Origin of the sequence: Pseudomonas jessenii (assembly GCF_002236115.1) — a bacterium.
Lineage (GTDB): Bacteria > Pseudomonadota > Gammaproteobacteria > Pseudomonadales > Pseudomonadaceae > Aquipseudomonas > Aquipseudomonas jessenii.
In genome coordinates, this window is record NZ_NIWT01000006.1 from 228588 (window position 1) to 286258 (window position 57671).

General features: G+C 60.2%; 47 protein-coding genes and 2 pseudogenes (1 of these 49 only partly in view). 32 read left to right on the top strand and 17 right to left on the bottom strand.

Annotated elements, in window-relative coordinates; all coding sequences use genetic code 11:
• Positions 1-34: 34 nt before the first annotated feature.
• Positions 35-1564: a 2,3-bisphosphoglycerate-independent phosphoglycerate mutase gene (gene gpmI / locus PSJE_RS21190; protein WP_090452598.1), complete on the bottom strand. Its 1530-nt coding sequence runs from the start codon at positions 1562-1564 to the stop codon at positions 35-37.
• A 153-nt stretch (positions 1565-1717) separates the two neighbouring features.
• Between gpmI and PSJE_RS21195 the strand changes: the two genes are divergently transcribed.
• From PSJE_RS21195 to secB, 3 genes are read left to right on the top strand one after another with little or no spacing between them, the layout of a single operon-like run.
• Positions 1718-2131 carry a rhodanese-like domain-containing protein gene (locus tag PSJE_RS21195; protein WP_008047735.1) on the top strand — a complete coding sequence of 138 codons (414 nt, stop codon included), beginning with the start codon at positions 1718-1720 and terminating at the stop codon, positions 2129-2131.
• A 1-nt stretch (position 2132) separates the two neighbouring features.
• Entirely contained in the window at positions 2133-2387 is a 255-nt protein-coding gene (gene grxC, locus PSJE_RS21200; RefSeq protein WP_008047737.1) for a glutaredoxin 3, read from the top strand.
• A 56-nt stretch (positions 2388-2443) separates the two neighbouring features.
• Positions 2444-2929, top strand: coding sequence for a protein-export chaperone SecB (secB, locus tag PSJE_RS21205; protein ID WP_057397192.1), 486 nt, complete (start codon positions 2444-2446; stop codon positions 2927-2929).
• 116 nt (positions 2930-3045) lie between these two features.
• On the opposite strand, the gene trmL is transcribed toward secB, so the two are convergent.
• Positions 3046-3501, bottom strand: a complete 456-nt coding sequence (gene trmL / locus PSJE_RS21210) for a tRNA (uridine(34)/cytosine(34)/5-carboxymethylaminomethyluridine(34)-2'-O)-methyltransferase TrmL (protein ID WP_090452600.1) — start codon at positions 3499-3501, stop codon at positions 3046-3048.
• Here trmL and PSJE_RS21215 point away from each other — a divergent pair.
• Positions 3500-3940, top strand: coding sequence for a hypothetical protein (locus PSJE_RS21215; protein WP_090452601.1), 441 nt, complete (start codon positions 3500-3502; stop codon positions 3938-3940). The genes trmL and PSJE_RS21215 overlap by 2 nt on opposite strands.
• Positions 3941-4496: 556 nt before the next feature.
• Here the strand turns inward: PSJE_RS21215 and ntrC are convergent.
• From ntrC to glnA, 6 genes are all read right to left on the bottom strand, one after another.
• On the bottom strand, positions 4497-5933 hold the full coding sequence (ntrC, locus tag PSJE_RS21220; protein WP_046040882.1) for a nitrogen regulation protein NR(I): 1437 nt from the start codon (positions 5931-5933) through the stop codon (positions 4497-4499).
• Positions 5930-7015, bottom strand: coding sequence for a nitrogen regulation protein NR(II) (gene glnL / locus PSJE_RS21225; protein WP_057712404.1), 1086 nt, complete (start codon positions 7013-7015; stop codon positions 5930-5932). Before glnL ends, ntrC begins: the two co-directional genes overlap by 4 nt.
• A 227-nt stretch (positions 7016-7242) precedes the next feature.
• Positions 7243-7863, bottom strand: a complete 621-nt coding sequence (locus PSJE_RS21230) for a DUF4124 domain-containing protein (protein WP_090452603.1) — start codon at positions 7861-7863, stop codon at positions 7243-7245.
• Positions 7860-8375, bottom strand: a complete 516-nt coding sequence (locus tag PSJE_RS21235) for a DUF4124 domain-containing protein (protein ID WP_090452605.1) — start codon at positions 8373-8375, stop codon at positions 7860-7862. Before PSJE_RS21235 ends, PSJE_RS21230 begins: the two co-directional genes overlap by 4 nt.
• 25 nt (positions 8376-8400) lie before the next feature.
• Complete coding sequence (locus PSJE_RS21240; protein WP_090452607.1) at positions 8401-8823, bottom strand: cupin domain-containing protein; 423 nt, start codon at positions 8821-8823, stop codon at positions 8401-8403.
• Between the two features lie 178 nt (positions 8824-9001).
• The gene (glnA, locus tag PSJE_RS21245) at positions 9002-10408 is read right to left on the bottom strand and encodes a type I glutamate--ammonia ligase (protein ID WP_008002929.1); all 1407 of its coding nucleotides are present in this window, start codon (positions 10406-10408) and stop codon (positions 9002-9004) included.
• A 328-nt stretch (positions 10409-10736) separates the two neighbouring features.
• Between glnA and thiI the strand changes: the two genes are divergently transcribed.
• Together thiI and typA are read left to right on the top strand one after the other, a co-directional pair.
• Positions 10737-12191: a tRNA uracil 4-sulfurtransferase ThiI gene (thiI, locus tag PSJE_RS21255; RefSeq protein ID WP_090452611.1), complete on the top strand. Its 1455-nt coding sequence runs from the start codon at positions 10737-10739 to the stop codon at positions 12189-12191.
• A 139-nt stretch (positions 12192-12330) separates the two neighbouring features.
• A complete protein-coding gene (gene typA, locus PSJE_RS21260; RefSeq protein ID WP_057712399.1) occupies positions 12331-14151 on the top strand; it encodes a translational GTPase TypA in 1821 nt (606 codons plus the stop codon).
• 219 nt (positions 14152-14370) lie between these two features.
• On the opposite strand, the gene PSJE_RS21265 is transcribed toward typA, so the two are convergent.
• Positions 14371-14808, bottom strand: coding sequence for a YkgJ family cysteine cluster protein (locus tag PSJE_RS21265; protein WP_090452613.1), 438 nt, complete (start codon positions 14806-14808; stop codon positions 14371-14373).
• 255 nt (positions 14809-15063) lie between these two features.
• Here PSJE_RS21265 and PSJE_RS21270 point away from each other — a divergent pair, with 255 nt between their 5' ends.
• The 5 genes from PSJE_RS21270 (at position 15064) to PSJE_RS21290 (ending at position 24273) form a co-directional block, all read left to right on the top strand.
• A complete protein-coding gene (locus PSJE_RS21270; protein WP_090452615.1) occupies positions 15064-17514 on the top strand; it encodes a glycogen/starch/alpha-glucan phosphorylase in 2451 nt (816 codons plus the stop codon).
• A gap of 290 nt (positions 17515-17804) precedes the next feature.
• A complete protein-coding gene (locus tag PSJE_RS21275) occupies positions 17805-21011 on the top strand; it encodes a DUF2339 domain-containing protein (RefSeq protein ID WP_090452618.1) in 3207 nt (1068 codons plus the stop codon).
• The gene (locus PSJE_RS21280) at positions 21008-22381 is read left to right on the top strand and encodes a DUF3999 domain-containing protein (protein ID WP_090452620.1); all 1374 of its coding nucleotides are present in this window, start codon (positions 21008-21010) and stop codon (positions 22379-22381) included. Before PSJE_RS21275 ends, PSJE_RS21280 begins: the two co-directional genes overlap by 4 nt.
• 275 nt (positions 22382-22656) lie before the next feature.
• Positions 22657-23667 (top strand): class 1 fructose-bisphosphatase, encoded by a 1011-nt coding sequence (locus PSJE_RS21285; RefSeq protein ID WP_007975526.1) that lies wholly within the window; start codon positions 22657-22659, stop codon positions 23665-23667.
• 3 nt (positions 23668-23670) lie between these two features.
• Positions 23671-24273, top strand: a complete 603-nt coding sequence (locus PSJE_RS21290; RefSeq protein ID WP_057712395.1) for a DUF924 family protein — start codon at positions 23671-23673, stop codon at positions 24271-24273.
• A 114-nt stretch (positions 24274-24387) separates the two neighbouring features.
• Here PSJE_RS21290 and PSJE_RS32245 read toward each other — a convergent pair whose 3' ends face one another.
• Both PSJE_RS32245 and PSJE_RS32250 read right to left on the bottom strand, forming a co-directional pair.
• Positions 24388-25152, bottom strand: a complete 765-nt coding sequence (locus PSJE_RS32245) for a methyl-accepting chemotaxis protein (RefSeq protein WP_371318464.1) — start codon at positions 25150-25152, stop codon at positions 24388-24390.
• Between the two features lie 93 nt (positions 25153-25245).
• A pseudogene (locus PSJE_RS32250) lies at positions 25246-26280 on the bottom strand (HAMP domain-containing protein); the annotation flags it as partial.
• A gap of 281 nt (positions 26281-26561) precedes the next feature.
• Here PSJE_RS32250 and PSJE_RS21300 point away from each other — a divergent pair.
• Together PSJE_RS21300 and PSJE_RS21305 are read left to right on the top strand one after the other, a co-directional pair.
• Positions 26562-26816 (top strand): hypothetical protein, encoded by a 255-nt coding sequence (locus tag PSJE_RS21300; RefSeq protein ID WP_007975531.1) that lies wholly within the window; start codon positions 26562-26564, stop codon positions 26814-26816.
• 30 nt (positions 26817-26846) lie between these two features.
• On the top strand, positions 26847-27416 hold the full coding sequence (locus PSJE_RS21305) for a lipocalin family protein (protein WP_057712393.1): 570 nt from the start codon (positions 26847-26849) through the stop codon (positions 27414-27416).
• 114 nt (positions 27417-27530) lie between these two features.
• Here PSJE_RS21305 and PSJE_RS21310 read toward each other — a convergent pair whose 3' ends face one another.
• Positions 27531-28895 carry a formimidoylglutamate deiminase gene (locus PSJE_RS21310; RefSeq protein ID WP_090452622.1) on the bottom strand — a complete coding sequence of 455 codons (1365 nt, stop codon included), beginning with the start codon at positions 28893-28895 and terminating at the stop codon, positions 27531-27533.
• Positions 28896-29041: 146 nt separating this feature from the next.
• Between PSJE_RS21310 and hutC the strand changes: the two genes are divergently transcribed.
• The 19 genes from hutC to mdoH all read left to right on the top strand — a co-directional run bounded on the left by hutC (position 29042) and on the right by mdoH (position 53801).
• Entirely contained in the window at positions 29042-29752 is a 711-nt protein-coding gene (hutC, locus tag PSJE_RS21315) for a histidine utilization transcriptional repressor HutC (RefSeq protein WP_173677901.1), read from the top strand.
• The gene (locus PSJE_RS21320) at positions 29749-30318 is read left to right on the top strand and encodes a HutD/Ves family protein (protein WP_090452625.1); all 570 of its coding nucleotides are present in this window, start codon (positions 29749-29751) and stop codon (positions 30316-30318) included. The genes hutC and PSJE_RS21320 overlap by 4 nt, the downstream gene beginning before the upstream one ends.
• A gap of 496 nt (positions 30319-30814) precedes the next feature.
• A complete protein-coding gene (gene hutU, locus PSJE_RS21325; protein ID WP_090452626.1) occupies positions 30815-32497 on the top strand; it encodes a urocanate hydratase in 1683 nt (560 codons plus the stop codon).
• A gap of 157 nt (positions 32498-32654) precedes the next feature.
• Positions 32655-34124, top strand: coding sequence for a purine-cytosine permease family protein (locus tag PSJE_RS21330; protein WP_057712389.1), 1470 nt, complete (start codon positions 32655-32657; stop codon positions 34122-34124).
• 69 nt (positions 34125-34193) lie between these two features.
• Positions 34194-35162, top strand: a complete 969-nt coding sequence (locus tag PSJE_RS21335) for an ABC transporter substrate-binding protein (protein ID WP_090452627.1) — start codon at positions 34194-34196, stop codon at positions 35160-35162.
• A 70-nt stretch (positions 35163-35232) separates the two neighbouring features.
• Positions 35233-36084, top strand: coding sequence for an ABC transporter permease (locus PSJE_RS21340; protein ID WP_057712387.1), 852 nt, complete (start codon positions 35233-35235; stop codon positions 36082-36084).
• The gene (locus tag PSJE_RS21345) at positions 36081-36911 is read left to right on the top strand and encodes a quaternary amine ABC transporter ATP-binding protein (RefSeq protein WP_052961897.1); all 831 of its coding nucleotides are present in this window, start codon (positions 36081-36083) and stop codon (positions 36909-36911) included. The genes PSJE_RS21340 and PSJE_RS21345 overlap by 4 nt, the downstream gene beginning before the upstream one ends.
• A 149-nt stretch (positions 36912-37060) precedes the next feature.
• On the top strand, positions 37061-38584 hold the full coding sequence (gene hutH / locus PSJE_RS21350) for a histidine ammonia-lyase (RefSeq protein ID WP_090452628.1): 1524 nt from the start codon (positions 37061-37063) through the stop codon (positions 38582-38584).
• 119 nt (positions 38585-38703) lie between these two features.
• On the top strand, positions 38704-40236 hold the full coding sequence (gene hutH / locus PSJE_RS21355) for a histidine ammonia-lyase (protein ID WP_090452629.1): 1533 nt from the start codon (positions 38704-38706) through the stop codon (positions 40234-40236).
• A gap of 109 nt (positions 40237-40345) precedes the next feature.
• On the top strand, positions 40346-41752 hold the full coding sequence (locus PSJE_RS21360; protein ID WP_057712384.1) for an amino acid permease: 1407 nt from the start codon (positions 40346-40348) through the stop codon (positions 41750-41752).
• Between the two features lie 17 nt (positions 41753-41769).
• Positions 41770-42975, top strand: a complete 1206-nt coding sequence (gene hutI / locus PSJE_RS21365) for an imidazolonepropionase (RefSeq protein ID WP_090452631.1) — start codon at positions 41770-41772, stop codon at positions 42973-42975.
• A gap of 10 nt (positions 42976-42985) precedes the next feature.
• Positions 42986-43789, top strand: a complete 804-nt coding sequence (gene hutG / locus PSJE_RS21370; RefSeq protein WP_057712382.1) for an N-formylglutamate deformylase — start codon at positions 42986-42988, stop codon at positions 43787-43789.
• Positions 43790-44053: 264 nt separating this feature from the next.
• A complete protein-coding gene (locus PSJE_RS21375) occupies positions 44054-45010 on the top strand; it encodes a choline ABC transporter substrate-binding protein (RefSeq protein WP_090452633.1) in 957 nt (318 codons plus the stop codon).
• Positions 45011-45171: 161 nt separating this feature from the next.
• Complete coding sequence (locus tag PSJE_RS21380; RefSeq protein WP_090452635.1) at positions 45172-46089, top strand: alpha/beta hydrolase; 918 nt, start codon at positions 45172-45174, stop codon at positions 46087-46089.
• Positions 46090-46205: 116 nt separating this feature from the next.
• The gene (locus PSJE_RS21385) at positions 46206-47408 is read left to right on the top strand and encodes an SRPBCC family protein (RefSeq protein WP_090452637.1); all 1203 of its coding nucleotides are present in this window, start codon (positions 46206-46208) and stop codon (positions 47406-47408) included.
• A gap of 288 nt (positions 47409-47696) precedes the next feature.
• Positions 47697-48668, top strand: a complete 972-nt coding sequence (gene pip, locus PSJE_RS21390) for a prolyl aminopeptidase (RefSeq protein WP_057712379.1) — start codon at positions 47697-47699, stop codon at positions 48666-48668.
• The gene (gene dtd / locus PSJE_RS21395; RefSeq protein ID WP_090452639.1) at positions 48665-49102 is read left to right on the top strand and encodes a D-aminoacyl-tRNA deacylase; all 438 of its coding nucleotides are present in this window, start codon (positions 48665-48667) and stop codon (positions 49100-49102) included. Before pip ends, dtd begins: the two co-directional genes overlap by 4 nt.
• A gap of 321 nt (positions 49103-49423) precedes the next feature.
• A complete protein-coding gene (locus PSJE_RS21400; protein WP_090452641.1) occupies positions 49424-51238 on the top strand; it encodes a glucan biosynthesis protein G in 1815 nt (604 codons plus the stop codon).
• Positions 51231-53801 carry a glucans biosynthesis glucosyltransferase MdoH gene (mdoH, locus tag PSJE_RS21405; RefSeq protein ID WP_090452643.1) on the top strand — a complete coding sequence of 857 codons (2571 nt, stop codon included), beginning with the start codon at positions 51231-51233 and terminating at the stop codon, positions 53799-53801. The genes PSJE_RS21400 and mdoH overlap by 8 nt, the downstream gene beginning before the upstream one ends.
• Before the next feature lie 197 nt (positions 53802-53998).
• Here the strand turns inward: mdoH and PSJE_RS32255 are convergent, their stop codons facing one another.
• The 5 genes and pseudogenes from PSJE_RS32255 to tatB all read right to left on the bottom strand — a co-directional run.
• Entirely contained in the window at positions 53999-54871 is an 873-nt protein-coding gene (locus PSJE_RS32255; protein ID WP_408003796.1) for a methyl-accepting chemotaxis protein, read from the bottom strand.
• Positions 54854-55915, bottom strand: a pseudogene (locus PSJE_RS32260) (methyl-accepting chemotaxis protein); the annotation flags it as partial. The pseudogene PSJE_RS32260 and the gene PSJE_RS32255, both read right to left, overlap by 18 nt.
• A 222-nt stretch (positions 55916-56137) precedes the next feature.
• The gene (locus tag PSJE_RS21415) at positions 56138-56845 is read right to left on the bottom strand and encodes a 16S rRNA (uracil(1498)-N(3))-methyltransferase (RefSeq protein WP_090452647.1); all 708 of its coding nucleotides are present in this window, start codon (positions 56843-56845) and stop codon (positions 56138-56140) included.
• Positions 56842-57636, bottom strand: coding sequence for a twin-arginine translocase subunit TatC (gene tatC, locus PSJE_RS21420; RefSeq protein ID WP_057712372.1), 795 nt, complete (start codon positions 57634-57636; stop codon positions 56842-56844). Before tatC ends, PSJE_RS21415 begins: the two co-directional genes overlap by 4 nt.
• Positions 57633-57671: the final stretch of a Sec-independent protein translocase protein TatB gene (gene tatB, locus PSJE_RS21425; protein WP_090452649.1), read on the bottom strand. The gene runs 405 nt beyond the window's last position; 39 of the gene's 444 nt are visible here — the last part of the coding sequence; its start codon lies off the right edge, out of view; the stop codon is at positions 57633-57635. The genes tatC and tatB overlap by 4 nt, the downstream gene beginning before the upstream one ends.

Here is a 57671-nt window from a genome sequence, read left to right on the forward strand (position 1 = left end):
CCCACAGGGTTTTTCAGTGTTCGGGATATCCCGGTTACACCAGAATCGAAGTCCCGGTCATTTCCTTGGGTTGCTCAAGGCCCAGCAACTTCAGCATGGTCGGCGCCACGTCCGCCAGCACGCCGCCTTCGCGCACCTTCAGGTCGCGCTTGCCGACATAGATGAACGGTACCGGCTCGGTGGTGTGCGCAGTGTGCGCCTGGCCGGTGGTTTCATCGGACATTTGCTCGACGTTGCCATGGTCAGCGGTGATCAAGGCTTCGCCGCCGACTTTTTCCAAGGCATCGACGATGCGACCCACGCACAGGTCCAGGCATTCAACGGCCTTGACCGCCGCTTCGAACACGCCGCTGTGGCCAACCATGTCGCCGTTGGCGTAGTTGACCACGATCACGTCGTAACGCTGGTTTTCGATGGCGTCGACGATGCGGTCGGTGACTTCCGGTGCGCTCATTTCCGGCTGCAAGTCATAGGTGGCGACTTTTGGCGACGGAATCAGGATGCGTTCTTCGCCCGGGAACGGTTCTTCGCGGCCGCCGGAGAAGAAGAAGGTCACGTGGGCATATTTTTCGGTTTCGGCGATGCGCAGTTGGGTCTTGCCATTTTTCGCCAGGTAGTCGCCCAGCACGTTTTCCAGGCTGCCGGCGGCGAAGGCCGACGGGGCAGGAATGCTGGCGGCGTATTGGGTCAGCATGACGAAACCGGCCAGTTTCGGCTGGCGGGCACGCTCGAACTCACTGAAGTCGTCTTCGACGAACACGCGGGTCAGCTCGCGGGCACGGTCGGCGCGGAAGTTCATGAACACCACGGCATCACCGTCTTCGACTTTTACCGGCTCACCGATGGAGGTGGCCTTGACGAATTCGTCGCTCTCGCCACGCTCGTATGCCGCCTGCAGGCCTTCCTGAGCGGTGGCGGCGTTGAATTCGCCCTGGCCATCGACAATCAGGTTGTAGGCCTGGGACACGCGGTCCCAACGGTTGTCGCGGTCCATGGCGTAGTAGCGGCCGATGATGCTGGCGATCCGGCCTTTGCCCAGGGCCTGGAAGGTCGCGTCGAGCAGTTCGATCGACGACTGCGCGCTTTTCGGCGGAGTATCGCGGCCATCGAGGAAAGCGTGCAGGTAGATGTTTTGAGCGCCGCGCTTGAAGGCCAGTTCGGCCATGGCAACCAGGTGATCCTGGTGGCTGTGTACGCCGCCATCGGACAGCAGGCCCATGAAGTGCACGGCTTTGCCGGCGGCGACCGCTTTGTCCACGGCAGCGCAGATGGTCGGATTCTCGAAGAACTCGCCGTCGCGGATCGATTTGGTGACGCGAGTGAAGTCCTGATACACCACGCGGCCGGCGCCCAGGTTCATGTGACCGACTTCGGAGTTGCCCATCTGGCCGTCCGGCAGGCCGACGTCCATGCCGCTGCCCGAGATCAGGCCGTTCGGCACGGTGGCCCACAGGCGGTCCAGTACGGGCTTCTTCGCGGCGAAGATAGCGTTGGATTCAGGGCTGTCACTGTGACCGAAGCCGTCGAGAATCATCAGGACCAAAGGTTTAGGCGTGGTAGTCATGGAATCCACTCGTGGCTGAGATAAAAAGGAGCAATGGAAAAGGGAGTGGCAGTTTAAAGCGAAGTTCCGGCCGCGTCACCGCCGGACGGGGTTTGGCCCACCATAGTGGCTGTGTATACTGGCCGACATTTTAACGCCCTGGAACCTCCTTCGATGGTTGCTAACCTGATTCAATTCGCCACTAACCACTACATTCTCGTCGGTATCTTCGTCGTACTGCTGGCGTTGCTGATTGCCTATCAAATGCAGGGCGGCGGCCGTAGCCTGAGCACCGGCGAACTGACCGGGCTGGTCAACAAGGACGCAGGCGTAGTGATCGACATTCGTCCGACCAAGGATTTCGCCGCCGGTCACATTGTCGGCGCGCTGAACATCCCTCAGGACAAACTGACCGCACGTGTAGGTGAGCTGGAAAAGCACAAGGCCAAGACCATCATCCTGGTCGACGCCATGGGCCAGACCGCCGGCACCCACGCCCGCGAATTGATGAAATCCGGCTTCACCGCCGCCAAGCTGTCCGGCGGTATCTCCAGCTGGAAAGCCGACAATCTGCCGCTGGTGAAGTGATATGAGTAGCGTCGTCGTCTATTCCAGCGATTACTGCCCTTACTGCTCGCGAGCCAAGTACCTGCTCGAGAACAAAGGTGTGGCCTTCGAAGAGATCAAGGTCGATGGCAAGCCGCAGGTGCGCGCTGCGATGGCCCAGAAGGCCGGGCGTACGTCCGTGCCGCAAATCTGGATCGGCAGCACCCACGTGGGCGGTTGTGATGATCTGTTCGCCCTGGAGCGTGCCGGCAAGCTCGACGCGCTGCTCAGGGCCTGACGGCAATACCCCAAACAAGCAAACCTAAAAGAACCCTGGATCAAGAAGGATCTGCGATGACTGACCAACAGAACACTGCTGCGAACGAAGAAGAAACTGCACCGCAATTCTCCTTGCAGCGCATTTATGTGCGTGACCTGTCCTTCGAAGCTCCGAAAAGCCCGGCGATCTTCCGCCAGCAGTGGGAGCCGAGCGTCGCTCTGGATCTGAACACCCGTCAGAAGACGCTGGAAGCCGACTTCCACGAAGTCGTGCTGACCTTGTCGGTTACCGTGAAAAACGGTGACGAAGTGGCGTTCATCGCTGAAGTGCAACAGGCCGGGATCTTCCTGATCAAGAACCTGGATGACGCTTCGATGAGCCACACCCTGGGTGCGTTCTGCCCGAACATCCTGTTCCCGTACGCTCGCGAAACCCTGGATAGCCTGGTGACCCGCGGTTCGTTCCCGGCACTGATGCTGGCTCCGGTGAACTTCGATGCGCTGTATGCGCAAGAGCTGCAACGCATGCAGGCTGCTGGCGAGACTCCGACCGTTCAGTAAAAGCGTATCAATACTGTGGGAGCGAGCTTGCTCGCGATGAGGTCACCAGCTTCAACATCAATGTTGACTGATGCACCGCCATCGCGAGCAAGCTCGCTCCCACATTTTTTTGGGGGTTACTTGAAGTCGTTCTGACGCCAGGCTTCGTAAACGGCCACCGCCACGGTATTGGACAGATTCAGGCTGCGGCAGCCCTCGCGCATCGGCAGGCGCAGGCGTTGCTCGCCGGGCAGGGCATCCAGCACTTCGGCGGGCAAGCCACGGCTTTCCGGGCCGAACAGGAATGCGTCGCCCGGGGCGAAGCTGGCATCGTGGAACGGCCGCGAACCCTTGGTGGTGAAGGCGAACAGTCGTGGATGGCCGAGGCTCTCCAGGCAGCTGGCAAGGTCCGCGTGGCGTTGCAGGGTGGCATACTCGTGGTAATCGAGGCCGGCCCGGCGCAGGCGCTTGTCGTCCATCTCGAAGCCCAGCGGTTCGATCAAATGCAGGTGGCAGCCACTGTTGGCGCACAGCCTGATAACGTTGCCGGTATTCGGCGGAATTTCTGGTTGGAAAAGGATGACGTGAAACATGCACGGCTCCGAAGGCAAAGATGACGCGCATTCTACGCCGCCAGAAGGCGTGCGTTCGAAACTATTCCTGCGGGTAATGGGCTCGCTGGCGATTGTCGGGGTGATGGTCGGGATGATGATCGGTCGCCTGACCACGCCAGACCCCAGTCAGTTGCAGCAGGTGGAAGTGACGAACGACGGGCTGGTGGTGTGGTTCAACAATGAACCCAAGACCCACGGCGAAATTGTGGACGGCAGTGTCGCGCTGCTGTTTGGCGCCGAGGGCAAGGCGCATAAAGGTCAGCTCAAGCTCGGCGGCAAGGACGTGAACTGGCGGGTACGTTTGAGCGATGGGGGGTTGTTGCTGACACTGGTAGCGGCCCGGCCCCTGCGGGGCGAATGGGTCGGTAGCGAGGTTGATGACCGCTGGCGGCTGGAGATCCATCTCCGGGAGCAATAAAAGAGGGAATCCCCGGCCTGCCTGTACCAAGGTTCCCGAAACGGGAGGCTCGTCGCGAGTGCGGTGTGAGCCTGGTGTAAAGAAGGAACCCCTGACCTGCCTGTATCAAGGGCCCCAAAACGGCTGGGCTCGTCGCGGGTGCGGTGTGAGCCCGATGTAAAGAGGGGAATCCCCGGCCTGCCTGTACCAAGGTCCCCGAAACCGGGTAGGTGAACTGATTCACTTGAAAGGGTTATTGCAGGGGGCATGCCAGGTTTTAACAGCTTGGAACAAAAAATCGCTTTGAAGCGCTGAAAGCCCCGAGATCCGGGGCTTTTGTGTTTTTGGGTGGCGGGTAGTATCGGGTTTTATGGCGAGGTTTCAGGACAGTGGTTGTGCGCGATTGCGGTTCACGGTGCATTGCGGCGGTGCACTGATAACCCAAAAAGCATCGCGAGCAAGCTCGCTCCCACAGGGTTCGATGGTGTCTGCACGATCGTGAAAACACCGAAAATCCACTGTAGGAGCGAGCTTGCTCGCGATTGGGCCTAAAGATCAGCGAAGTACTAAAGGCTGTTTAGCCCTCATCCCCCTCATCATCATCCCCGCCATCAACCTTCATCCCCAATTCCTTGATCTTGCGAGTCAGGGTGTTGCGTCCCCAACCCAGCAAGACGGCGGCATCACGGCGGCGACCGGCGGTGTGCTTGAGGGCGGTCTCGATCATAATCCGCTCGAAGGCCGGTACGGCGCTGTCGAGCAGGCTTGACTGACCACGGGCCAGCGCCTGGTCGGCCCACTGGCGCAGGGCCTGTTCCCAGTTGGTCACGGGCGCCGAGTCCTGAGGCAGGCTCAGCAGCTCCGGCGGCAGGTCACCGATGTGCACTTCGCGTCCCGAAGCCATCACCGTGATCCAGCGGCAGGTATTCTCCAACTGCCGCACGTTGCCGGGCCATGGCAAGTTCTTCAGGTATTCCTCGGTTTCGCTTTTCAGCAGCTTCGGTTCGACTGCCAGTTCCTGGGCAGCGCGGCCGAGGAAGTGCTTGGCCAGGGTCGGGATATCTTCGCGGCGATCCGACAGGCGCGGGATATGGATGCGGATCACGTTGAGGCGATGGAACAAGTCCTCACGGAATTTCCCGGCATGCACCAGGGTTTCCAGATTCTGGTGAGTCGCGGCGATGATGCGCACATCGACCTTCACCGGCACGTGACCGCCGACGCGGTAGAACTCGCCGTCGGCCAGTACCCGTAGCAAGCGGGTCTGGGTGTCAGCGGGCATGTCACCGATTTCGTCGAGGAACAGCGTACCGCCGTCGGCTTGCTCGAAACGCCCGCGACGCAGGTTGGCCGCGCCCGTGAACGCGCCTTTCTCGTGGCCGAACAGTTCGGATTCCATCAGGTCTTTGGGGATCGCCGCCATGTTCAGCGCAATGAACGGCGAAGCGGCGCGCGGGCTGTGGCGATGCAGCGCGTGGGCCACCAGTTCTTTACCGGTACCCGATTCACCATTGATCAGCACGGTGATGTTGGAGTGGCTCAAGCGTCCGATGGCGCGAAACACTTCCTGCATCGCCGGCGCTTCGCCGATGATTTCCGGGGTGCGGGTCAGGGTCGGGGCAACTTCCAGGCCTTGTTGTTCCTGAGCGTGCTGGTTGGCGCGCTTGACCAGGGAAACCGCTTCATCAACGTCGAACGGCTTGGGCAGGTACTCGAAGGCGCCGCCCTGATAGGACGCGACAGCGCTGTCCAGATCGGAGTGCGCGGTCATGATGATCACTGGCAGCCGCGGGTGCTGTTCGCGAATCCGCGCCAGAAGCTCCAGACCGCTGGCGCCGGGCATGCGGATGTCGGAAATGATCACGTCCGGCTGCTGGCGCGCCAGACGGCTCATCACGCCATCGGCGCTGTCGAAGCTTTGCGTGGTCATGCCTTCCTGTTGCAAGGCTTTTTCCAGGACCCAACGGATAGAACGGTCGTCATCGACGATCCACACGGTTTCACTACGGCTCATGTCGATGTGGCTCCTTGTTCCAGTGGCAGAAAGATCGAGAAGGTGGTGTGGCCGGGGTGGCTGTCACATTCGATCAGGCCCTGGTGCTGGCTGATGATGTTCTGGGTAATGGCCAGGCCCAGCCCGGTACCGTCCGGGCGACCGCTGACCATGGGGAAGAAAATGGTTTCCTGAAGTTCTGCCGGGATGCCCGGACCGTTGTCGATGATTTCGATCTTGGTCACCAGACGATGGCGTACGTGGCCGATGGTGAACTGGCGCATGGCGCGGGTGCGCAGGCTGATGCGCCCCAGGCGCAGTTCGTTCTGGCTGCTGATGGCCTGCATCGCATTGCGCACGATGTTCAGCACGGCCTGAATCATTTGTTCGCGATCGATCAGGACGTCGGGGATGCTTGGATCGTAGTCGCGCACCAAGGTGATGCAGCCCTGGCTTTCAGCCTCCACCAGATGGCAGACACGCTCAAGTACTTCATGGACATTGCACATGGCCAGCGACGGCAGCTTGTTGGAGCCGAGCATGCGATCCACCAGATTACGCAGGCGGTCGGCTTCTTCGATGATGACGTTGGTGTAGTCGCGCAGGCTCTCTTCCGGCAGTTCCCGGGCCAGCAATTGTGCCGCGCCGCGAATCCCGCCCAAGGGGTTCTTGATTTCATGGGCAAGGCCGCGCACCAGCATCTTGCTGGTTTCCTGTTTCGACAGTTGTGCTTCTTCTTTGGTGATCCGCAGCAGGCGGTCACGGGGGTGGACTTCGAGCAGCAGCATCGTGTCGCCGTTGCTCAGAATCGGTGTTACCGCGTAGTCGACGGTCAGGGTCTGGCCGGTGAGGGCGGTGAGCATGGCTTCGCGCTTGGTGAACGGGTGCGCCTGCTCGACGGCCTGGCGCAACGAGTTCAGCGCTTCGGTCGATTCGGTAAACAACTCACTGATGAACTGCCCATGGCTGCGCTGACCGCTGATGGCCAGCAGCATCTCTGCCGCCGGGTTCATGTACTCGAGGCGCAGTTCGGCGTCGAGAAGGATGGTGGCAGTGGTGAGGTTGTCGAGTAGCAAACGGTGGAGTGCGTCGCTAATGGTCATCGGGACCTCTTTTAGGGCAGAGCGTGCGTAAAAAAATGCTGATACGGGCAAAATGCAAAAACCAAACCAAGGCTCCGAAAAGAAGCGTTCAGCGCCTGAAACAGGCGTTTGACGCTCGTTTACGTGGCGTTCTGCCAGCTATCGCGGGTACTTTCGAACCAAAATGGGTTGGGGTGTGAGTACGGTGCAAACAATTGCACCAATATAGTGCGCAAGCCTGAACGAGGTTAAAAGAGTCTCAAGAAAGGATTTTTTTCTTCGCCTGGTCTGTCGCTGAGCGGGCATTCCGGCCGCTGGCCGTAGTCTTCGAGAGTGCAGGGTTTGATCCTGCGCTTCTGGGCGAGAGACGTGCGCTGCATGTGGAAAGGTTGGTTGGCGGTGCGTTCGACGATGCGCCCCTGTTCGTCGAGGATTTCCACGGACAGGGTATGGCTGCCGCGATCGATGTTGCTCAGCGGGAACACCGGGCTCAGGCCAGGTTCGGCGGTGGGCTGGCCGTCGAGCAGCAACCGGTAGTGGTGACCGGGTTGCAGGGCCGGTTCGTTGGTGGCGCTGACAATGACTTCGCCAGTGTTGCTGCGGATGGTTGCGTCGGGTTCCGGGATCAGGATACGCAGCACCTCATAGTGGAACAGCGCCTGTACTTCAGGACTGCCCTCGGCGATCAACGGTCCTGCGCTGGTGGGGTTGGCCGCTATTCGATTGCTCTTTGTCAGCGGTACACGCCGGGCGTCGCCGGGTTTTGGCTGGTCGGTGAAAACCCGGTTGCCCTGAACATCGACATACATGAAGACCTCTGCCGAGGCGGGCTGGGCGATCAGGCAGGCAATCAGTAGCCAGACCTTCAAGGTTTGTGCACCCGCTGTACGGTGAATGTCACCGCAGGGCTCTGCTGCACAACGTTTTCGCCATCGATCACTTGCACGGCGAGGCGGTGTTCGCCGCGATCGATGTTCACCAGTTGCAGGGTCGGCACGTTGCCTGGCTGGCCGTAGGGCTGGCTGTCCAGCAGCAGGCGCAACAGGTGGGTGGCTTGCAGGCGCGGTTTGATCAGTACGTTAATCGTGAAGGTGCCATTGTTGGCACGTAACGCTTCTGTGGTGGGCAGGCCGGTGAGTTCCAGTTTTTCGTAGGCTCGGTGGGTCGGCTCGGTGTTATTGCCTGCCAGAGGTTGTGCAGGATCGACGGGCGGTTGACGCTCGATGCTGTTGATCGGTGGCAAATCAACCGCCCGGGCGTCAACGCCATCGGGCGGTTGATTGCTGTAGGCGGTATTGCCGGCGGCATCGGTGTATTTGTAGATTTGGGCCATCACAGGAGAAATGAAGGACAGCAGTAGAAGTAATAAAAGTGGCCGCATTCGGACTCCCTGTGTGAAGCAAAGACTACTCCGCCAATGGAATACCTTCGCTGCCAGCATAGAACACAACAAGTTCTACCGGTTCATCGCCGGTGACTCCGCGATGAGTGATATTGACCATTTCGGCCAGTGCTTCGCCTTGTTTGACGCGTCTGGTCTGGCCGCTGTTCCTGTCCTCGATCATTAGCTCGCCTGAGAGGATGTAGCCCGCGTTGGGAATGGGATGGGTGTGCCAGGGGAGTTTGGTATTGGCAGGTATTGTGAGTTTGAGCACTGTCAGCTCGGGCACGGCATCCGGGTAGCGAATGTAAGGTGTGCCATCCCACGACTTGCTGCTTTGAAGCAGGATTTCCCGTTCGATGTCTGTCGATGGGGAAATTGTGGTGCAGCCTAGAAGGGCGAGGGCGGTGAGAGCGGCCAGTAGCGTCTTGAGTGGGAAAGTTTTCATCATTCCATCCGTTGATTGCAGGTAGAGAACAGCCTACGAGTCATTCAGATGGGTTGATGCCGGACGATGCTGTGTGTGCCCGAAGAGATGTCTAACTTTATTGTCGGAAGTTGCCTACAAAAAAGGCCTCCCGAAGGAGGCCTCTTTTTGTCACGCCGCGTGCCGCGGCGCTACCGGATCAGCAGCTGTAGTACAGCTCGTATTCCAGTGGGTGTACGAAGGTACGTACCTTGATTTCTTCTTCGCTTTTCAGGGCGATGTAAGCGTCGATGAAGTCGTCGCTGAAAACGCCGCCTTTGGTCAGGAACGCACGACCTTTGTCCAGCTCTTCCAGGGCTTCTTTCAGGCTGCCGCAAACTTGTGGGATCTCTTTGGCCTCTTCAGGCGGCAGGTCGTACAGGTTTTTGTCAGCGGCGTCGCCAGGGTGGATCTTGTTCTGGATGCCGTCCAGGCCAGCCATCAACAGTGCGGCGAAGCACAGGTACGGGTTGGCAGCCGGATCCGGGAAGCGTGCTTCGATACGGCGGGCTTTCGGGCTCGACACGTAAGGAATACGGATCGAAGCGGAACGGTTGCGAGCCGAGTAGGCCAGCATCACTGGAGCTTCGAAGCCTGGAACCAGACGCTTGTAGGAGTTGGTCGCCGGGTTGGTGAAGCCGTTCAGGGCCTTACCGTGCTTGATGATGCCGCCGATGAAGTACAGGGCGGTGTCGGACAGGCCGGCATAGCCTTCGCCAGCGAAGGTGTTCTTGCCATCTTTCCAGATGGACATGTGTACGTGCATACCCGAGCCGTTGTCGCCGTACAGAGGCTTAGGCATGAAGGTCGCGGTGCGGCCGTAGGCATCGGCAACGTTGTGCACGACGTACTTCAGGGTTTGGGTTTCGTCGGCTTTCTTCACCAGGGTGTTGAACTTGACGCCGATTTCGTTCTGGCCGGCAGTCGCCACTTCGTGGTGGTGAACTTCGACGGTCAGGCCCATTTCTTCCAGTGCGTTGCACATGGAGGTACGGATTTCGTGGTCGTGGTCGAACGGCGGAACCGGGAAGTAGCCGCCTTTGACGCCTGGACGGTGGCCTTTGTTGCCGCCTTCGATGTCCTGGTCGGACATCCACGAACCTTGTTCAGAGTAGATCTTGAACATGGAGCCGGAAATGTCGGACTTGAACTTCACCTGGTCGAAGATGAAGAACTCTGGCTCAGGACCTGCGTATACGGTGTCACCGATAGCGGTGGCTTTCAGGTGCTCTTCGGCGCGCTTGGCGATCGCACGTGGGTCGCGGTCGTAGCCTTGCATGCTCGAAGGCTCGATGATGTCGCAGACCAGGATCAGGGTCGGTTCTTCGGTGAACGGATCCAGAACAGCGGTGGAGTCGTCCGGCATCAGGATCATGTCGGAGGCTTCGATGCCTTTCCAGCCGGCGATGGAGGAGCCGTCGAACATTTTGCCGACTTCGAAGAAGTCGTCATCCAGCGCATCGCGAGCCGGCATGGTCACGTGGTGCTGAGTGCCTTTGGTGTCCGTGAAGCGCAGATCAATCCACTTGACGTCATGATCTTTGATGAGTTGAACCGACTTCGACATAGTGTCCTCCGGGTGTATTAGGGCTGGTAGTGGATGCCCTTAAATGTTTGTGATGCCGGCGCGAATACTCTGCCAAGGCAACCTGCCTCACAAGGGAGCAAATTGCATGCCAGTGCCCCAGCATGGATTTTTTGCCCCAAAATCACGCTTGAGAGGGCGTTTTGCCCTTTAAAGCAGAAAAGCTCGCCCTGTAATGTGGCGCCATATCCAATAAGTGACCTGTTTTGGTGCATGCAAAACCTTCTGCACATTAACTGGTTAAACCTTGAGCAATTTCCGCTATAATCCGCGCCCCCCTTTTTCGGCAGGCCATGCGCGCGCTGTTTCCATGAAATTAATCGTAAAAGTCTTCCCCGAGATCACCATCAAGAGTCGACCTGTCCGGACGAAATTTATCCGCCAGTTGGCCAAAAACATCCGCGCCGTGCTCCGTGATCTGGACCCGGTCGTGGTGGTGAACGGCGTGTGGGACAATCTCGAGCTGGAAACCCGTGTTACCGACCCGAAAGCCTTGAAAGAGATGGGTGAGCGCCTGACCTGCATGCCGGGCATCGCGCACTTTCTGCAGATCGACGAGTACCCGCTGGGCGACTTCGACGACATCACCGAAAAGTGCAGGCAGCACTACGGCGATGCGCTGGCCGGGAAAATTTTCTCGGTGCGCTGCAAGCGTGCGGGCAAGCACACGTTCAGCTCGATGGACGTCGAAAAATACGTCGGCAGCAAGCTGCGTCGCGAGTGCGGCGCAGCCGGGATCGACCTGAAAGCGCCGGAAATCGAAGTCCGGATCGAAGTTCGCGACCAACGGTTGTTCGTGATCCACAGCCAGCACAACGGCATCGGCGGATATCCGCTGGGCGCGCTGGAGCAGACCCTGGTGCTGATGTCCGGTGGCTTCGACTCCACCGTGGCGGCCTACCAGATCATGCGCCGCGGCCTGATGGCGCATTTCTGCTTCTTCAATCTGGGCGGACGTGCCCACGAACTGGGCGTCATGGAAGTCGCGCATTTCATCTGGAAGAAGTACGGCAGCTCCCAGCGCGTGCTATTTGTCAGTGTGCCGTTCGAAGAAGTGCTGGGCGAAATTCTCGGCAAAGTCGATAACAGTCATATGGGCGTAGTATTGAAGCGTATGATGTTGCGCGCTTCCTCCCAAATTGCCGATCGACTGCACATCGACGCACTGGTCACCGGTGAGGCGATCTCCCAGGTGTCGAGCCAGACGCTGCCGAACCTGTCAGTGATCGACTGCGTGACCGAAAAGCTGGTACTGCGCCCGCTGATCGCCAGTCACAAGCAGGACATTATCGACACGGCAATCGAAATCGGCACCGCCGATTTCGCCCGGCACATGCCGGAATACTGCGGCGTCATCTCGGTCAATCCGAAGACCGCGGCCAAGCGCTATCGCGTCGAGCATGAAGAGAAAGAATTCGATATGGCGGTACTCGAGCGTGCGCTCGAAAACGCCAAGCTGGTGCCGATCGATCGCGTGATCGATGAATTGGGCCAGGACTTGCAGATTGAAGAAGTCAGCGAAGCGCTGGCCGGTCAGATCGTCATCGACATCCGTCACCCGGATGCCGCTGAAGACGACCCGCTGGACCTCGCTGGCATCGAGGTACAAACGATGCCGTTTTATGCAGTGAACGCTCGTTTCAAGGAACTGGACCCTACTCGCCAGTACCTGCTGTATTGCGACAAAGGCGTGATGAGTCGCCTGCATGCCCACCATTTGCTCAGTGAGGGGCATGCCAATGTGCGCGTTTATCGACCGAGCTAAGTGCCCGGGGCTGTTTGCCTGTGGCCTGCGTCACCGGCCCCCCGATGCCACCGTCAAGCTGTAACGGCTTTCACGGACGCTACTGTTAATCGCTGCCAAGACTTGTCAGCACACCGAATCCTCTGATCGAGATACACAAGTGATCGAAAATCTACGCAACATCGCCATCATTGCCCACGTTGACCATGGTAAGACCACCCTGGTAGACAAACTCCTGCGTCAATCCGGCACCCTGGAGCGCAACGAGCTCAACGACGAGCGCGTGATGGACTCCAACGACCAGGAGAAAGAGCGCGGTATTACCATTCTGGCGAAAAACACCGCCATCAACTGGAACGGCTACCACATCAACATCGTGGACACCCCGGGCCACGCCGACTTCGGCGGCGAAGTTGAACGCGTAATGTCGATGGTCGACTCCGTTCTGCTGCTGGTTGACGCTCAAGACGGCCCTATGCCGCAAACCCGTTTCGTGACCAAGAAGGCTTTCGAAGCCGGCCTGCGTCCGATCGTGTGCATCAACAAGGTTGACCGTCCAGGCGCGCGTCCGGACTGGGTTCTGGACCAGATCTTCGACCTGTTCGACAACCTGGGTGCCACCGAAGAACAGCTGGACTTCAAAGTCGTCTACGCCTCGGCCCTGAACGGTATTGCCGGTCTGGACCACACCGAAATGGCTGAAGACATGACCCCGCTGTACCAGTCGATCGTCGACAACGTACCGGCGCCGGCTGTTGACCGTGAAGGTCCGTTCCAGATGCAGATCTCCGCACTGGACTACAACAGCTTCCTGGGTGTTATCGGTGTTGGCCGTATCGCTCGTGGTCGCGTCAAGCCGAACACCCCGGTTGTGGCTATCGGTGCCGACGGCAAGAAGCGTAACGGTCGTATCCTGAAGCTGATGGGTCACCACGGTCTGCACCGCATCGACGTTGAAGAAGCTGCAGCAGGCGATATCGTGTGCATCAGCGGTATGGACTCGCTGTTCATCTCCGACACCCTGTGCCACCCGGACACGGTCGAAGCGATGAAGCCGCTGACCGTCGACGAGCCAACCGTTTCCATGACCTTCCAGGTAAACGACTCGCCATTCTGCGGTAAAGAAGGCAAGTTCGTGACTTCCCGTAACATCAAGGAACGTCTGGACAAAGAGCTGCTGTACAACGTTGCACTGCGCGTTGAAGAAGGCGACTCGGCTGACAAGTTCAAGGTTTCCGGCCGTGGCGAACTGCACCTCTCGGTACTGATCGAAACCATGCGTCGCGAAGGCTTCGAAATGGCTGTAGGCCGTCCGGAAGTGATCATCCGTCTGGTTGACGGCGTGAAGCACGAACCGTTCGAAAACGTCACCATCGACCTGCCGGAAGAATCCCAGGGCAAGGTGATGGAAGAGATGGGCCTGCGTAAGGGCGACCTGACCAACATGGTGCCGGATGGCAAGGGCCGTGTACGTCTGGAATACAACATCCCTGCTCGCGGTCTGATCGGTTTCCGTAACCAGTTCCTGACCCTGACCAACGGTGCTGGCATCCTGACCTCGATCTTCGACCGTTACGACGTGATGAAGTCCGGCGACATGTCCGGCCGTCAGAACGGCGTTCTGGTTTCGGTTGAAACCGGCAAGGCACTGACCTACTCCCTGGAAACACTGCAGGCGCGTGGCAAGCTGTTCGTAGAACACGGTCAGGAAATCTACAACGGTCAGATCGTTGGTCTGAACAGCCGTGACAACGACCTGGGCGTTAACCCTACCAAGGGCAAGAAGCTCGACAACATGCGTGCTTCGGGTAAAGACGAAACCATCGCTCTGGTTCCACCTGTTCGCTTCACCCTGGAACAGGCTCTGGAATTCATCCAGGACGACGAGCTGTGTGAAGTAACTCCTAAGTCCATCCGTCTTCGCAAGAAGATCCTGGACGAAAGCGAGCGTACCCGCGCTGCCAAGAAAGCCAAGGCATAAGATTTAGCCCTGGCTGAACGAAAACGCCCCCGGTCGAGAGACCGGGGGCGTTTTTGTTTGTCTGGGATTTATGCGGTGTTTGTTCGGGCCTCATCGCGAGCAAGCTCGCTCCCACAGGGGGTCTGTGGTGTTCACACAATTTGTGGTTCACCTCGAACACTGTGGGAGCGAGCTTGCTCGCGATGGCGGCCGATCAGCCGCCGCAAATTTCAGGAAGTATCAGAACCGCTCGATACTCCGCGAACTCCGCTCGCGCTCCACTTCTTTTGGCTTGTACGCGCAATACCCCGGCCGCGGGCCGATTTTCGGGTGATTGCGGCAAGTATCCGGGCGCTTATCATAAATAGTGCACAGACGGCTCTTACGATCCAGGTACAGGCAATCGTTGTTGCTCATGCGCTGGAGGGTAAAGATTCCTGACTTCTGATTGAAGCGTTCGACCAAGCCTTCCTTTTGCAGGCGCTTGGCGATGTTCTTCGGCGGATCACCCAGCTCGAACTCATCGACCACGCCGATGCGGATCAGATCCTTGATCTTGACCTCGACGGGCAGGGTGCAGCAGCTGGACATGCACGAGCCGCACATCGGGGCAGAGTACTTGGCCCAGGTATCGAGGCGGTCGATCTCTGCGGCAGCGATCAGGTTCGGCTTCATCATCGTTTGTTACCAGCGTGTGCATCAGGGCGCGCGATCATACCGGGAGTGGTGGATTTTTGAACAACCTTTCGCCAGATTTTTTCACGGCCGACCAATAAACCGCTAATCCGGCACGGCCCCTGCATTGAATCAGGTACACGACAATGTATTGCCGACCCGATTCGCCCTTACAGGAAAAACTGCCGAACCAGAGCCTCTACCGCCTGTCAGACCGTCTAGGCTCAGACAACTCCAAGCTCGCTCGAGGTCCTATCGATGACTCAAGAACCACTTGTTCGCGAAGCAGAGGTGGCCGCATTCCGCGACGCCGTCTTGACCAAACTCACTTATGCAGTGGGTAAAGACCCGGATCACGCCTTCGACCACGACTGGTTCGAAGCCATTGCCCTGGCCGCGCGGGATCACATGGTCGAGCACTGGATGGACCACACGCGGCAGATCTACCGCAAAGGTCAGAAGCGCGTCTATTACCTCTCCCTGGAATTTCTCATCGGTCGGCTGTTGTTCGACAGCCTGAGCAATCTCGGCCTGCTCGACGTGGCCCGCGAAGCCCTGACCGAACTCGGCGTCGACCTTGAGCGCATCCGCACGCTGGAGCCCGATGCGGCCCTGGGCAACGGCGGCCTCGGGCGTCTGGCGGCGTGTTTCCTGGAAAGCATGTCGACCCTCGGCATCGCCGGTCATGGCTACGGCATCCGCTATGAGCACGGGTTGTTCCGCCAGGCGATTGTCGATGGCTGGCAGCAGGAGCAGACCGAACACTGGCTGGATTTCGGCAACCCGTGGGAGTTCGAGCGGCCGGAAGTGGCTTACACCATCGGTTTCGGCGGCAGTGTCGAGACCCTGACCGACGACACCGGCAAATCCCGACAAGTCTGGTCCCCGGCGGAAACCGTGCGAGCGATTGCCTACGACACGCCGGTGGTCGGCTGGCGTGGGGCGAGCGTCAACACGCTGCGCCTGTGGCGTGCCCGGGCCATGGAAGATCTGCACCTGGAGCGTTTCAACGCCGGTGACCACCTGGGCGCCGTGGCTGAAGTGGCCAGGGCCGAAAGCATCTCCCGGGTGCTGTACCCGGCGGACAGCACCGAGGCCGGCCAGGAGTTGCGCCTGCGCCAGGAGTACTTCTTCGTCGCCGCCTCGTTGCAGGATCTGCTGCGCCGCCATCGCAACATGCACACCTCGGTGCTGACCCTGGGCGATCACGCCTCTATCCAGCTCAACGACACTCACCCCTCGATTGCCGTGGCTGAACTGATGCGGCAACTGGTCGACGTGTATGACGTGGCGTGGGATGCCGCGTGGCAGGTCACCGTCGATACGCTGTCCTACACCAACCACACATTGCTGCCCGAAGCGCTGGAAACCTGGCCGGTCGGCTTGATGGAACGCATGTTGCCGCGGCACATGCAGATCATTTACCTGATCAACGCCCACCACATCGACTCCCTGCGGGCCAAAGGCATTCACGACTTCGACGTACTGCGCGCGGTGTCGCTGATCGAGGAAGACAACGGTCGCCGGGTGCGCATGGGCAACCTGGCGTTTCTCGGTTCCCACAGCATCAACGGTGTGTCCGGGCTACATACGCAGCTGATGCGTCAAACGGTGTTCTCCGAACTGCACAAGCTCTACCCGGAGCGGATCAACAACAAAACCAACGGCATCACCTTCCGCCGCTGGTTGTATCAGGCCAACCCCGAGCTGACCTCGATGCTGGTCGATGCCCTTGGCCCCGAGGTGCTGGACAACCCGGAAGAGCGTTTGCTCGCCCTTGAACCGTTCGCCGAGAAAAGTGCATTCCGCAAGGCGTTTGCCGAGCAACGCCTGCACAGCAAGAAAGCCCTGGCGTACCTGATTCATGAGCGACTGGGCGTGGCGGTCAACCCGGCGGCGATGTTCGACGTGCAGGTCAAGCGAATCCACGAGTACAAACGCCAGTTGCTCAACCTGATGCACACCGTGGCGTTGTACCAGGCGATTCGCGCGGAGCCTGAAATCGACTGGGTGCCACGGGTGAAAATCTTCGCCGGCAAGGCAGCCGCGAGCTATCACCAGGCCAAACTGATCATCAAGCTGACCAACGACATCGCCCGGGTGGTGAACAACGACCCGACCGTGCGCGGCTTGCTCAAAGTGGTGTTCCTGCCCAACTACAACGTCAGCCTGGCGGAGAGCATCATTCCGGCGGCGGATTTGTCCGAGCAGATCTCCACCGCCGGGTTCGAAGCCTCTGGCACCAGCAACATGAAATTCGGCCTGAACGGCGCGCTGACTATCGGCACCCTGGATGGGGCCAACGTGGAAATGAGCGAGCGCATCGGCACCGAGCACATGTTTATCTTTGGTCTCAGCGCGCAGCAGGTGGAGGCGCGCAAACAGAATCATGAGTTCAGCGCGGTGCCGGATATCACCGCGTCCCATCGTCTGAACGATGTGCTGCAAGCGATTCGTGGTGGGGTGTTCTCGCCGGACGATCCGTCCCGTTACGCCGGATTGATCGATTCGCTGGTGGACTACGACCGCTTCCTGGTCTGCGCCGACTTCGATTCCTACTGGCACGCCCAGATGCGCGTCGAAGCCCATTGGCACGATTCGAAGGAGTGGTGGCGCTCGGCGGTGTTGAACACGGCGCGGATGGGCTGGTTCTCGTCGGACCGGACCATTCGCGAGTACGCCACGGAAATCTGGAAGGCACTGGAGTAGTTTTCAGCCAGAACTGCGAGCAAGGCCCGGTTGTTGACGGGCTGGGTCGATATACTAGGCGCTGGATTACCGGGCGGCAGGGTTGATCAGATTCTGAACACACCACAATTCCTTGTGGGAGCGAGCTTGCTCGCGATAGCGCACTGACATTCAACATTAATGCTGAATGTTATGGCCTCATCGCGAGCAAGCTCGCTCCTACAGGGGGTTGTGGTGTTTTCGCACTAGACTGATCAGACACTGTACCGCTTGGACTTGCCTCATGATGGGGCCGCTTAGGGATATCGACCATGCAATGGATGTTCATGCTGATAGGGCTGGTGCTCGGCTGGATACTCGACGAGTCATTCAGCGATGCGCTGCTGGGCGCGTTGTTCGGATTGGGTATCGGCCAGACCCTTCGCATGGCTCGCATGGACTCGCAGGCAGTCGAGCAGCAGCGTTTGCTGGAACAGGCGCAGGTAGCGCTGCAGGCGGTCGAGCAACGGCTGGCGCTGCTCGAAGCATCGGGCGTCAAGGCGCCGGAAACCCGCGAGCCACTTGTCTCACCTGAAACCATCCTCGATGAAGCGCCTGCCGCAGCCCCGGAGTTGGTCTGGGAGCTGCCGCCCGAACTCGAGCCGATCGCCGCAGCGGCCACCGAAACCAACCGTTCGCAGCCCGCCGATGCCTGGAAGCCCGAGCCGATCGCTCGCCAGGCACAACCACCTGTCCCTCCGCGCGGCCCGAACCTTATCGATCGCGCCATCAGCCGTGCCCGAGCCTGGTTGTTCGGCGGCAATACCGTGTTGCGGGTCGGCGTGGTGCTGTTGTTCCTCGGCCTGGCCTTTTTGCTGCGCTATGCCACCGAAGGCGTGGTGGTGCCGGTTGAGTTGCGGTACGCAGGCGTTGCGGCGGCAGCCTTGGGGTTGCTCGGGCTGGGCTGGTGGTTGCGGGCGCGCAACAGCAGTTATGCGTTGATCCTGCAAGGGGCCGGGATCGCCGTGTTGTACCTGACGGTGTTTGCCGCGATGCGCCTGCATCCGCTGCTCGATCCCACAGCGGGGTTTGGCCTGCTGGTGGCGGTGACAGTCTGTTCGGCGATTCTCGCCATTACCCAGGACTCCCTGGGGTTGGCCGCCGCTGCCGCACTGGGCGGATTCGCCGCGCCGCTGCTGGCCTCCACCGGCGCCGGCAGCCACGTCGCGCTGTTCAGCTACTTTGCCCTGCTCAACGCCGGCATCTTCGCCATCGCCTGGTTCAAGGCCTGGCGGCTGTTGAATGTCATCGGGTTCAGCGGCACCTTCGGCATCGGTTTCGCCTGGGGCCTGCGTTCCTACTCGCCGGAGCAGTTGTGGAGCACCGAGCCGTTTCTGATTTTGTTTTTCCTGATGTACCTGGCCATTGGTCTGCTGTTCGCCCGGCGCAGGCTGCTGGAAATGAGTGATGCACCGGCAGAGAGCAGTCGCGAATCGCTGCTGCAATGGTCGGCGCGCAAGGGCGACTACGTCGACGGCACGCTGCTGTTCGGTCCGCCGCTGGTGGGTTTCGGCTTGCAGTTCGCACTGGTGCAGCATCTGGAGTTCGCTGCGGCGTTCAGTGCATTGGCGCTGGGCATGATTTACATGGGACTTGCCCGTTGGCTGATGGCCGGGCGCACGCTGTTACTGGGGGAAACCTGCCTGGCCTTGGGCGTGATCTTCACCAGCCTGGCGATTCCGCTGGGGCTCGATGCACGCTGGACGACCGCGGCGTGGGCGGTGGAGGGCGCGGGGATCTTCTGGCTCGGCCTTCGCCAGCAAAGGCCCCTGGCCCGGGCGTTTGCCTTGCTCTTGCAACTGGGCTCGGCGCTGGTGTTTCTCAGCGAGTTGCACACCAGCGAGAGCAGCTTGCTTGGTGGTGTACCGCTAGGCGCGCTGTTATTGGGCGTTGCGTTGTTGTTCAGCTTCTACCAGTTGCGTAAAGCCTTGCCGGAGCAGATCAGGCCTTGGGAGCTAAAAGGTCTGCCAGTCCTGGCGTGCCTCGGGCTGGCGTTTCTCTATTTGCTGGCGCCGTTGTTTTTCTTCAGCCACGGCACGGTGATCAGTTGGGCCTTGGCCGGGGCGTTGACGTTGTTGGTTGGCTTGCGCCTGCCATCGCGCACATTCGTATTCACCGCGCTCGCTGTGCAACTGTTGGGTGGTGCACTGTTCCTGGCGACGGGGCCGCTGTTCAGTGAAGGGCTGAGTCCCTTGGCTCATGCTGGATTCTGGGCGCCGCTGGTGTTGGGGCTGGCAGCGATGGTCGGGGCATGGCGTTTGCAGATGGGGCATTCGCCCGAAGCATTCGAAGGGCTGAGCCTGTTGCGATTGTCCCAGGCGTTGCTGGTGTGGGGCGCGGGCTGGTGGGCATTGGCCTGGGTCATCGAAGTGCTGCATTTTGCGTCGCTGCCGATGCAGGCGACTTTGTTGTTAAGCATCGCAGCTGTGAGTGTTGCGCTGTGGACGGTGTTGGCGCTGCGCCTGAAATGGCCGTCACTGGGGGTGCTCGGTACGGTGTTGATTCCCGCGGCGGCGCTGGTGCTGCTGGCAGCCTGGCACTCGCGTTACCACCCGGCGGCCAACGTCGGCTGGCTGGCGTGGGCCGCCGTGTTCGTGGTGCATTTCATGTCCCTGCGACGCCTGGCGCCCATGCTGCCAGCACGCGTGACGAGTGTCGCCCATGTGCTCGGCTGTTGGCTGTTGATGGGGGTGCTGGCGCTGGAGCTGCGTTATGGCTTGCTGGTGTTGTCCGAGCAATACAACGCTTGGCGCTGGTTGGGTTGGGCGATTCTGCCAAGTCTGTATCTGGTTCTGATGGCGGCGCCTCGCGCGTGGCCGTGGCCGGTGGCGGCGTACTCGAGGGAATACCGTGTATACGCCGCCGCGCCGCTGGCGTTGCTGATGCTCGGCTGGTTCTGGCTGGCGAATGTCGCCAGTGACGGCAACGCCGAGCCACTGCCCTACGTGCCATTGATCAACCCGCTGGAGCTGGGCCTGTTGTTCGCGCTGTTCGGCATCTATGTCTGGTCCCGCAGCGCCATGACACAACTGGCGCTGTACAAGGATTACGCCGCCATCGCCACGCAAGGGGTCGCAGGTGCCTCGCTGTTCGTGTTCTTTACGGCATTGGTAATGCGTACGGCGCACCATTGGAGCGGGGTGCCGTTCGAGCTGGATCTGTTGCTGGCGTCGATGCGGGTGCAAGCCGGGTTATCCATCGTCTGGACCTTGATGGCCCTGAGCCTGATGATCGGTGGCCATTTGCGTCGCCACCGCGAAGTCTGGTTGATCGGCGCCGCCTTGATAGGTGTGGTCGTGGCTAAGCTGTTCTTTGTCGAATTGAGTAATCGCGGCGGGCTGGCGCGGATCGTGTCGTTTATCGGTGTCGGCGTGTTGCTGCTGGTGGTGGGCTATTTCGCCCCGCTGCCGCCCAAGCGTGCCGAAGCTGTGCCGGATATCGAGAAACCGGTCCCGGAATCCGAAGGAGTGTCGTCTTGAGTCAGAAGCTGAACCTGGGCTGGTTGGGCGCTGTTGCCATGGGCGTAGTGTTGTCGGCGGTTGCCCAGGAAAAACCGGCGGACTTCACCACCCAAGTGCCTTTGTCGGTGACGGGCGAAGGGCCCTGGTATCGCCTTGAGCTGCCCCTGAACGTACAACTGAACGCACGGCAGGCCGACCTGAGCGATGTGCGTGTGTTCAATGCGGCGGGCGAAGTTCAGGCTTATGCCTTGGCCCGGGAATCGGCGCGGAGCAATGAAGCGCGCACCTTGACCGAGGTGAAATGGTTTCCGCTGTACAACTCGGTGGACGCCACTGAAACCGCGCCGAGCGTGCGGGTGCAATCGAGCACCAACGGCACTTTGGTCGAGGTGCAGCCCTCCAGTCAGCTGGAGGCGGGTGAGGAAGAGCTGCGCGGCTGGTTGCTCGACGCTTCGGCTATCAAGGCGCCGTTGCAGCAGCTGGTTCTGGACTGGAGCAGCGAGCGCGACGGCTTCCAGCGTTTCACCATCGAAGCCAGCAACGATTTGCAGCATTGGCAGTCCTGGGGCGAAGGGCAGGTGGCGCGCCTGACCTTTTCCGACGAGCGGGTCGAACAGCATGAAGTCAACCTGCCGGGCCAGTCGGCACGCTACCTGCGGTTACTGTGGATCACGCCGCATTCGGCACCGACACTGACTTCGGCGCAACTACAGAGCGCCAGTACCCGCAGCCTGCCGCTGCCGTTGGTCTGGTCCCAAGGGTTGACCGGCAGCAGCGTGAAGGCGGGTGAATACACCTGGCAGTTGCCGATGGGGCTGAATGTCGAGCGGGTGCAGGTCGAGTTGAGCCAGCCCAACAGCCTGGCGCCAGTGAGCCTGGCCGGCCGTCGCGACAGCAGTCTGCCATGGCAGTCGTTGGGCAGCGGTTTGCTCTATCGCCTGGCCCAGAACGGTCAGGATGTGGTGCAAAACGAATTGCAGTTGTCCGGGCAAATCGTCCAGCAATTGAAGCTGACCGTGGACGAACGCGGTGGCGGCCTGGGTGATCGGGCGCCGACGCTGAAGTATGCCGTGCGTGCCACACAACTGGTGTTCCTGGCGCGCGGGCCTGGGCCTTACACGCTGGTCGTGGGGAATTCGACGGCGAAGGCGGCGAACTTGCCGCTGTCGACGCTGATTCCGGATTACAGCCCGGCGAAGCTCGCGACCTTGGGCAGGGCCATTGTGGATGTCGGGGCGGTGGTCTCGAATGCATCGACAGAGAAAACGCTGGCGACGACGGACACCCAGTGGAAGAAGTTCGGCTTGTGGGCGGTGTTGTTGCTCAGTGTCCTGTTCCTGGCGGCGATGGCGTTCAGTCTGCTGCGCAAACCCTCTGTCAAATCCTGACAATGGGCGCTACGCACCCAATCGCGAGCAGGCTCGCTCCCACAGTTGGAACGCGTACCCCTGTGGGAGCGAGCCTGCTCGCGAAAGCGTTCGTTCAGTCACTGAAAAATACCGAAATGACCGCAGTTTCCAGGCTCACATCCAGTCCATTTCCTACTACGCTCATCCCCGCACATGAACTCTCTTTGGCCGATCACGTCTGATAGGAGGAAATGCGCCCCGACTCGCGTTAAACTGCGCGGGTTTTTAGCCCCCCCATTCCACCGGAGCCTTCCATGTCCCGCGTTACCTTGAGTCGCTATTTGATTGAGCAGACCCGCAGCAACAACACTCCTGCCGATCTGCGCTTCCTGATCGAAGTGGTGGCGCGTGCCTGCAAGGAGATCAACCACGCCGTGTCCAAAGGCGCCCTGGGTGGCGTTCTGGGCAGCATGGGCACTGAAAACGTCCAGGGCGAAGTGCAGAAAAAGCTCGACGTGATCTCCAACGAGATCCTGCTCGAAGCCAACGAATGGGGCGGTCACCTGGCCGGCATGGCGTCCGAAGAAATGGACAACGCCTACCAGATCCCGGGCAAATACCCGAAAGGCGCGTACCTGCTGGTATTCGACCCGCTGGACGGTTCGTCGAACATCGACATCAACGCCCCGGTCGGCACCATCTTCTCGGTACTGCGTTGCCCGAACGAATACCTGAGCCAGAACGAGCCCTTGAATGAAAAGGCTTTCCTGCAGCCAGGCACCCAGCAAGTGGCCGCCGGTTATGCGATCTACGGCCCGCAGACCATGCTGATCCTGACCCTGGGCGACGGCGTGAAAGGCTTCACCCTGGACCGTGAAATGGGCAGCTTCGTACTGACTCACGAAAACATCACCATTCCTGAAGCCACCCAGGAATTCGCCATCAACGCTTCCAACCAGCGTCACTGGGAAGCACCGGTACAGCGCTACGTCAGCGAATTGCTGGCCGGCGATGAAGGCCCGCTGAAAAAGAATTACAACATGCGTTGGGTTGCCGCGATGGTGGCTGACGTGCACCGCATCCTGACCCGTGGCGGTCTGTTCATGTACCCACGCGACAGCCGCGAGCCGTCGAAGCCGGGCAAACTGCGCCTGATGTACGAAGCCAACCCGATGTCGTTCCTGGTGGAACAGGCAGGCGGCGCGTCCACCGACGGCCACCAGCGCATCCTCGACATCCAGCCGGAAGGCCTGCACCAGCGTGTTGCGGTGTTCCTCGGTTCGAAAGAAGAAGTTGCCCGCGTTACGGCTTACCACAAGGAATAAACCATGACCGCGCCCTGGCAGCCGTTGCTTGATTGGTGGTTCGGAAGTTTCGGGTCAGCGAAGGAAGTGGCGGCGCAGAAGGGCAAGTTGTGGTTTGGCAAGCGCGACAGCCAGGACCTCGAAGCGCGTGAGCGTTTCGGGGGCCAGGCCGAGCAGGCACTGGCCGGCGGTTTGACCGAGTGGATGCAATGTCCCGAAGGTTGGCTGGCCTTGGTGCTGTTGCTCGATCAAATCCCGCGAATGATCTTTCGCGACACTCCCAAAGCATTCTCCGGCGATTCCCGGGCACAGAAATTGGTAGCCCAAGGTATTGCGGCGGATTTCGATCGCCAGTTGCAGCCGATTCAGCGGGTGTTCATCTATCTGGTGTTCGAGCACAGCGAAAACCTCGCGGTGCAGAACGAAGGTGTCTCGCGCTATATCGAACTGGTGGCGCAGCAGCCTGAAGGTGACCGAACGCTGTTTGCCGATTACCTCGATTATGCCGAGCGGCATCAGAGGGTGATTGCGCAGTTTGGGCGGTTTCCCCATCGCAATGCGGTGTTGGGGCGGGAGTCGACGGCTGAGGAGTTGGCGTTTCTCTCAAAGCCGGGCTCCAGGTTCTAGTTTTTTGTTGCTGATGCCGCCATCGCGAGCAAGCTCGCTCCCACAGTAGATCTCCAGTGCGACAAAGATCCCTGTGGGAGCGAGCTTGCTCGCGATGAGGCCAGTGGCTACGCCTTAGATCCTGAAACTACCCACCAGCTGCTTCAACCGCGCCGCCTGCTGTTCAAGATCGGCACACGCACGCAAGGTCGACTGCAGGTTCTCCACGCCTTCCTGGTTCAGCGTGTTGATTTCGGTGATGTCGACGTTGATCGACTCCACCACGGCGGTCTGTTCCTCGGTCGCGGTGGCCACCGACTGGTTCATGCCATCGATCTCCCCGATGCGCTGGGTCACGCTGCCCAGGCGTTCGCCCGCCTGGTTGGCGATGCCGACGCTGCTTTCGCTCTGGCGCTGGCTGTCGGTCATGATGCCCACCGCTGCCCGGGCACCGACTTGCAGCTCTTCGATCATCGTCTGCACTTGCTGCGCCGAGTCCTGGGTGCGGTGAGCGAGGTTGCGCACCTCATCGGCCACCACGGCAAAACCACGGCCGGCCTCGCCAGCGCGGGCCGCTTCAATGGCGGCGTTGAGTGCCAGCAAGTTGGTCTGCTGGGAGATGCTGGTGATCACTTCCAGGATTTGCCCGATGTTGACCGTGTTGCTGTTGAGGGTCTCGATGTTGCCGCACGAGTCGCTGATCTTGGCCGACAGTTGCTGCATCGCCGCGATGGTTTTATCCACCACCTGTTGACCGTCTTCGGCCAGGCTGCGGGCATCGCTGGAATGTTGCGAGGCGAGGGCGGCGTTCTGGGCGATTTCCTGGGCGGCGGCACCGAGCTGGTTGATCGCAGCGGCCACGCTGCTGGTGCGCGAGGCTTGCTGGTCGGAATTGAACATCGACGAGTTCGAGGCGGCGACTACCCGCAGCGCCACTTCGTTGACCTGGCCGGTGGCCGAGGATACTTCGATGATCGAGGTATGGATGCGCTCGACGAAACGGTTGAACGACAGCCCCAGCGCGCCGAATTCGTCGTGGCCGTGAATGGTCAGGCGTTTGGTCAAGTCACCTTCGCCTTCGGCGATGTCATGCATGGCGCGCCCCATGGTCAGCAACGGTTGCATCAACAGGCTGATCAGCATGCCCAGCAGGGCGATGATGATCACCACCGCAATGACCATGGCGATGATCGCCGAGGTGCGGAATTCGCTGAGCATCGAGAACGCGGTTTCCTGGTCGAGCACCAGCGCTACGTACCAGTCCGCCGATGGCACGCCGTTGACGTGGGTGAAAGAGATGAACTGACGCTTGCCGTCGATCTCGACTTCCTTCATGCCCGGGCTGACTTTCGGCGCGCCGTTGGGGTAGGCCTCGGTCAGGTTCTTGAGCACCAGCTTACTGTCCGGGTGAATCAGGATCTTGCCGTCGGCACCGACGATGAACGCATGGCCGTGACCGCCGAAGTTCAGCGAGTTGATGATCGCGCTGACGCTGGACAGGTCGATGTCGGCGCCGGCGACACCGATCATCTGGCCCAGGTGCTGCACCGGGGTGGCGACTGTGATCACCAGCTTGCCGGAGGAGGCGGCGATGTAGGGTTCGGTGACGATGGTCTGTTGCGCACTATTGGCCGCCTTGTACCAGCCACGGGCGCGCGGATCGTAGTCCGCCGCGCGGTTGCCCGCCGGGACCGAGAACATCACGCCGTCGGCGCCACCGAAGTAACTCAGCTGGAAGTTGCCGGTGTAGGCGGGCAGGTCGATGATTCGTTTCAGGCCAGCGGGAGCATTGCCGTCGGCGTTGATCTGTTGGGCCATCGACTGCAGCAATTGCATGCGGCTTTCCAGCCAGGTCTGGATGTTGCTGGTGGTCAGGCTGCCGAGTTCCTGCATCGAGGCCTCGGTACTGTTGCGCAAGGTTTCGCGTTGGCGATAGTCGTTGAACAGGATGAAACAAGCGAATGCGACGGCCACCACGAGGGCGGCAGCCAGCAATATCTTGTGGCTGAACTTCATGTTTCTGGTCATGGGTGAGCTACCGCAGAGGGGCTGTTCTACAAAATGGGGGAGCAAATGCCACTGACGTGGCTTTGCGTTGCATTTATGTCGACTGAGCGGCGCCAAAGATTAGGCGAATTCTCTGAAAAACGACGAAATGCCCGGTAAACAGGCAAAGTGGCTGATTTTCGGCAAAAGGTAGACGAGTGGCCCGATAAATAGCCTGCCGGGCAGGGAACCTGACAGGGGTTTTCTCTTCTAAGCTTCAGCTTGGCAGCCATGCCAATCCCCTACGCCCCCGGAGTTTCACCATGTCGTTGCGTTCCATCGCCCTGCTTTCATTCTGCGTATTGCTCGCTGCCTGCAGCAAGGTCAATCAGGAAAACTACTCGAAGCTCTCCGCCGGCATGGCCAAGGCCGATGTGGAGACCCTGTTGGGCAAACCCGCCGATTGTTCAGGCGCGCTCGGCATGTCCAGCTGCACCTGGGGCGACAAGAACAGCTTTATCAGCGTGCAGTTCGCCGGTGACAAAGTGCTGATGTTTTCCGGCCAAGGCCTGAAGTAAACCGGGGCGATCGCCCACGGGAGAAAAATAATGAAGCGGTTATTGATCATCCTTTTTGCCGGCCTGGTGTTGGCCGGCTGTGCCACGTCTGGCCAGGACCCATTGGCCCCCAAGACGGTCAATAGCGTCAACCTCAAGCGCTACCAGGGCACCTGGTACGAGCTGGCTCGTATGCCGATGTACTTCCAGCGCGACTGCGCGCAGTCCGAAGCCCATTACACGCTCAAGCCCGACGGCAACCTCGCAGTGCTGAACCGCTGCCTGACGGCACAGTGGCAATGGGAAGAGGTCAAGGGCACGGCTTATCCACAGGTGCCCGGCAAGAGCGACAAGCTGTGGGTCGAGTTCGATACCTGGTTTTCCAGGCTGATCCCGGGTTCGGCGAAGGGCGAATACTGGGTGCTGTACGTCAGCGATGACTACAAGACCGCCATCGTCGGTGACCCGAGCCGCAAGTATCTGTGGCTGTTGTCGCGCACGCCGACCGTGAACGGTGTGGTGCGTGAGGAGTTGCTGAGCAAGGCACGTCAGCAGGGGTACGACACCACGCGGCTGATCTGGCGGGCCTCGGAAAAGCAGATGGCCGAGACGTCCAACTGATTACAGATAACACTGTGGGAGCGAGCTTGCTCGCGATAGCGGACTGTCAGACAACATCAATGTTGAATCTGATGGCCCTATCGCGAGCAAGCTCGCTCCCACAGTTGTTTTGTGTCAGCCCAGGAGTTCGCGCAGGACTTGAGTGAAGGCGCGATTGCTTTCTTCCTCATCAGCATGCCGTCCATCCCGCACAACCCACTGGCCGTTCACCAACACGTCCCGCACCTGACGATCGCCACCGGCAAACAGCCAGCGATTAAGAATCCCGTCGCCATTGGCTGTCGCCAGATACGGATCGTTGCCGTCCAGCACCAGCCAATCCGCGCGCTTGCCGACTTCCAGAGCGCCAATCGGCTGCCCCAGCGCCTGAGCACCACCATCCAGCGCGGCATCAAACAGCGTGCGGCCGACCATTGGCTGATCCGCGCCGTACAAACGATTACGCCGCTGGTCGCGCAGACGCTGGCCGTATTCCAGCCAGCGCAACTCTTCCACCACGCTCAACGACACATGGCTGTCGGAACCGATGCCCATGCGGCCGCCCTGGGCGAGGAAATCCACCGCCGGGAAAATCCCGTCGCCAAGGTTGGCTTCGGTGGTCAGGCACAGGCCGGCGATGGCGCGGCTCCTGGCCATCGACGTGACTTCTTCCGGGCTGGCGTGGGTCGCGTGGACCAGGCACCAGCGCTGGTCGACTTCGACGTTTTCGTACAGCCATTGCAGCGGACGACGACCGCTCCAGGTCAGGCAGTCGTCGACTTCCTTCTGCTGCTCGGCGATGTGGATGTGCACCGGGCATTGTTTGTCGCTGGCGGCCAGCACTTCGCTGATCTGTTGCGGCGTGACCGCGCGCAGCGAGTGGAAACACAGGCCCAGGGCCTGCGCCGGCTGCTGCGCCAGGAGCGGTTGCAGGCGCGATTGCAGCTTGAGGTAATTTTCGGTGCTGTTGATGAAGCGACGCTGACCTTCGTTCGGAGTCTGGCCGCCGAAACCGGAGTGGCTGTAGAGCACCGGCAGCAGGGTCAGGCCGATACCGGCGGAACCTGCGGCCTGGCTGATACGCAGGGCCAGTTCGGCCGGGTCCGCGTAAGGCTGGCCACTGATGTCATGGTGTACGTAATGAAATTCCGCCACCGATGTGTAACCGGCCTTGAGCATTTCGATGTACAGCTGACGGGCGATGACGCCGAGTTGTTCCGGGCTGATTTTTCCGACGAGGCGATACATCAGGTCGCGCCAGGTCCAGAAACTGTCGTTCGGATTTCCCGCCACTTCCGCCAGCCCGGCCATGGCCCGCTGGAAGGCGTGGGAGTGTAAATTCGGCATACCCGGCAGCAGCGGACCGCTTAGCCGTTCGGCGCCATCTGCGTTGGAATCGGCCTGGATATGGGTCAAAACGCCGTCGGCGCTGACCTCAAGACGTACATTGTTGGCCCATCCACTAGGCAGCAGCGCGCGTTCGGCAAAGAAGGCGGACATGGTTCAGCACCCCATCGTGTGTTATTTGTATATACATATACAGACGTTTGCCTGCCCGGTAAACTCCGGCAAGCTAGCAATCTCTTTTCAACGAACAAGGATTAACCGTGCCGACTCCGCCTCCAGTCTCTCCGTTGGCCGCGAACATGGGCGACAGTCCGGCGCCCTTGTACGCCCGCGTCAAACAAATGATCACCCAGCAAATCGACAGTGGAAACTGGCCGCCGCACTACCGCGTGCCGTCGGAAAGCGAGCTGGTCAGCCAGTTGGGCTTCAGCCGCATGACCATCAACCGCGCCCTGCGCGAGATGACCGCCGATGGCCTGCTGGTGCGCATGCAAGGCGTCGGCACGTTCGTCGCCGAGCCGAAAAGCCAGTCTGCCTTGTTCGAAGTGCACAACATCGCCGATGAAATCGCCTCTCGCGGTCATCGCCACACCTGCAAGGTCATCACCCTTGAAGAAGAGGCCGCCGGCTCCGAGCGCGCCCTGGCCCTGGACATGCGCGAAGGGCAGAAGGTGTTCCACTCGCTGATCGTGCATTTCGAAAACGATATTCCGGTGCAAATCGAAGATCGTTTCGTCAATGCGCTGGTGGCGCCGGACTACCTCAAGCAGGACTTCACCCTGCAAACGCCCTACGCCTACCTGAACCAGGTCGCGCCGCTGACCGAAGGCGAGCACGTGGTTGAGGCGATCCTGGCCGAGTCGTCCGAATGCAAATTGCTGCAGATTGAAAAAGGCGAGCCGTGCCTGCTGATCCGTCGCCGCACCTGGTCCGGCCGTCAGCCGGTGACCGCCGCTCGCTTGATCCACCCCGGTTCCCGTCATCGTCTGGAAGGTCGGTTCCATAAATGAATCAGTTAAAGGTTTTACGCGCCAAAGATTACCCGCGCATGCCGTGGAAAAACGGCGGCGGCAGCACCGAAGAAATCACCCGCGATGCCGGCACCGGTCTGGATGGCTTTGGCTGGCGCCTGTCGATTGCCGACATTGGCGAATCGGGCGGGTTTTCCACCTTCGCCGGTTACGAGCGAGTGATCACTGTTTTGCAGGGCGACGGCATGAGCCTGACGGTGGATGGCCAGGATACTCGGCCACTGTTACCGCTGGACCCGTTTGCCTTCAGCGGTGAAAGCAAGGTTTCCTGCACATTGCTCGGCGGTGCGATTCGCGATTTCAACCTCATTTACGCACCGCAGCGTTACGCCGCGCGGTTGCAGTGGTTGTCGGGCGAGCAGCGGTTTTTCAGTGAGGCGGGGACTGTGCTGGTCTTCAGCATCAGCGATGCGCTTGAAGTGAAGGTCGGTACCAGCGCTTCGCAACTGGGTCGCCATGATTGCCTGCAACTGGTCGGTAACACTGGGCTGCTGGAAGTCTCCAGCAATGGCGCCTGCTGCGTGATCGAACTCGTCGCACGCTGATACACCATCCCTGTAGGAGCGAGCTCGCTCGCGAATAACCCAAATTCGCCGCTGGGCATCTGGTTCTACGCGTTATCGTTCACGACCATCGCGAGCAAGCTCGGCTCCTGCAGGGGCCATGTTTGCACGCGATGTTGTGCTACCCCTCAGACCGTTTCCGTCCGCGCACCAATTTGTTACCGAATGCCCCAGCGTGGCGCAAAACCACGCTCAAGTAACAATCCGCCTATCCTCCAAAAAATCCCCTCGAAAAATTTCATCTACGCCAAAACCCTTGTTCCAAGGGCTCTCCAGCTGTTTCCGAACTTTTCTTGAATGCTCATCCAACAAGTTGGCCGCTTGATTGCATATGCTTGTATGTACAAGTAAAGACGTATGCGTATGAGTCACGAAGACTCAACCATCGTCCACTGATTCGCCGGTGTGCACTGATGCCCATTGGCTTGCTCGCCCACTGCCTGGGTTGGTTTGGATTGATTGCTGAGGAGTTCTTTTCGTGACCGAGAATAAACGTACCAAGTTTCGCGACGTCGAAATCCGTGCCGCACGCGGTAACAAGCTGACCGCCAAGAGCTGGCTGACTGAAGCGCCGCTGCGCATGCTGATGAACAACCTCGACCCGGAAGTCGCCGAGAACCCTAAAGAACTGGTGGTTTACGGTGGTATCGGTCGCGCGGCACGTAACTGGGAATGCTACGACAAGATCGTCGAAAGCCTGACCAACCTGAGCGACGACGAAACCCTGCTGGTGCAATCCGGCAAGCCGGTCGGCGTGTTCAAGACCCACAGCAACGCCCCGCGCGTACTGATCGCCAACTCCAACCTGGTTCCTCACTGGGCGAGCTGGGAACACTTCAACGAACTGGACGCCAAAGGCCTGGCCATGTACGGCCAGATGACCGCCGGCAGCTGGATCTACATCGGCAGCCAGGGCATCGTCCAGGGCACCTACGAAACCTTCGTTGAAGCTGGTCGCCAGCACTACAACGACAACCTGACCGGCAAGTGGGTACTGACCGCTGGCCTGGGCGGCATGGGTGGTGCTCAGCCTCTGGCTGCAACCCTGGCTGGCGCTTGCTCGCTGAACATCGAATGCCAGCAGGTCAGCATCGATTTCCGTCTGAAAAGCCGCTACGTCGACGAGCAAGCCAAAGACCTCGACGACGCACTGGCCCGCATCGCCAAATACACCGCCGAAGGCAAAGCGATTTCCATCGCGCTGCTGGGCAACGCGGCTGAAATCCTGCCTGAACTGGTCAAGCGCGGCGTGCGCCCGGACATGGTCACCGACCAGACCAGCGCCCACGACCCGCTCAATGGCTACCTGCCAGCCGGCTGGACCTGGGACGAATACCGCGCTCGCGCCAAGACCGAACCTGCTGCCGTGATCAAAGCCGCCAAGCAATCGATGGCCGTGCACGTTAAAGCGATGCTCGACTTCCAGAAGCAAGGCATCCCGACCTTCGACTACGGCAACAACATCCGTCAGATGGCGCAAGAAGAAGGCGTGGAAAACGCATTCGACTTCCCGGGCTTCGTACCGGCCTACATCCGTCCGCTGTTCTGCCGTGGCATCGGCCCGTTCCGTTGGGCTGCACTGTCGGGCAACGCTGAAGACATCTACAAGACCGACGCCAAGGTCAAGGAACTGATCCCGGACGACGCCCACCTGCACAACTGGCTGGACATGGCCCGCGAGCGCATCAGCTTCCAGGGTCTGCCGGCACGTATCTGCTGGGTTGGCCTGGGCCTGCGCGCCAAGCTGGGCCTGGCGTTCAACGAAATGGTCCGTAGCGGCGAGTTGTCCGCGCCAATCGTGATCGGCCGCGACCACCTGGACTCCGGTTCGGTATCGAGCCCGAACCGCGAAACCGAATCGATGCAGGACGGTTCCGACGCCGTTTCCGACTGGCCACTGCTCAACGCTCTGCTCAACACCGCGAGCGGCGCGACCTGGGTGTCCCTGCACCACGGCGGCGGCGTCGGCATGGGCTTCTCCCAGCATTCGGGCATGGTGATTGTCTGCGACGGTACTGACGAAGCGGCCGAGCGTATCGCTCGCGTGCTGCACAACGACCCGGCCACTGGCGTCATGCGTCACGCCGATGCCGGTTACCAGATCGCCATCGACTGCGCCAAGGAACAAGGGCTGAACCTGCCGATGATTACCGGCAAATAACGCTGTACGGCTTTATGTGGGAGCGAGCTTGCTCGCGATGAGGGCGACACATTCAACACTTGTGCTGTCTGACAGATTGCTATCGCGAGCAAGCTCGCTCCCACAGAAGCCAACACCGACAACCGATATACCTATAACAATCCACAGAGGTTGAATCATGGCTGTTAACAGCGAACGTGCAGGCAACAAACCGTTGATCGAGAAGCGTTCGATCGACTACATCCCGGAAGCGGAAAGACACGGTCGTCTGTTTAGCCAGTTCACCCTGTGGATGGGTGCCAACCTGCAAATCACCGCGATTGTCACTGGTGCATTGGCGGTGGTGCTTGGCGGTGATGTGTTCTGGTCGTTGATCGGTCTGTTGATCGGCCAACTGCTCGGCGGTGGCGTAATGGCGCTGCATGCGGCGCAAGGCCCGAAGCTTGGCCTGCCGCAGATGATTTCCAGCCGGGTACAGTTCGGCGTGTACGGCGCGGCCATCCCGATCGTGCTGGTGTGCCTGATGTACCTGGGCTTCACTGCAACGGGAACCGTGTTATCCGGCCAGGCGCTGGGCCAGTTGTTTGGCGTCAGCGACAGCGTCGGTATCCTCATTTTTGCCAGTGTCATCGTGCTGGTCACGGTGCTCGGTTATCGGGTGATCCATTGGATCGGCCGAGTTGCCAGCGTCATCGGTGTGATTGCCTTCGTTTATCTGTTCTGGCGCCTGATGAGCCAGACCGACGTCGGCGCTCTCCTGCAAATCCGTCACTTCAGCTGGAGCAGCTTCCTGCTGGCGGTGTCGCTCGCGGCGTCCTGGCAGATCGCGTTCGGCCCTTACGTGGCTGACTACTCACGCTACCTGCCGAGCAATATCTCCTCGGTGAAAACCTTTTTCGCCGCAGGTGCGGGTTCGGTCATTGGCGCACAGGTGGCGATGGTCCTCGGCGTGTTCGCTGCCGCTTCGGCCAACGGGCAATTCGCCGGTCACGAAGTGGCCTACATCGTTGGTCTGGGCGGTACCGGTGCCACTGCTGCGCTGCTGTACTTCAGCATCGCGTTCGGCAAGGTCACCATCTCCACGCTGAACTCCTACGGTAGCTTCATGTGCATTGCGACCATCATCAGCGGTTTCCGTGGTGACCTGAAGGTGACGCACTTGCAGCGTCTGGTCTTCGTGCTGGTCATCGTCGGTGCTGCGACTCTGATGGCGTTGCTCGGTCAGCACTCGTTCCTCGGCGCGTTCAAGTCTTTCATCCTGTTCTTGCTAGCGTTCTTTACCCCCTGGAGCGCGATCAATCTGGTGGACTACTACTGCATCACCCGCGAGCGCTATGACGTACCGGCTCTGGCCGATCCGAATGGTCGCTACGGTCGTTGGAACCTCCTCGGTATCAGCGTCTATGTGTTCGGTGTGCTGGTGCAGCTGCCGTTCATCTCCACTAAGTTCTATACCGGTCCGCTGGTGGCGGCCCTGGGTGATGTGGATATTTCCTGGGTCATCGGTCTGGTGCTTCCCGCCGCCCTGTATTACCTGTGTGCAAAAAAATGGCACGGCACAGTGCCTGATCGTTTGATCCTGCCGGTCGAGCAGGGCGCGATCACAGAACAAAAGCTGAATGTCGGTCGCGCTGCGGCGCAGGCCTGATTGGACGTGGACAGGGCTGGATGCCTCTTGACTGCCGTAAGCCAATTCATGATTAGGAGCGTCATAACAATGAAATCGAACAAGACCCTGCTGACCGCATTGCTTTCCATGGGCCTGCTGGCCAGCGCTGGCGCCACTCAGGCGGCGGGTTGGTGCGAGTCGGGTAAACCGGTGAAGTTCGCCGGCTTGAACTGGGAAAGCGCCATGCTGCTGACCGACGTGATGCAAGTCGTGTTGGAGAAAGGCTACGACTGCAAGACCGACAGCCTGCCGGGCAACTCCATCACCATGGAAAACGCTCTGAGCAGCAACGACATTCAAGTGTTTGCCGAAGAGTGGGTCGGCCGCAGCGAAGTCTGGAACAAGGCCGAGAAGGCCGGCAAGGTCGTCGGTGTCGGCGCCCCGGTTGTTGGCGCGATCGAAGGCTGGTACGTGCCTCGCTACGTGATCGAAGGCGACGCCAAGCGTAAGCTGGAAGCCAAGGCTCCGGACCTGAAAAACATTGCTGACCTGGGCAAATACTCGGCGGTGTTCAAGGACGCCGAAGAGCCTTCCAAGGGCCGTTTCTACAACTGCCCGGCCGGCTGGACCTGTGAGCTGGACAACAGCGAAATGCTGAAAAGCTACGGCCTGGAAAGCACCTACACCAACTTCCGCCCAGGCACCGGCCCGGCGCTGGATGCCGCTGTGCTGTCGAGCTACAAGCGTGGCGAGCCGATCCTGTTCTACTACTGGTCGCCAACGCCTTTGATAGGCCAGATCGACGCGGTGAAACTCGAAGAGAAACCAGGCGTGAACAAGACAGTGACCATCAAGGTCGGCTTGTCCAAGACGTTCCACGACGAAGCGCCTGAACTGGTGGCCGTGCTGGAAAAGGTCAACGTGCCAATCGACCTGCTGAACCAGAACCTTGGGCGCATGACCAAAGAGCGGATCGAATCACCAAAACTGGCCAAGATCTTCCTGAAGGAACATCCTGAAGTCTGGCACGCATGGGTGAGCGAAGACGCAGCCAAGAAAATCGACGCGGCCTTGTAGGTTGGGCTTCTCCGGCTGTCGGCAGCGGCAGTCGGACGCTTGATCGCAACCCCTTGATTGAGAGTCTCTTATGTTTCCCGAAAGCTTTACCTTTTCCATCGCCGACTGGGTCAACGGTTGGGTCGATTCGCTGGTTACCAACTACGGCGACGTTTTCCGCAGCATCTCCGACACCCTGCTGTGGGCCATCGTCAATCTTGAAGGCCTGCTGCGTGCTGCACCCTGGTGGCTGATGCTGGCCATCGTGGCCGGTGTGGCCTGGCACGCGACCCGCAAGGTCGTGACCACTGCCGTCATCGTTGGTTTGCTGTTCCTGGTGGGTGCGGTCGGCCTCTGGGACAAGCTGATGCAGACCCTGGCGCTGATGATGGTGGCGACGATCATTTCGGTGTTGATCGGCATTCCGCTGGGCATTCTCTCGGCGCGCAGCAACCGCCTGCGTTCGGTGCTGATGCCGTTGCTGGACATCATGCAGACCATGCCGAGCTTCGTGTACCTGATCCCGGTTCTGATGCTGTTTGGCCTGGGCAAGGTCCCGGCGATTTTCGCCACGGTGATCTACGCCGCACCACCGCTGATCCGTCTGACCGATCTGGGCATTCGCCAGGTCGACGGCGAAGTGATGGAAGCGATCAACGCCTTCGGTGCCAACCGCTGGCAGCAACTGTTCGGTGTGCAACTGCCACTGGCCCTACCGAGCATCATGGCCGGGATCAACCAGACCACCATGATGGCCCTGTCGATGGTGGTGATCGCCTCGATGATCGGTGCCCGTGGCCTGGGTGAAGACGTGCTGGTGGGGATTCAGACCCTCAACGTCGGGCGTGGCCTTGAAGCCGGTCTGGCGATCGTGATTCTGGCTGTGGTGATCGACCGCATTACACAGGCGTATGGTCGCGCACGGCATGAGGTGAGCAAATGAACAACGCAACCGTGAGCAAGATCGAAGTCAAGAACGTCTTCAAGATTTTCGGCAACCGTTCCAAGGATGCGCTGGCCATGATCGGCCAGGGCAAGACCAAGGACCAGGTCCTGGCCGAAACCGGCTGCGTGGTCGGCGTGAACGACCTGTCGCTGAGCATCGGCAGCGGCGAGATCTTCGTGATCATGGGCCTGTCGGGCTCAGGCAAGTCGACCCTGGTGCGCCACTTCAACCGCCTGATCGACCCGACCAGCGGCGCGATCCTGGTGGACGGCGTGGACATCCTGCAATACGACATGGAAGCCCTGCGCGAATTTCGTCGGCGCAAGATCAGCATGGTGTTCCAGAGCTTTGGCCTGTTGCCGCACAAGAGCGTGCTGGACAACGTCGCCTACGGCTTGAAAATCCGTGGCGAAAGCAAAGCCATGTGCGCTGAGCGTGCGCTGCACTGGATCAACACCGTGGGCCTCAAGGGCTACGAAAACAAATACCCGCACCAGCTATCCGGCGGCATGCGTCAGCGTGTGGGCCTGGCCCGCGCCCTGGCGGCGGACACTGACATCATCCTGATGGACGAAGCGTTCAGCGCCCTCGACCCACTGATCCGCGCGGAGATGCAGGACCAGTTGCTGGAACTGCAAAAGACCCTGCACAAGACCATTGTCTTCATCACCCACGACCTCGACGAGGCCGTGCGCATCGGCAACCGCATCGCGATTCTCAAGGATGGCCGCCTGATCCAGGTCGGCACGCCAAGAGAGATCCTGCATTCGCCGGCGGATGAGTATGTCGACCGCTTTGTGCAGCGTCGGGCGGCGGTGGTTTAAAGGTTTGTGCCGGCTGTGCTGGCCCCATCGCGAGCAAGCTCGCTCCCACAGTGGATCCCCGGTGTTCACAAAACCTGTGGGAGCGAGCTTGCTCGCGATGAGGCCGGTAAAGATGCATCAATATTCAGGTTTGTACGCAGAGGTTGAAGATGTCCCAGGCTGAAAAAATCGTTATCACCGAGTCGCAGGTCAGTTGGCAGGATGTGGTCGCCGTTGCTCGTCATGGCGCACAGCTTGAACTGTCGGCACCGATCTGGGCGCGCATCGAGAACGCACAGGCCATCGTCCAGCGCATTGTCACCAGCGGCGAACGTGCCTACGGCATCAACACCGGCCTGGGCGCGCTGTGCAACGTCTCGCTGCAGGACGAACAACTCAGCCAGTTGTCGCGCAACACCTTGCTCAGCCACGCTTGCGGCGTGGGTGCACCGCTGACTGACGAGCAGACCCGCTCGATCATGTGCGCGGCCATCGTCAACTACAGCCACGGCAAATCCGGCTTGCACCGTCAGGTCGTCGAAGCGCTGCTGGCGCTACTCAACCGGGGCATCACCCCGCAGGTGCCGTCCCAGGGTTCGGTGGGTTACCTGACTCACATGGCGCACATCGGCATCGCGCTGCTGGGCGTGGGCAATGTCAGCTATCGCGGGCAGATCGTTTCCGCGCAGCAAGCGCTGGCCGAAGAAGGTCTGCAACCAGTCAAGCTCGGTGCCAAGGACGGTTTGTGCCTGGTCAACGGTACGCCGTGCATGAGTGGCCTGAGCTGCCTGGCGATTGCCGATGCCACGCGCCTGCTGGAATGGGCCGACGTGATCGGCGCCATGAGCTTCGAAGCCCAGCGCGGGCAGATCGATGCGTTCGACGCGGAGATCATCGCGCTCAAGCCGCACCCGGGCATGCAACAGGTCGGGATCAACCTTCGGGCCTTGCTCGACGGCAGCGAAGTGATCGCCCAGAGCAAAGGCATTCGCACCCAGGATGCCCTGAGCATTCGCTCGATCCCGCAGGTGCACGGTGCTGCGCGCGATCAACTGGTGCACGCGATCAAACAGATCGAAACCGAGCTCAACGGCGCCACCGACAACCCGCTGGTGCTAGGTACCGCGGACAATTACCGCGTGGTGTCCCAGGCCAACCCTCATGGCCAGTCCGTGGCAATGGCGGCGGACTTGCTGGCGATCGCCATGGCGGAAATCGGCTCCATCGCCGAGCGTCGTCTGGACCGTTTGATCAACCCGCACGTCAGCGGCCTGCCGGCTTTCCTGGTGGCCAACCCGGGCGTGAACTCCGGGATGATGATCGTGCAATACGTGGCCGCTTCGCTGTGCGCGGAGAACCGTCAACTGGCGCAACCGGCAGTCCTCGACAATTACGTCACTTCCGGTCTTCAGGAAGATCACCTGAGCCTGGGCACCAACGCCGCACTGAAGCTGCATCGCGCGCTGGAAAACTGCACGCAGATCCTCGCCATCGAGTATTTGCTGGCGGCCCAGGCGTTTGAATTCTTGAAGGAACAACGCTTTGGTGCGGGCACCGATACCGCTTGGCGTCTGCTGCGTGAGCGAGTTCCTGCCTACGACCAGGACCGCTGGCTGGCACCAGACATTGCCGCCGCTGCCAGTGTTCTGAAAGACCCTGTTTTGCTGCAAAAAACGTTACCGAATTTGAATTGATTTCCCTATAAAACCAGCGTGCCAAGGCGCCACCCCCTCAAAAAGGGGGAAGCGACGGACAACGGACATCTCCGGAGCGTCTGGTTAGTTAATAGCTAACTCTCAAAAGGAGCACAAAAATGACTGCGCTAAATCTGATTCCCGGCCAACTGACCCTCGCCCAACTGCGTGACGTCTATCAGCAGCCGGTGAAACTGACCCTCGACAACAGCGCCTCGGCCCAGATCGAAGCCAGCGTTGCCTGCGTGGAACAGATCCTCGCCGAGAACCGCACCGCCTACGGTATCAACACCGGTTTCGGTCTGCTGGCCTCGACCCGCATTGCCAGCGAAGACCTGGAAAACCTGCAGCGCTCGCTGGTGCTGTCCCACGCCGCCGGTGTCGGCCAGCCGATCAGCGATGAGCTGGTGCGTCTGATCATGGTGCTCAAGGTCAACAGCCTGAGTCGTGGTTTCTCTGGCATCCGTCGTGTGGTGATTGACGCGCTGATCGCCCTGATCAATGCCGAGGTTTACCCGCACATTCCATTGAAAGGCTCGGTCGGTGCTTCCGGTGACCTGGCGCCTCTGGCCCACATGTCGCTGGTGCTGCTGGGCGAAGGCAAGGCTCGCTACAAGGGCGAGTGGATGGAAGCCACCGAAGCGCTGAAAGTTGCTGGTCTGACCCCGCTGACCCTCGCCGCGAAAGAAGGCCTGGCGCTGCTCAACGGCACCCAGGTGTCCACCGCGTTTGCCCTGCGTGGCCTGTTCGAAGGTGAAGACCTGTTTGCTGGTGCCTTGGCACTGGGCGGCTTGACCGTTGAAGCGGTCCTGGGCTCGCGTTCGCCGTTCGACGCCCGTATCCATGCTGCCCGTGGCCAGAAAGGCCAGATCGACGCCGCCGCCGCTTATCGCGATCTGCTGGGCGAGCGCAGCGAAGTCTCCGACTCCCATGAAAACTGCGAGAAGGTACAAGACCCGTACTCCCTGCGTTGCCAGCCACAAGTCATGGGTGCCTGCCTGACCCAGTTCCGTCAAGCGGCCGAAGTACTGGCGATCGAATCCAACGCCGTTTCCGACAACCCGTTGGTTTTCGCCGCTGAAGGTGACGTGATCTCCGGTGGCAACTTCCACGCCGAGCCGGTGGCCATGGCCGCTGACAACATGGCATTGGCCATCGCTGAAATCGGTTCCCTGAGCGAGCGCCGTATCTCGCTGATGATGGACAAGCACATGTCGCAACTGCCGCCGTTCCTGGTGGCCAACGGCGGTGTGAACTCCGGCTTCATGATCGCCCAGGTGACCGCAGCGGCATTGGCCAGCGAGAACAAGGCGTTGTCCCATCCGCATTCGGTGGACAGCCTGCCGACTTCCGCCAACCAGGAAGACCACGTATCGATGGCTCCGGCGGCTGGCAAGCGCCTGTGGGAAATGGCCGAAAATACCCGTGGGATTCTCGCGGTGGAATGGCTGGCGGCAGCCCAGGGCCTGGACCTGCGCAATGGTCTGAAGACTTCGCCAAAACTGGAAAAAGCCCGTGCCATTCTGCGTAACGAAGTGCCGTTCTATGAGAAGGACCGCTTCTTTGCACCGGATATCAACGCTGCGAGCGAGTTGCTGGCTTCCCGTTGCCTGAACGAGCTGGTTTCGGCGAAGTTGCTGCCTAGCCTGTAATTGCCCCTTCGCGAGCAAGCCCGCTCCCACATGGATTGCGTTGAACCTGTAGGAGCTGGCTTGCCAGCGATTCGATTTTGCGTCGGATAACAATAATTAGGGACGAGAAATGCAACAGCCAGAAAAAGGTTTGAAACGCGGGCTCTCTGCCCGACATATTCGCTTCATGGCGCTGGGGTCGGCAATCGGCACCGGGCTGTTTTATGGATCTGCCTCGGCCATTCAAATGGCCGGTCCTGCGGTACTGCTCGCTTACCTGATCGGTGGTGCGGCGGTGTTCATGGTCATGCGCGCCCTCGGTGAGATGGCGGTGCACAACCCGGTGGCCGGCTCTTTCGGCCAGTACGCCAGCACCTACCTGGGGCCGATGGCGGGCTTCATCCTCGGTTGGACCTACGCATTCGAAATGGTCATCGTCGGCATGGCCGATGTCACTGCATTCGGTATCTACATGGGCTTCTGGTTTCCGGAGGTTTCCCGCTGGATCTGGGTGCTGGGTGTCGTTTCCATCGTTGGCGGCCTGAACCTGTGCAACGTCAAAGTCTTCGGTGAAATGGAGTTCTGGCTGTCGCTGCTCAAGGTCGCCGCCATCGTCGCGATGATCCTGGGTGGTTTCGGCATCATGTGGTTCGGCATCAGCTCGGCCCCCGGCCAAGCGACCGACATCAGCAACCTCTGGAGCCACGGCGGCTTCATGCCCAATGGCATGGGCGGTCTGATTGCTTCGTTCGCGGTGGTGATGTTTGCGTTTGGCGGTATTGAAATCATCGGTGTAACGGCAGGTGAAGCCAAAGACCCGCAGCACGTGCTGCCCCGGGCGATCAATGCTGTACCGTTGCGGATCCTGCTGTTCTATGTGCTGACGATGCTGGTGCTGATGTCGATCTTTCCATGGCAGCAGATCGGCAGCCAGGGCAGCCCGTTCGTGCAGATTTTCGACAAGCTGGGGATCAGCTCGGCGGCCACCATCCTCAACATCGTGGTGATCACGGCGGCGATTTCGGCGATCAACAGTGACATCTTCGGCGCTGGCCGCATGATGTTCGGTCTGGCCCAGCAAGGGCATGCACCCAAAGGCTTCGCCCGCCTGTCGCGCAATGGCGTGCCATGGATGACGGTGGTGGTGATGAGTGCCGCGCTGTTGCTGGGCGTGTTGCTGAACTACCTGATCCCGGAGAATGTGTTCCTGCTGATCGCTTCCGTCGCGACCTTTGCCACCGTGTGGGTCTGGCTGATGATTCTGGTGACCCAAGTGGCCATGCGCCGGTCCATGAGCGCCGAGCAGGTTGCACAACTGAAGTTCCCGGTACCGCTCTGGCCTTATGCGCCGGCGGCGGCGATTGCCTTCATGCTGTTCATTTTCGGCGTGCTGGGCTATTTCCCGGACACCCAGGCAGCGCTGATCGTCGGCGTGGTCTGGATCGTGTTGCTGGTGCTGGCTTACCTGACGTGGGTGAAACCGGCGGCGGGCCAGGCAGCCCTGGTGACGCAGGATCCTAATTTTTCTCATCGATAACCTAATGGAGGCCAAGGATGAAAACTCTCTGGCAACACTGTCACGTCGCAACCATGGCACAAGGCGTCTACTCGATCATCGAGGATGCGGCCATCGTGACGTCAGGAGCGCACATTGAGTGGATCGGCCCGCGCGGTGAGTTGCCGGCGGGCGAGTACCCGGCCGTCAATGATTTGAACGGGGCCTGGGTCACACCGGGCCTGATCGACTGCCACACTCACACGGTGTTCGGCGGTAACCGCAGCGGTGAATTCGAACAGCGCCTGCAAGGCGTCAGCTACGCGGAAATCGCCGCCAGCGGTGGCGGTATCGCCAGCACCGTACGCGCCACCCGCGCAGCCAGCGAAGATGAACTGTTCGCCAGTGCCGCCAAGCGCCTGAAAAGCCTGATGCGTGATGGCGTTACCAGCATCGAAATCAAGTCCGGCTACGGCCTGGACCTGGCCAACGAGCGCAAGATGCTGCGTGTGGCCCGTCGCCTCGGCGCCGAACTGCCGGTCAGCGTGCGCAGCACCTGCCTGGCGGCTCACGCCTTGCCGCCGGAGTACAAGGATCGCGCTGACGACTATATCGATCACATCTGCGCCGACATGCTCCCGGCCCTGGCTGCCGAAGGGCTGGTCGACGCCGTGGATGCGTTTTGCGAGTACCTGGCGTTCTCCCCGGCGCAGGTCGAGCGGGTGTTCATTACCGCCCAGGCACTGGGCCTGCCAGTGAAGCTGCACGCCGAGCAGTTGTCGTCGCTGCATGGCTCGAGCCTGGCGGCGCGTTACCATGCGTTGTCTGCCGATCACCTGGAGTTCATGACCGAGGACGACGCCATCGCCATGGCCAAGTCCGGTACGGTCGCGGTGCTGTTGCCCGGCGCCTTTTACTTCCTGCGTGAAACCCAATTGCCGCCGATGGAAGCCCTGCGCAAGCACGGCGTGAAAATCGCCATCGCCAGCGACCTCAACCCGGGCACCTCGCCAGCGCTGTCGTTGCGCCTGATGCTGAACATGGCTTGCACCTGCTTCCGCATGACCCCGGAAGAAGCCCTGGTCGGCGCGACGATTCATGCCGCCACCGCGCTGGGCATGGCCGATACTCATGGTTCGCTGGAGGTCGGCAAGGTCGCGGATTTTGTCGCCTGGCAAATCGATCGTCCGGCCGACCTGTGTTACTGGCTGGGCGGCGACCTGGAAAAACGCGTCGTGCGCCACGGCGTCGAATCAAGTCTGTAGGAGATCTGTTGTGGATAAGGTTCTGAACTTCAAACAAGGCCGCGTACCGCTGCTGATCAGCATGCCCCACGCTGGCGTGCGCCTGACGCCTGCGGTCGAAGCCGGGTTGATCCCTGACGCGAAAAGCCTGCCGGACACCGACTGGCACATCCCGCAGCTATACGACTTCGCCGCGGAACTGGGTGCAAGCACCCTGGCGGCCGAGTACTCGCGGTTCGTCATCGACCTTAACCGACCGTCCGACGACAAGCCTTTGTACGTGGGGGCGACCACCGGCCTGTACCCGGCGACGCTGTTCGACGGCATTCCGTTGTTCCGCGAAGGGCTGGAGCCTTCGAAAGAAGAGCGCGCGACTTATCTGGAGCAGATCTGGACGCCGTACCACAGCACCTTGCAGCAGGAACTGGCGCGGCTGAAGGCCGAGTTCGGCTATGCGCTGCTGTTCGATGCGCACTCGATCCGTTCGATCATCCCGCACCTGTTCGACGGCAAGTTGCCGGACTTCAACCTCGGCACCTTCAACGGCGCCAGTTGCGATCCACAGCTTGCGACCCGACTGGAAGCGATCTGCGCGCTTCACGACAACTACACCCACGTACTCAACGGGCGCTTCAAGGGCGGGCACATCACTCGCCATTACGGCAATCCGGCCGAGAACATCCACGCGGTGCAACTGGAGTTGGGGCAGTGCACCTACATGGAAGAGTTCGAGCCGTTCCGCTATCGCCCGGATCTGGCGGAACCGACGCGGTTGGTGCTCAAGGAGTTGCTGCAAGGCTTGCTGGCCTGGGGCGAAAAACACTACAAGCGCTAAAGCCTGACGCGTAACCCTGTGGGAGCGAGCTTGCTCGCGATAGCGGTCTGTCTGTTACATCTATGTCGACTTATCCACCGCCATCGCGAGCAAGCTCGCTCCCACAGGTAAGTGTTCATTTTGAAAGCGCGACGTAACAGTCGCCACCGTGCAAAACACGGTCGCCACAGGTCGCTTTTACCGCTCGTCTGCTGCGTAATGTTCTGGCCACGGTGCACAAAGACACCGACCTCACAATAATCGCTGCCGCACGAGATGCTCTCTATGACAAGCACCAAAGGTTTGTTCGCCCGCTGTCTCTCAATCCTCTGCGGCACGGCTCTCCTGAGCACCGGCGCCCTGGCCGCTGACGACGCCTCCTGCAAAACAGTGCGCATGGGCGTGGTCAACTGGACCGATGTGATCGCCACCAGCGGCATGGCCGACGTGTTGCTCAATGGCCTCGGCTACGAAAGCAAACAGACCAGCGCCGTTCAGCAAATCATCTTCGCCGGGATCCGCGACAAGCGCCTGGACATTTTCCTTGGTTACTGGAAACCGGCGATGGACAAAAACATCGCGCCGTTCCTGGCCGCCAATCAAGTCAAAGTCATGGACAAGCCGAGCCTGGCTGATGCCCAGGCCACCCTTGCAGTCCCTGACTATGTAGCAGCGGCGGGCCTGAAGACCTTCTCCGACATCGCCAGATTCAAGGATCAGCTTGGCGGCAAGATCTACGGGATCGAGCCGGGCAGCGGCGCCAACACCACGATCAAGACCATGATCGAAACCAATCACTTCGGCCTGAAGGATTTCAAACTGATCGAGTCCGGTGAAGCCGGCATGCTCGCCGCCGTACAGCGCGCCGTGAATCGCAAGGAGTTCGTGGTGTTCGTCGGTTGGACTCCACACCCGATGAACATCAACATGAAGATCGCCTACCTGACCGGCAGCGATGATGTGTACGGCCCGAATGAAGGTGCTGCGACCGTTTCCACCGTAACCGCGCCGGATTACGCCCAGCGCTGCCCGAACGTCAATCGACTGCTGGAAAACCTGACCTTCACCGCCGCCCAGGAAAGCCAGTTGATGGTACCGATCATGGAGCGCCAAACGGCTCAGGATGTCGCGAAAAAATGGCTGCGCGAGCATCCGGAAGATCTCCAGCGCTGGCTGGCGGGTGTCAGCAGTTTTGATGGCAAGGATGGCGTGGCCACGGTTCAGACCAGTCTGAAGAACTGACACCTTTCCAGATGTTTGCAAAACCTGTGGGAGCGAGCTTGCTCGCGATGGCGCCCTCACATTCAACATCTATGTTGCCTGTCAGTTCGCAATCGCGAGCAAGCTCGCTCCCACAGGTCATAAGTACGTCTTAAAAACCTGAACAGGCTTGCACCAGTCTTATGGCTCCTTATCCACTTTCCGAGCAGATGACGGCTTTCGTCGAGAAAACCGTCAGTTTCAACAGCACTGACGGCAGCCCCGACGGATTGCGCCAGGCCTACAGCGAGATGTGCCGGGCATTCACGCCGCCGCGTCCCGCCGGGTTGTATGTGGTCGATTTCGAGTTGGCGGGGGTTGCCGTTCGTTCGTATCAGCCGCCGGTTTCACCTTCTGCTGGTGGCGTGCCGTGCATCGTTTATCTACATGGCGGTGGCTGGGTGGTGGGGGATCTGGATTCCCACGACTTCATTTGCGCGGAACTGGCCTCGATCCTCGGCGTGTTGGTGATCGCCGTCGATTACCGTCTGGCACCGGAACATCCGTTTCCGGCGGCCTTCGACGATTGCCTCAAAGTCTGGCGAGCACTGCGCACCGGGCCGTTTAAACTTGACCCTGCGCGTACGCTGGTGGCCGGCGACAGCGCCGGTGGCAACCTCGCGGCAGCGTTGTGCCTGGCGCTGCGCGATGCCGGCGAGCCGGTGCCGTGCGCGCAGGTCCTGATCTATCCGGGGTTGGGCGGCGATCACCGGCTGCCGTCGCGCAGTGAGTGCATCGACGCGCCGTTACTCAGCAGCAGTGACGTCGATTGCTATCACTCGCTTTACCTGCAGGGCACCCGCCATCCGAATGCCTACGCCATGCCATTGCTCGCCACGGATTTCAGCAGACTGCCACCGGCATGGATCGCCGTGGCGCAATTCGATCCGTTGCGCGATGACGGCGTGCTGTATGCCGAGCGACTGAACGCTGCCGGTGTGACGGCGACGCTGTATTACGGCGAAGGGCTGGTACACGGTTGTTTGCGGGCGCGGGGGCAGGTAGCCGAGGTGGATGTGTTGTATGAAAGGTTGCTCGGATACCTGGCTGTAAAGCTCTGATCTACAGCAACCGTTTGTCGAGACTGTTATTTTTGACAGGTCATTAATTTTTTGATTCACGTTAAAACACTTCTGGAACGCAGGCGATCGTGCCTGCCCACAGGAGCAAGAAAATCATGGCACGTACAAACAAGGATACGAAGGATAGTGCGGCGGACTCTCGCGAACGTGCGGTGGCTACAAAACCGCCTGCCCCCGAAATGCTCTGGCCAAAAGAAGGTATCAAGCACGACGGAGGTTTTGTTCGTTGCGCAGGCACCTGCCTGGAAGGTGCCGTTGTCCAGATGTTGATCCTCCCTGATACCACATGGAAAGATGTGCCGGCGATCGGGACTAATTGGAGTCTTACGCTAGAAAAGATGGTGCCTGGAGTCCAGCGCCTCCACGTACGGCAAATCCTCGACGCTGCTATTTCAGATCCAACTCCAGTGCGCGAGATCATTGTGCGCGAGCCGTCCTCCAATGTACCCCCGCCGGTGGTAACCCTTCCGCTCGTCAACAGCCTTATGCCAATCAACCAAGAAGTGCGGTTCGAGGGAACCTGCGAACCAGGCGCGAGTGTGTCCATCCGCGATGTCGACGAAACCGTGATCGGGGAAGCCAGCGTCACTGGCACCACATGGTCTTTTGAACACATCTGGACTAGTAGTGAAGTTGTCTATATCAAAATCGTACAGTCAGTAAGTAACGTGTTGTCTGACCCGACGGAGCGCTGGATTGGCGTAGGACTGAGTAGCGACGGGATCGAAGTGAAAGTGACGGAGCCTGAGGCCGAAAATGTCAATGTTCCCTTTGGAGGTTATCTTGATTTGAAGGGTGTCTGCACGCCCTGTTCGAATGCGGGGAGTGTTATCCGGGTGGAGCATGCTCAAATGGGATTTTATACAGGTTATATAGTGGACGATCGTTGGGTGGTCTCCCGCGTCGGTCCATTTACTTCTCGTCCTCCTGAATTCGAACGCCTGTATGTTTCTGTGCAAGATGGAGCCGAAAACGGGATTCCGTCGCGTCGTGACATCCGCATTGTCAGCACTGAGCCAGTCGGCATCAAGCCCGAGCCGCCAAGCATCAGGGTGCCTGAATCAGGAGGCACATATCCCATCGGCGGCATGGCTATCGACGGTTTGTGCATAAAAGGAGCGACTGTCGAGCTTTTGGATGAAAGAGGTGTCAAGTTGAATGATGCATTAGTGGTGGATAACAAGTGGTACACCTCGTTTACTTGGGGCCCAGGAGTTCATCGCATCAAAGCGTGGCAGAAGACAGGCGACATTTTTTCCGAGCCAAGTCCACTCGTTGAGTTCACTGTGACGCCGTAGAATGGGCGATGTACTTGAGTTCATCTTTCGATAGCGTCTGAACCAGGATGGCGGCTCAACGCTCCAAAAAACCGCTGTTTCAGTCGTGCGCTGAAATAGCGGTTTTCTTTATTGCATACGAATGCCTTCACAGGCTTCATTTTCGGGCGCGAACCTGAGTGCGACAGGTATCCAGAGCCCTCAATCTCTCCAAGGACATGCTCATCGCCCCATTCGGGTTTATGATGCCCAACGGCAGAATAATAGAAGTCCCCCCAGGGATGACCTCGACCCCTTACGGAGCGCGCAATGCAGACTTTGTACCCGCAGATCAAACCCCACGCCCGGCACGATCTGGCCGTCGACGAGACCCACACGCTGTATGTCGACGAAAGCGGTTCACCGGAAGGTTTGCCGGTGGTGTTCATCCACGGCGGCCCCGGTGCCGGATGTGATGCCCAGAGTCGGTGCTACTTCGATCCAAATCTTTATCGCATCGTCACCTTCGACCAGCGCGGTTGTGGTCGCTCGACCCCCCACGCCAGCCTGGAAAACAACACCACCTGGGACCTGGTCGCCGACCTCGAGCGGATTCGCCAGCATCTGGGCATCGACAAATGGGTGCTGTTTGGTGGCTCCTGGGGTTCGACCCTGGCGCTGGCCTACGCGCAAACCCATCCTGAGCGGGTACACGGCCTGATCCTGCGGGGAATCTTTCTCTGCCGTCCGCAGGAAATCGAATGGTTCTACCAGGCCGGCGCCAGCCGCCTGTTCCCCGATTACTGGCAGGACTACATCGCGCCGATCCCGCTGGACGAGCGCGACGACTTGCTCGCTGCGTTCCACAAACGCCTGGTCGGCAACGACCAGATCGCCCAGATGCACGCGGCCAAGGCCTGGTCGACCTGGGAGGGCCGCACCGCGACCCTGCGCCCTAACCCTCTGGTAGTCGACCGTTTCTCCGAGCCTCAACGTGCGTTGTCGATTGCCCGCATCGAATGCCACTACTTCAGCAACCACGCCTTCCTGGAGCAGAATCAGCTGATCCGCGACATGGGCAAGATCGCCCATTTGCCCGGCGTGATCATTCATGGTCGCTACGACGTGATCTGCCCGCTGGATAACGCCTGGGAATTGCATCAAGCCTGGCCGAACAGCGAACTGCAGGTCATCCGCGATGCCGGTCATGCCGCTTCCGAGCCTGGCATCACCGACGCACTGGTACGCGCCGCCAATCAGATGGCCCGGCGTCTGCTCGACCTGCCGCCTGAAGAAGCATGAAGGGCCTGCTGCAACGGGTGCGCGGCGCGCGGGTCGAGGTCGCGGGCGAGATCGTGGGTGCCGTCGATCAGGGATTGCTGGTCCTGGTAGCCGTCGAGCCCGACGATACGCGGGCCAGCGCTGACAAACTCCTTAATAAGCTGCTTAACTATCGGGTATTCAGTGACGCTGAGGGCAAGATGAATCTGTCCTTGACGGATGTGGGCGGTGGGCTGCTGCTGGTCTCTCAGTTCACCCTGGCTGCCGATACAAAAAACGGGCTGCGTCCGAGTTTCTCGACCGCGGCCCCTCCGGCGTTGGGCGAGCAGCTGTTCGACTATCTATTAAGCAAAGCGAAACAGGTGCATGGCACTGTGGCATCAGGTAGATTCGGCGCGGATATGCAGGTGCACCTGGTCAATGATGGCCCGGTAACCTTCCTGTTACAGACCTGAAAGCGCTTGAAACAAGTTTTTACGTTCATTTCGGCTGAAAACAGGGCTTTTTCGCGATAAATACTTTGTTACCCCTGATGCGTTGTAACGCGGCCTACTAGATAATCCCGCGCTACGGGGATCAGCGTTCGTTGGTCCATTTTGACTTAGGTAGAGACTTGTCCGGATCCGATTGGGGAATCATTTCGCCACAGCGGAGTCGGAACAATGCTCGCCAACTTGGCAAGAGTGGTTTGCAAGGGCGGTTTTTTCATACCGTACACCGTGCAGGCCCTTTAACTGGCCGTTGGTTTTTTGATCTGTTTTCGGCGAGGGTTGCTCGTGATTGTTAGTCCCTGTAACGCACCAAAATTGTCTGCCAAACGGTTACGCAGCGCCCTGGTAGCGGGCTCTGCACTGCTCTGCCTGCTCAGCGCCGGTCAGCTTTGGGCATTCAGTCTGGATGATGTATCGGTCAAGGCAAAAGAACTGGCCGCGCAGAAATTCGAAGCGCCGCGCAGTAACCTGCCGAACGAGTTCCGCGACATGAAATTCGCGGACTATCAGAAAATTCGTTTTCTGACGGAAAAAGCCGAGTGGGCTGACCAGAAGACGCCGTTCAAGCTGTCCTTCTATCACCAGGGCATGCATTTCGATACGCCGGTGAAAATCAACGAAATCACCGCGAACACCGTCGAAGAGATCAAATACGATCCGAGTCGTTTCGACTTCGGCGATATGAAGTTCGATCCAAAGGCCACCGAACAACTGGGTTATGCCGGTTTCCGTGTGCTGTACCCGATCAACAAGGCCGACAAGCAAGACGAAATCATGACCATGCTTGGCGCGAGCTACTTCCGCGTCGTCGGCAAGGGTCATGTCTATGGTTTGTCCGCTCGCGGCATGGCGCTTGATACCGCATTGCCGTCCGGCGAAGAATTCCCGCGTTTCCGCGAGTTCTGGATTCAGCAGCCCAAGCCGGGCGACAAGCACCTGGTGATCTTCGCCCTGCTGGATTCCCCTCGTGCCACCGGTGCCTACCGCCTGACCCTGCGTCCGGGCAGCGACACCATCGTCGACGTCAAGGCGCAGATGTTCCTGCGTGACAAGGTCGGCAAACTGGGCATCGCCCCGTTGACCAGCATGTTCCTGTTCGGCGCCAACCAACCGTCGAAAGTACTGAACTACCGTCGCGAGCTGCACGATTCCAGCGGCCTGGCGATCCATGCCGGCAACGGCGAGTGGATCTGGCGTCCGCTGAACAATCCGAAGCACCTGGCCGTGAGCAACTTCAGCGTTGAAAACCCGCGTGGCTTCGGTCTGCTGCAACGTGGCCGCGACTTCAGCCACTACGAAGACCTCGACGACCGCTACGACAAGCGCCCAAGCGCCTGGATCGAGCCGAAGGGTGACTGGGGCAAGGGCACGGTCGACCTGGTCGAGATTCCGACCGCCGATGAAACCAACGACAACATCGTTGCTTTCTGGAATCCGGAAAAATTGCCGGAACCTGGCCAGCCGCTCGATGTCGCTTATCGTATGCACTGGACCATGGATGAAGCCTCGATTCACGCGCCGGACAGCGCCTGGGTCAAACAAACCCTGCGCTCCACTGGTGACGTCAAGCAGTCCAACCTGATTCGTCAGCCGGACGGCAGCGTTGCCTACCTGGTGGACTTTGAAGGCCCGTCCCTGGCGGCTTTGCCGGCCGAAGCGGACGTTCGCAGCCAGGTCAGCGTCGGCGACAACGCCGAGCTGGTGGAAAACAGCGTTCGCTATAATCCTGAAACCAAAGGCTGGCGCCTGACCCTGCGGATGAAGATCAAGGATCCGAGCAAGTCCACCGAGATGCGTGCCGCGCTGGTGCAGAACATCGTACCGGCGGACCTGGCCAAGACTTCGATTCCGTCGTCGAACTCGTCGGTTGCCAAGGCCGACAAGGTTGCCGCCAAGCAACAAGAGAAAGCGGACAAGGAAGCCAGGCAAGCGGAGGCCAAGCAGGCCGAAGCCAAGCCTGTTGCAGATGCCAAGGACAAGGCCAATAAAGACGCCAAGCAGCCTGTCGCTGCCGACGCGGCCCCAGCCACACCGGAATCGGCCCCGACTGAAGAAGTCCTGACCGAGACCTGGAGCTATCAGTTGCCTGCCGATGAGTAACTCTCAAGTACGGCCAGAAACTCTCTCCGAGTATCTGGCGCATCTGCCGATGACCGACCAGCAGCGCGCGGAACTCGCGGGCTGCAGATCTTTCAGTGAACTGCATGAGCGTCTGTCGTCCTCGACTTTCGACGCGCCAGCCGAGGCCGCCCAGGCTTCGGTCGGCAAGCGCTTGACCCTGAGCACTGCCGAAGAATTGCAGGACGCCGAAATGCTGGTGCTCGACGCCAGCGGTCGCGTCTGCCTTAAGGCGACCCCACCGATTCGTCGGACCAAGGTCGTGCCGGAGCCGTGGCGCACCAATATTCTGGTGCGCGGCTGGCGGCGTCTGACCGGTCGCACCAATCCGCCGAAGCCGCCGAAAGACGAGAACGTGTTGCCGGCCGCGCGCTGGCGCACCGTCGGTTCGATCCGCCGCTACATTCTGCTGGTACTGATGCTCGGTCAGACCATCGTCGCCGGCTGGTTCATGAAAGGCCTCATGCCTTACCAGGGCTGGTCATTCGTCGACCTCGACGAAGTCTTGCACCAACCGTTCCTGCAAACCGCCACCCAAGTGCTGCCATATGCATTGCAGACCAGCATCCTGATCCTGTTCGGGATTCTGTTCTGCTGGGTTTCGGCCGGTTTCTGGACCGCGCTGATGGGCTTTCTCGAGTTGCTAACCGGGCACGATAAATACCGCATTTCCGGTAAAAGTGCTGGTAACGAGCCGATTCCAAAGGATGCGCGCACCGCGCTGGTGATGCCGATCTGCAACGAAGACGTGCCACGGGTATTCGCCGGCCTGCGGGCGACCTTCGAGTCGGTTGCAGCCACGGGTGACCTGGACCGCTTCGACTTCTTCGTCCTCAGCGACAGTAACGACGCCGATATCTGCGTCGCCGAGCAACAGGCCTGGCTTGATGTCTGCCGCGAAGCCGGGGGCTTCGGCAAGATTTTCTATCGCCGCCGTCGTCGTCGCGTAAAACGTAAAAGCGGCAACCTCGACGACTTCTGCCGTCGTTGGGGCGGTGACTACAAGTACATGGTCGTACTCGACGCCGACTCCGTGATGAGCGGTGAGTGCCTGACCAGTCTGGTACGCCTGATGGAAGCCACACCGGACGCCGGGATCATCCAGACCGCGCCGCGTGCGTCGGGCATGGACACCCTTTATGCTCGCATGCAGCAGTTCGCCACCCGCGTGTACGGTCCGCTGTTCACTGCCGGCCTGCACTTCTGGCAGTTGGGCGAATCGCACTACTGGGGCCACAACGCGATCATCCGCATGAAGCCGTTCATCGAGCACTGCGCCCTGGCGCCATTGCCCGGTAAAGGCGCATTCGCCGGTGCGATTCTGTCCCACGACTTCGTCGAAGCCGCGCTCATGCGTCGTGCCGGTTGGGGCGTGTGGATTGCCTACGATCTGCCGGGCAGCTATGAAGAACTGCCGCCGAACCTGCTGGACGAACTCAAGCGCGACCGTCGCTGGTGCCACGGCAACCTGATGAACTTCCGCCTGTTCCTGGTCAAGGGCATGCACCCGGTGCACCGCGCGGTGTTCCTGACCGGCGTGATGTCCTACCTGTCGGCGCCGTTGTGGTTCTTCTTCCTGGTGCTGTCGACCGCGCTGCTGGCGGTCAACACGCTGATGGAGCCGCAATACTTCCTCGAACCGCGTCAGCTCTATCCGCTGTGGCCACAATGGCATCCGGACAAGGCGATCGCGCTGTTCTCGACCACCATCGTGCTGCTGTTCCTGCCGAAGCTGTTGAGCATCATCCTGATCTGGGCCAAGGGTGCAAAAGAGTTCGGCGGCAAGTTCAAGGTGACCCTGTCGATGCTCCTGGAGATGTTGTTCTCCATGCTGCTGGCGCCGGTGCGGATGATTTTCCACACCCGTTTCGTACTGGCCGCGTTCCTCGGCTGGGCCGCGACCTGGAACTCGCCGCAGCGTGACGACGACTCCACGCCATGGAGCGAGGCGGTCAAGCGCCACGGTCCGCAAACCTTGCTGGGCTTCTTCTGGGCCATGCTGGTGATCTGGCTGAACCCGAGCTTCCTGTGGTGGCTGGTGCCGATCGTCGGTTCGCTGATGCTGTCGATCCCGGTGTCGGTGATCTCCAGCCGTGTCGGCCTGGGCCTGAAGTCCCGTGACGAGAACCTGTTCCTGATCCCTGAGGAATACAATCCGCCGCAGGCACTGCTGGCGACCGACCAGTACACCCACGAAAACCGCTGGCACGCGCTGAACGACGGCTTCGTCCGCTCGGTGGTCGACCCGCAGCAGAACGCCCTGGCGTGCTCGTTGGCGACTTCCCGGCACAATCAGTCCGAGCCGATCGAATGGCTGCGGATCGAACGAGTTCGTCACGCGATGAAGGTTGGACCTGAAGGCCTGACCAACAACGAGCGTGTGCAGTTGTTGAGCGATCCGGTAGCTCTGGCCCGCCTGCATGAGCAGGTTTGGAGCGAGGGCCATCCAGAGTGGCTGGGCGCGTGGCGCAAGTCGGTGAAGGCCGATCCTCATGCACCGTTGTTGCCGCTCAAGCCGTTGAGCGTGCAGCCTCAGTTGGCATAATAAAAAACCCCGCGAAAGCGGGGTTTTTTATGGCTTGAAGTTTGTTCTTGAGCTTGCACCAGATTCTGTAACGGCAGCGTCTGGCCGATCGATTTCACTTTGGCGTTCATGCGGTTGGCGCAACACTGTCGAGCCCTGCGAGCTTGCCCGCGAAGGCATCACCTCGGTCTTTGGTAGGCCGAGGCATACGGATCACCTCAAACCCTGAACTTGCCCACCAACATCTGCAACTGCGTCCCCAACCGCGCCAGCTCAACGCTGGACGCTGCCGTCTCCTCACTCGCCGCCGACGTTTGATCCGACACATCCCGCACATTCAGCACGCTACGGTTGATCTCCTCAGCCACTGCGCTCTGCTGTTCAGCCGCGGCAGCGATCTGCTGGTTCATCGCCTGGATCGCCGACACCGTGCGGGTGATGCTTTCCAGTGAGCCACCGGCGCGGCGGGTCAGTTCGACACTGCTGTCGGTCAGGGTGCGGCTGTTGTCCATGATGGTCGCCACTTGCTGGGTGCCGTTTTGCAGGCCGACGATCAGCTCTTCGATCTCTTCGGTGGACTTCTGAGTGCGCTGGGCCAGGCTGCGGACTTCGTCTGCCACCACGGCAAAACCACGGCCGGCTTCACCGGCGCGGGCGGCTTCAATCGCGGCGTTGAGGGCCAGCAGGTTGGTTTGCTGGGCCACGGACTTGATCACGTCGAGCACGCTGCCGATCTTGTCGCTTTCGCGCTGCAGATGGCCCATGGCTTCGGTGGAGTGGCCGACTTCGGTGGCCAGGCGCTCGATCTGCGCGATGGCTTCGTTGACTACCTTGTCACCTTCGCGGGCCTGCTGATCGGCGGCGACGGCGGCTTCGGAGGCTTCTTCGGCGTTGCGCGCAACTTCCTGCACGGTGGCGGCCATTTCGTTCATGGCGGTTGCGACCTGATCGGTTTCGACCTTCTGACTGTTGACCCCGGCGCTGGTCTGCTCGGTGACGGCAGACAGCTCTTCAGCGGCGCTGGCGATCTGCGTGACGCCATCGCTGATGCCGCCGATCAGTTCGCGCAGCCCTTGGGTCATGCTTTGCATGGCTCGCTGCAACTGGCCGAGTTCGTCACGGCGCTGCGATGTCAGGTTGTGCGTCAGGTCGCCACTGGCGACGCGCTGGGCCACGATCAGGGTCTGGTTCAATGGAATGATGATCTGTCGGGTGATCGCCCAGGCGGCCAGCAGGCCGAAGGCGATGGCCAGCACGGTGGCGAGGGTCAGCATGTTCTTGGCATGGGCGGCGTCGGTGTCACGCACGACGGTTTGCGAGACGGTGAGTTTCTGGCTCATGTCCAACAGGATGTCGCCTTGGGTGGACATGCGTGCCAGGGCCTTGGCGCTGGTCACCTGGGAGTCGCGGAACTGGCTGACGGCGGCGCGATAGGCCCTCAGCGAGTCAGTTGCCTGTTGCAGGTTGGCGATGTGTTCTTCAGGCAGTTTGGTCGGCAGGCTCTCGAGGTTCTTCAGGGCGTTGTCGATCGCGTCGAGGGCTGGCTGTTCGGCTTCGCTCTTACCGCTGTAGGTGTAGCCGCGAACCTGGAAGCGCGCCTGCTGGATCAGTTTGCTCAGGTCGATCACGCTGTTGAACGCCGCTACGCTGTCGCCTTGCAGCATGGATTTTTCCACTTCGGCGACGCGGGCCACGGCATTGTCGGCAGTGGCGCCGAGCTTGCTGCGGGCGTCTTCACGCTGGGCGCCGGCCTGGGTCATGTCGTTGAAGGCGCGGCGGTATTCGGCGACAGCGGCCAGTTGTTGATCGACCATGGCCGTATCGGCCGGTTGCTCGATCAGGCCGCGGGCGGTCTGCAGGCCGCTTTCGAGTTTGCCTAACAGATCGTTGACGGCGCCGGGACCTTGTTCGCCGCGACGCATCTCGTAATCCAGGCGTGCAATGCGCAGGTCCTTGGTCAGGTCGTTGAGGCTGGCGATGAACCCCAGTTTATCGCCACGGCTGGTCACGCCGCTCAGGCCGCTCCAGCCGGTGAAGGTGATCAGCAGGGTCAGCAGCAGCACCAGACCGAAGCCGATCCCCAGCTTGCGTTTGACGCTGACGTTACCCAGATTCTCGGCTAGCCATTGATACATGCTGAAACTCCCCGGACCAAACAATGGTTTTATGGGGGCTTTATCGGCAGGAGGGCTGGATTCTGTAGGTGACTCCCGATGTACGGGCAAGTGATCATCTGTGGCAAATGTTGACCTGTGGGAGCGAGCTTGCTCGCGATGGCGTTGTTTCAGGCAACACGGATGTCGACTGTTACTCCGCTATCGCGAGCAAGCTCGCTCCCACAGGGACAGTGTCTGGATTTAAAAGAGGCGTGCCAGCAACGCGGTCACGGCGGTTTCGACCCGCAGGATGCGCTCGCCCAGTTGCACCGGTTGCAGACCGGATTTGCCCAGCAGGTCGATCTCGTAGGGAATCCAGCCACCCTCGGGGCCGATGGCCAGGGTCACCGGTTCGCTGAGTGCGCGAGGGCAGGGCGGGTAATTGCCCGGATGCCCCACCAGGCCGAGGGTGCCTTCGGTCATCGCGGGCAGACGGTCTTCGACGAAGGGCTTGAAGCGCTTCTCGATCACGACTTCCGGCAACACACTGTCCCGCGCCTGTTCCAGGCCGAGGATTAACTGCTCGCGAATCGCCTCTGGCTCCAGGAACGGGGTCTGCCAGAAGCTCTTCTCGACGCGATAGCTGTTGACCAGCACGACCCGTGGCACACCCATGGCCGCCACGGTCTGGAACACCCTGCGCAGCATCTTGGGCCGTGGCAGGGCCAATACCAGGGTCAATGGCAGCTTGGCCGGTGGTGGCTGGTCGAGGGTGACGCGCAATTCCGCTTCGTCGGCGTCCAGGCGCAGCACTTCGGCCGAACCCATCAAACCGCCGATTCGCCCGACGCGCATGCTGTCACCGACTTCGCAGCGGTGGACTTCCTGCATGTGGGTCAACCGGCGATCACGCAGGATCACGCGGTCGGCCGCAATGAAATCGGCCTCTTCGAGGAGCAGCAGGTTCACGCTTGGGTCGCTGGCGGCTGGTCGTTGTGATCATCAGCCGGTTGGTCTTCCGGATGGTCGCCGCGCTTGCTGATCAGGCTGCCGAACAGGATGCCGATCTCGAACAACAGCCACATCGGAACGGCCAGCAGGGTCTGCGAGAAGATGTCCGGTGGTGTCAGGATCATGCCGACCACGAAGCAGCCGATGATCACGTACGGACGGATTTTCTTCAGGTATTTGACATCGACCACGCCGATCCACACCAGCAGCACCACGGCCACCGGAATCTCGAACGCTACGCCAAAGGCGAAGAACAGCGTCATGACGAAATCGAGGTAGCTGGTGATGTCGGTCATCATTTCCACGCCGGCTGGGGTGGCGGCAGCGAAGAACTTGAAGATCAGCGGGAACACCAGGAAATAGGCGAAGGCCATGCCGGCGTAGAACAGAAAGATGCTGGAGACCAGCAAGGGCACGGCGATGCGCTTTTCATGCTTGTACAGGCCGGGGGCGATGAAACCCCAGATCTGGTGCAGGATCACCGGAATGGCCAGGAACAGCGAGACCATCATCGTCAGCTTCAGTGGCGTCAGGAACGGCGACGACACGTCAGTGGCAATCATCGTCGCGCCAGCGGGCAGGTACGCGCGCAGCGGCGTGGAGACGAAGGTGTAGATCTGCTGGGTAAAGGCAAACAGCCCGGCAAAGATGATGAAGATCGCCGCTACGCAGCGCAGCAGACGGGTACGCAACTCGGTGAGGTGCGAAACCAGCGGCATGTGCTGGTCGTTTTCAGGGAGATCGCTCATGGGGCTCGCGGCGGCAAAGTGGTGTCATTGGGCGC

Coding starts and splice junctions, on each gene's coding strand:
- gpmI (WP_090452598.1), bottom strand. CDS start 1,564: ATGACTACCACGCCTAAACCTTTGGTCCTGATGATTCTCGACGGCTTC.
- PSJE_RS21265 (WP_090452613.1), bottom strand. CDS start 14,808: ATGATGAAGCCGAACCTGATCGCTGCCGCAGAGATCGACCGCCTCGAT.
- PSJE_RS32245 (WP_371318464.1), bottom strand. CDS start 25,152: ATGTTCAATTCCGACCAGCAAGCCTCGCGCACCAGCAGCGTGGCCGCT.
- pip (WP_057712379.1), top strand. CDS start 47,697: ATGCAGACTTTGTACCCGCAGATCAAACCCCACGCCCGGCACGATCTG.
- PSJE_RS21335 (WP_090452627.1), top strand. CDS start 34,194: ATGAAATCGAACAAGACCCTGCTGACCGCATTGCTTTCCATGGGCCTG.
- glnL (WP_057712404.1), bottom strand. CDS start 7,015: ATGACCATTAGCGACGCACTCCACCGTTTGCTACTCGACAACCTCACC.
- hutC (WP_173677901.1), top strand. CDS start 29,042: ATGGGCGACAGTCCGGCGCCCTTGTACGCCCGCGTCAAACAAATGATC.
- PSJE_RS21305 (WP_057712393.1), top strand. CDS start 26,847: ATGAAGCGGTTATTGATCATCCTTTTTGCCGGCCTGGTGTTGGCCGGC.
- hutH (WP_090452628.1), top strand. CDS start 37,061: ATGTCCCAGGCTGAAAAAATCGTTATCACCGAGTCGCAGGTCAGTTGG.
- PSJE_RS21195 (WP_008047735.1), top strand. CDS start 1,718: ATGGTTGCTAACCTGATTCAATTCGCCACTAACCACTACATTCTCGTC.
- mdoH (WP_090452643.1), top strand. CDS start 51,231: ATGAGTAACTCTCAAGTACGGCCAGAAACTCTCTCCGAGTATCTGGCG.
- PSJE_RS21380 (WP_090452635.1), top strand. CDS start 45,172: ATGGCTCCTTATCCACTTTCCGAGCAGATGACGGCTTTCGTCGAGAAA.
- PSJE_RS21235 (WP_090452605.1), bottom strand. CDS start 8,375: ATGCGGCCACTTTTATTACTTCTACTGCTGTCCTTCATTTCTCCTGTG.
- PSJE_RS21290 (WP_057712395.1), top strand. CDS start 23,671: ATGACCGCGCCCTGGCAGCCGTTGCTTGATTGGTGGTTCGGAAGTTTC.
- PSJE_RS21310 (WP_090452622.1), bottom strand. CDS start 28,895: ATGTCCGCCTTCTTTGCCGAACGCGCGCTGCTGCCTAGTGGATGGGCC.
- PSJE_RS21285 (WP_007975526.1), top strand. CDS start 22,657: ATGTCCCGCGTTACCTTGAGTCGCTATTTGATTGAGCAGACCCGCAGC.
- PSJE_RS21300 (WP_007975531.1), top strand. CDS start 26,562: ATGTCGTTGCGTTCCATCGCCCTGCTTTCATTCTGCGTATTGCTCGCT.
- grxC (WP_008047737.1), top strand. CDS start 2,133: ATGAGTAGCGTCGTCGTCTATTCCAGCGATTACTGCCCTTACTGCTCG.
- glnA (WP_008002929.1), bottom strand. CDS start 10,408: ATGTCGAAGTCGGTTCAACTCATCAAAGATCATGACGTCAAGTGGATT.
- PSJE_RS21320 (WP_090452625.1), top strand. CDS start 29,749: ATGAATCAGTTAAAGGTTTTACGCGCCAAAGATTACCCGCGCATGCCG.
- PSJE_RS21360 (WP_057712384.1), top strand. CDS start 40,346: ATGCAACAGCCAGAAAAAGGTTTGAAACGCGGGCTCTCTGCCCGACAT.
- trmL (WP_090452600.1), bottom strand. CDS start 3,501: ATGTTTCACGTCATCCTTTTCCAACCAGAAATTCCGCCGAATACCGGC.
- hutI (WP_090452631.1), top strand. CDS start 41,770: ATGAAAACTCTCTGGCAACACTGTCACGTCGCAACCATGGCACAAGGC.
- PSJE_RS21240 (WP_090452607.1), bottom strand. CDS start 8,823: ATGAAAACTTTCCCACTCAAGACGCTACTGGCCGCTCTCACCGCCCTC.
- PSJE_RS21375 (WP_090452633.1), top strand. CDS start 44,054: ATGACAAGCACCAAAGGTTTGTTCGCCCGCTGTCTCTCAATCCTCTGC.
- PSJE_RS32255 (WP_408003796.1), bottom strand. CDS start 54,871: ATGCAAAGCATGACCCAAGGGCTGCGCGAACTGATCGGCGGCATCAGC.
- PSJE_RS21270 (WP_090452615.1), top strand. CDS start 15,064: ATGACTCAAGAACCACTTGTTCGCGAAGCAGAGGTGGCCGCATTCCGC.
- PSJE_RS21385 (WP_090452637.1), top strand. CDS start 46,206: ATGGCACGTACAAACAAGGATACGAAGGATAGTGCGGCGGACTCTCGC.
- PSJE_RS21275 (WP_090452618.1), top strand. CDS start 17,805: ATGCAATGGATGTTCATGCTGATAGGGCTGGTGCTCGGCTGGATACTC.
- secB (WP_057397192.1), top strand. CDS start 2,444: ATGACTGACCAACAGAACACTGCTGCGAACGAAGAAGAAACTGCACCG.
- hutH (WP_090452629.1), top strand. CDS start 38,704: ATGACTGCGCTAAATCTGATTCCCGGCCAACTGACCCTCGCCCAACTG.
- PSJE_RS21345 (WP_052961897.1), top strand. CDS start 36,081: ATGAACAACGCAACCGTGAGCAAGATCGAAGTCAAGAACGTCTTCAAG.
- thiI (WP_090452611.1), top strand. CDS start 10,737: ATGAAATTAATCGTAAAAGTCTTCCCCGAGATCACCATCAAGAGTCGA.
- tatC (WP_057712372.1), bottom strand. CDS start 57,636: ATGAGCGATCTCCCTGAAAACGACCAGCACATGCCGCTGGTTTCGCAC.
- dtd (WP_090452639.1), top strand. CDS start 48,665: ATGAAGGGCCTGCTGCAACGGGTGCGCGGCGCGCGGGTCGAGGTCGCG.
- PSJE_RS21215 (WP_090452601.1), top strand. CDS start 3,500: ATGCACGGCTCCGAAGGCAAAGATGACGCGCATTCTACGCCGCCAGAA.
- PSJE_RS21340 (WP_057712387.1), top strand. CDS start 35,233: ATGTTTCCCGAAAGCTTTACCTTTTCCATCGCCGACTGGGTCAACGGT.
- PSJE_RS21330 (WP_057712389.1), top strand. CDS start 32,655: ATGGCTGTTAACAGCGAACGTGCAGGCAACAAACCGTTGATCGAGAAG.
- ntrC (WP_046040882.1), bottom strand. CDS start 5,933: ATGAGCCGTAGTGAAACCGTGTGGATCGTCGATGACGACCGTTCTATC.